At 70.2% G+C, this 57,068-nt stretch carries 44 protein-coding genes and 1 riboswitch (1 of these 45 running past the window's edge); of the genes, 17 read left to right on the top strand and 27 right to left on the bottom strand.

Features of this window, described 5'->3' with window-relative positions:
- The 6 genes from AB0K82_RS13805 to AB0K82_RS13780 form a co-directional block, all read right to left on the bottom strand.
- A partial coding sequence (locus AB0K82_RS13805) for a hydantoinase B/oxoprolinase family protein (protein ID WP_364396331.1) occupies positions 1–764 on the bottom strand: 764 nt, incomplete at its 3' end.
- 2 nt (positions 765–766) lie between these two features.
- Positions 767–2,827 carry a hydantoinase/oxoprolinase family protein gene (locus AB0K82_RS13800; RefSeq protein ID WP_364396328.1) on the bottom strand — a complete coding sequence of 687 codons (2,061 nt, stop codon included), beginning with the start codon at positions 2,825–2,827 and terminating at the stop codon, positions 767–769.
- Positions 2,824–3,648 carry an ABC transporter permease gene (locus AB0K82_RS13795; protein WP_364396325.1) on the bottom strand — a complete coding sequence of 275 codons (825 nt, stop codon included), beginning with the start codon at positions 3,646–3,648 and terminating at the stop codon, positions 2,824–2,826. The genes AB0K82_RS13800 and AB0K82_RS13795 overlap by 4 nt, the downstream gene beginning before the upstream one ends.
- Positions 3,641–4,546 (bottom strand): ABC transporter permease, encoded by a 906-nt coding sequence (locus AB0K82_RS13790; RefSeq protein WP_364396322.1) that lies wholly within the window; start codon positions 4,544–4,546, stop codon positions 3,641–3,643. The genes AB0K82_RS13795 and AB0K82_RS13790 overlap by 8 nt, the downstream gene beginning before the upstream one ends.
- Entirely contained in the window at positions 4,543–5,694 is a 1,152-nt protein-coding gene (locus tag AB0K82_RS13785) for an ABC transporter ATP-binding protein (protein ID WP_364396319.1), read from the bottom strand. Before AB0K82_RS13785 ends, AB0K82_RS13790 begins: the two co-directional genes overlap by 4 nt.
- Positions 5,661–6,749 carry an ABC transporter substrate-binding protein gene (locus AB0K82_RS13780; RefSeq protein WP_364396316.1) on the bottom strand — a complete coding sequence of 363 codons (1,089 nt, stop codon included), beginning with the start codon at positions 6,747–6,749 and terminating at the stop codon, positions 5,661–5,663. Before AB0K82_RS13780 ends, AB0K82_RS13785 begins: the two co-directional genes overlap by 34 nt.
- Positions 6,750–6,830: 81 nt before the next feature.
- A riboswitch (SAM riboswitch) is annotated at positions 6,831–6,945 on the bottom strand.
- A gap of 348 nt (positions 6,946–7,293) precedes the next feature.
- On the opposite strand from AB0K82_RS13780, the gene AB0K82_RS13775 reads away from it, so the two are divergent.
- From AB0K82_RS13775 to AB0K82_RS13765, 3 genes are all read left to right on the top strand, one after another.
- A complete protein-coding gene (locus AB0K82_RS13775; protein WP_364396313.1) occupies positions 7,294–7,599 on the top strand; it encodes a flavodoxin domain-containing protein in 306 nt (101 codons plus the stop codon).
- Positions 7,542–7,877, top strand: coding sequence for a hypothetical protein (locus AB0K82_RS13770; protein WP_364396310.1), 336 nt, complete (start codon positions 7,542–7,544; stop codon positions 7,875–7,877). The genes AB0K82_RS13775 and AB0K82_RS13770 overlap by 58 nt, the downstream gene beginning before the upstream one ends.
- Before the next feature lie 87 nt (positions 7,878–7,964).
- Positions 7,965–8,159: an aldo/keto reductase gene (locus tag AB0K82_RS13765; RefSeq protein WP_364396307.1), complete on the top strand. Its 195-nt coding sequence runs from the start codon at positions 7,965–7,967 to the stop codon at positions 8,157–8,159.
- A 56-nt stretch (positions 8,160–8,215) separates the two neighbouring features.
- Here AB0K82_RS13765 and AB0K82_RS13760 read toward each other — a convergent pair whose 3' ends face one another.
- From AB0K82_RS13760 to AB0K82_RS13745, 4 genes are all read right to left on the bottom strand, one after another.
- On the bottom strand, positions 8,216–9,505 hold the full coding sequence (locus tag AB0K82_RS13760; RefSeq protein WP_364396304.1) for an MFS transporter: 1,290 nt from the start codon (positions 9,503–9,505) through the stop codon (positions 8,216–8,218).
- 67 nt (positions 9,506–9,572) lie between these two features.
- The gene (locus AB0K82_RS13755) at positions 9,573–10,532 is read right to left on the bottom strand and encodes an amidohydrolase family protein (protein ID WP_364396301.1); all 960 of its coding nucleotides are present in this window, start codon (positions 10,530–10,532) and stop codon (positions 9,573–9,575) included.
- 223 nt (positions 10,533–10,755) lie between these two features.
- Positions 10,756–11,586, bottom strand: a complete 831-nt coding sequence (locus AB0K82_RS13750; protein WP_364396298.1) for a hypothetical protein — start codon at positions 11,584–11,586, stop codon at positions 10,756–10,758.
- Positions 11,583–12,332 (bottom strand): SDR family oxidoreductase, encoded by a 750-nt coding sequence (locus AB0K82_RS13745; RefSeq protein ID WP_364396295.1) that lies wholly within the window; start codon positions 12,330–12,332, stop codon positions 11,583–11,585. Before AB0K82_RS13745 ends, AB0K82_RS13750 begins: the two co-directional genes overlap by 4 nt.
- 172 nt (positions 12,333–12,504) lie before the next feature.
- Between AB0K82_RS13745 and AB0K82_RS13740 the strand changes: the two genes are divergently transcribed.
- The gene (locus tag AB0K82_RS13740) at positions 12,505–13,425 is read left to right on the top strand and encodes a LysR family transcriptional regulator (protein WP_364396292.1); all 921 of its coding nucleotides are present in this window, start codon (positions 12,505–12,507) and stop codon (positions 13,423–13,425) included.
- 53 nt (positions 13,426–13,478) lie between these two features.
- Here AB0K82_RS13740 and AB0K82_RS13735 read toward each other — a convergent pair whose 3' ends face one another.
- The 4 genes from AB0K82_RS13735 to AB0K82_RS13720 are packed head-to-tail and all read right to left on the bottom strand — an operon-like array spanning position 13,479 to position 17,649.
- Entirely contained in the window at positions 13,479–14,342 is an 864-nt protein-coding gene (locus AB0K82_RS13735; protein ID WP_364396289.1) for an SMP-30/gluconolactonase/LRE family protein, read from the bottom strand.
- Positions 14,339–15,844, bottom strand: coding sequence for a bifunctional 3-(3-hydroxy-phenyl)propionate/3-hydroxycinnamic acid hydroxylase (locus tag AB0K82_RS13730; RefSeq protein WP_364396287.1), 1,506 nt, complete (start codon positions 15,842–15,844; stop codon positions 14,339–14,341). The genes AB0K82_RS13735 and AB0K82_RS13730 overlap by 4 nt, the downstream gene beginning before the upstream one ends.
- Positions 15,845–15,870: 26 nt before the next feature.
- Entirely contained in the window at positions 15,871–16,794 is a 924-nt protein-coding gene (locus AB0K82_RS13725) for a VOC family protein (protein ID WP_364396284.1), read from the bottom strand.
- A 12-nt stretch (positions 16,795–16,806) separates the two neighbouring features.
- On the bottom strand, positions 16,807–17,649 hold the full coding sequence (locus AB0K82_RS13720) for a fumarylacetoacetate hydrolase family protein (RefSeq protein WP_364396281.1): 843 nt from the start codon (positions 17,647–17,649) through the stop codon (positions 16,807–16,809).
- Positions 17,650–17,778: 129 nt separating this feature from the next.
- Here AB0K82_RS13720 and AB0K82_RS13715 point away from each other — a divergent pair, with 129 nt between their 5' ends.
- Positions 17,779–18,492: an FCD domain-containing protein gene (locus AB0K82_RS13715; protein ID WP_364396278.1), complete on the top strand. Its 714-nt coding sequence runs from the start codon at positions 17,779–17,781 to the stop codon at positions 18,490–18,492.
- On the top strand, positions 18,489–20,480 hold the full coding sequence (locus AB0K82_RS13710) for an acetoacetate--CoA ligase (RefSeq protein ID WP_364396275.1): 1,992 nt from the start codon (positions 18,489–18,491) through the stop codon (positions 20,478–20,480). The genes AB0K82_RS13715 and AB0K82_RS13710 overlap by 4 nt, the downstream gene beginning before the upstream one ends.
- A gap of 24 nt (positions 20,481–20,504) precedes the next feature.
- Here the strand turns inward: AB0K82_RS13710 and AB0K82_RS13705 are convergent, their stop codons facing one another.
- From AB0K82_RS13705 to AB0K82_RS13695, 3 genes are all read right to left on the bottom strand, one after another.
- Positions 20,505–20,738 (bottom strand): tyrosine-type recombinase/integrase, encoded by a 234-nt coding sequence (locus tag AB0K82_RS13705; protein WP_364396272.1) that lies wholly within the window; start codon positions 20,736–20,738, stop codon positions 20,505–20,507.
- Positions 20,739–20,877: 139 nt separating this feature from the next.
- A complete protein-coding gene (locus AB0K82_RS13700) occupies positions 20,878–24,327 on the bottom strand; it encodes a hypothetical protein (RefSeq protein WP_364396270.1) in 3,450 nt (1,149 codons plus the stop codon).
- A gap of 79 nt (positions 24,328–24,406) precedes the next feature.
- The gene (locus AB0K82_RS13695; protein ID WP_364396268.1) at positions 24,407–25,432 is read right to left on the bottom strand and encodes a LacI family DNA-binding transcriptional regulator; all 1,026 of its coding nucleotides are present in this window, start codon (positions 25,430–25,432) and stop codon (positions 24,407–24,409) included.
- Between the two features lie 1,291 nt (positions 25,433–26,723).
- Between AB0K82_RS13695 and AB0K82_RS13690 the strand changes: the two genes are divergently transcribed.
- The 11 genes from AB0K82_RS13690 (at position 26,724) to AB0K82_RS13640 (ending at position 48,479) form a co-directional block, all read left to right on the top strand.
- A complete protein-coding gene (locus tag AB0K82_RS13690) occupies positions 26,724–26,888 on the top strand; it encodes a hypothetical protein (protein WP_364396265.1) in 165 nt (54 codons plus the stop codon).
- Between the two features lie 327 nt (positions 26,889–27,215).
- Positions 27,216–27,842: a hypothetical protein gene (locus AB0K82_RS13685; RefSeq protein WP_364396262.1), complete on the top strand. Its 627-nt coding sequence runs from the start codon at positions 27,216–27,218 to the stop codon at positions 27,840–27,842.
- Between the two features lie 164 nt (positions 27,843–28,006).
- On the top strand, positions 28,007–30,340 hold the full coding sequence (locus tag AB0K82_RS13680; RefSeq protein WP_364396259.1) for an efflux RND transporter permease subunit: 2,334 nt from the start codon (positions 28,007–28,009) through the stop codon (positions 30,338–30,340).
- Entirely contained in the window at positions 30,285–31,388 is a 1,104-nt protein-coding gene (locus tag AB0K82_RS13675) for an acyl-CoA dehydrogenase (protein ID WP_364396337.1), read from the top strand. The genes AB0K82_RS13680 and AB0K82_RS13675 overlap by 56 nt, the downstream gene beginning before the upstream one ends.
- Positions 31,385–32,371 (top strand): SDR family oxidoreductase, encoded by a 987-nt coding sequence (locus AB0K82_RS13670; protein WP_364396256.1) that lies wholly within the window; start codon positions 31,385–31,387, stop codon positions 32,369–32,371. Before AB0K82_RS13675 ends, AB0K82_RS13670 begins: the two co-directional genes overlap by 4 nt.
- On the top strand, positions 32,368–33,951 hold the full coding sequence (locus AB0K82_RS13665) for a PfaD family polyunsaturated fatty acid/polyketide biosynthesis protein (protein ID WP_364396254.1): 1,584 nt from the start codon (positions 32,368–32,370) through the stop codon (positions 33,949–33,951). The genes AB0K82_RS13670 and AB0K82_RS13665 overlap by 4 nt, the downstream gene beginning before the upstream one ends.
- A gap of 18 nt (positions 33,952–33,969) precedes the next feature.
- Positions 33,970–38,892 carry an SDR family oxidoreductase gene (locus tag AB0K82_RS13660; RefSeq protein ID WP_364396251.1) on the top strand — a complete coding sequence of 1,641 codons (4,923 nt, stop codon included), beginning with the start codon at positions 33,970–33,972 and terminating at the stop codon, positions 38,890–38,892.
- Positions 38,889–44,993: a beta-ketoacyl synthase N-terminal-like domain-containing protein gene (locus AB0K82_RS13655; protein WP_364396248.1), complete on the top strand. Its 6,105-nt coding sequence runs from the start codon at positions 38,889–38,891 to the stop codon at positions 44,991–44,993. Before AB0K82_RS13660 ends, AB0K82_RS13655 begins: the two co-directional genes overlap by 4 nt.
- Complete coding sequence (locus AB0K82_RS13650) at positions 44,983–46,203, top strand: wax ester/triacylglycerol synthase domain-containing protein (RefSeq protein WP_364396246.1); 1,221 nt, start codon at positions 44,983–44,985, stop codon at positions 46,201–46,203. The genes AB0K82_RS13655 and AB0K82_RS13650 overlap by 11 nt, the downstream gene beginning before the upstream one ends.
- Positions 46,196–46,462, top strand: coding sequence for an acyl carrier protein (locus AB0K82_RS13645; RefSeq protein WP_364396244.1), 267 nt, complete (start codon positions 46,196–46,198; stop codon positions 46,460–46,462). The genes AB0K82_RS13650 and AB0K82_RS13645 overlap by 8 nt, the downstream gene beginning before the upstream one ends.
- A 313-nt stretch (positions 46,463–46,775) precedes the next feature.
- Complete coding sequence (locus AB0K82_RS13640; protein ID WP_364396242.1) at positions 46,776–48,479, top strand: acyltransferase domain-containing protein; 1,704 nt, start codon at positions 46,776–46,778, stop codon at positions 48,477–48,479.
- Between the two features lie 457 nt (positions 48,480–48,936).
- On the opposite strand, the gene AB0K82_RS13635 is transcribed toward AB0K82_RS13640, so the two are convergent.
- The 10 genes from AB0K82_RS13635 to AB0K82_RS13590 form a co-directional block, all read right to left on the bottom strand.
- Positions 48,937–49,536, bottom strand: coding sequence for a GNAT family N-acetyltransferase (locus AB0K82_RS13635; RefSeq protein ID WP_364396240.1), 600 nt, complete (start codon positions 49,534–49,536; stop codon positions 48,937–48,939).
- A gap of 80 nt (positions 49,537–49,616) precedes the next feature.
- The gene (locus AB0K82_RS13630; RefSeq protein ID WP_364396238.1) at positions 49,617–50,219 is read right to left on the bottom strand and encodes a superoxide dismutase; all 603 of its coding nucleotides are present in this window, start codon (positions 50,217–50,219) and stop codon (positions 49,617–49,619) included.
- Between the two features lie 73 nt (positions 50,220–50,292).
- Complete coding sequence (locus AB0K82_RS13625) at positions 50,293–51,063, bottom strand: ABC transporter ATP-binding protein (RefSeq protein ID WP_364396236.1); 771 nt, start codon at positions 51,061–51,063, stop codon at positions 50,293–50,295.
- The gene (locus AB0K82_RS13620; RefSeq protein ID WP_364396234.1) at positions 51,063–52,115 is read right to left on the bottom strand and encodes an iron ABC transporter permease; all 1,053 of its coding nucleotides are present in this window, start codon (positions 52,113–52,115) and stop codon (positions 51,063–51,065) included. Before AB0K82_RS13620 ends, AB0K82_RS13625 begins: the two co-directional genes overlap by 1 nt.
- Complete coding sequence (locus AB0K82_RS13615; RefSeq protein ID WP_364396232.1) at positions 52,108–53,190, bottom strand: ABC transporter substrate-binding protein; 1,083 nt, start codon at positions 53,188–53,190, stop codon at positions 52,108–52,110. The genes AB0K82_RS13620 and AB0K82_RS13615 overlap by 8 nt, the downstream gene beginning before the upstream one ends.
- 41 nt (positions 53,191–53,231) lie before the next feature.
- A complete protein-coding gene (locus tag AB0K82_RS13610) occupies positions 53,232–53,696 on the bottom strand; it encodes a copper chaperone PCu(A)C (protein ID WP_364396230.1) in 465 nt (154 codons plus the stop codon).
- Positions 53,693–55,882, bottom strand: coding sequence for a cation-translocating P-type ATPase (locus AB0K82_RS13605; RefSeq protein WP_364396228.1), 2,190 nt, complete (start codon positions 55,880–55,882; stop codon positions 53,693–53,695). Before AB0K82_RS13605 ends, AB0K82_RS13610 begins: the two co-directional genes overlap by 4 nt.
- Entirely contained in the window at positions 55,879–56,094 is a 216-nt protein-coding gene (locus AB0K82_RS13600; protein ID WP_364396226.1) for a hypothetical protein, read from the bottom strand. The genes AB0K82_RS13605 and AB0K82_RS13600 overlap by 4 nt, the downstream gene beginning before the upstream one ends.
- 32 nt (positions 56,095–56,126) lie before the next feature.
- Entirely contained in the window at positions 56,127–56,606 is a 480-nt protein-coding gene (locus tag AB0K82_RS13595) for a DUF5134 domain-containing protein (RefSeq protein WP_364396224.1), read from the bottom strand.
- Positions 56,607–56,631: 25 nt separating this feature from the next.
- On the bottom strand, positions 56,632–57,068 hold the 3' portion of the coding sequence (locus tag AB0K82_RS13590; protein ID WP_364396222.1) for a cytochrome c oxidase assembly protein. The gene runs 562 nt beyond the window's last position; the window shows 437 of its 999 coding nt (coding positions 563–999); its start codon lies beyond the right edge, outside the window — the gene reads right to left on this strand; its stop codon occupies positions 56,632–56,634.

The following is a 57,068-nucleotide window of genomic DNA, read 5'->3' as shown; positions in this document are numbered from 1 at the left end:
GACAGACGCACCGGGATGTCGGAGACCGCGTCATCGTCGAGGTAGTCGACGAACCGGTAGGTGCCGTCGTCCAGCCGGGCCAGCGCCGCTCGCGCCTTCTCGGCCGTGTAGTCCACCAGGTCCTGGTACGCGTCCAGTACGGAGTCCACGCCGTGCTGGGCGATGACGCCGGCGAGCCGGTCGCGCCCGGTGCCCAGCGCGGCGCGCATGGCGCGGATGTCACCGAGGTTGGCCTCCGGGGTCCGGCTGTTGGCGGTCAGGAACGCCTCGACGTCGCGGTTCACCTCACCGGCCCGTACGAGCTTGACCGGCGGGATCTGCAGCCCCTCCTGGAAGATCTCGTCGTTGACCGGCGACAGGCTGCTGGGCACCCGGCCGCCGATGTCGGAGCAGTGGATGAACGCCCAGCCGTAACCGACGAGCCGCCCGTCGTGGAAGTACGGCTCGATGAGCTGGATGTCCGTCAGGTGCGTGGCCAGCCCGCCCGAGGTGTACGGGTCGTTCGTGATGATCACATCGCCCGGTTCCAGCGGGCCGGCGCGCTCGACGGCGGTCAGCACGTTGAGGCCGACGAACCCGGAGACGCCGATGCCCCGTGGGTAGGCGACGAACCCTCCGTCCAGTCCGGCGACCGCGCAGCAGAAGTCCGCGGTCTCCTTCACGTACAGGGACCTGCTGGTCCGCTGCAGGGTCAGGCACATCTCCTCGGTCACCGCGCCGAGCTTGTTGCCGACGATCTCCAGGGTGACGGGGTCGAGCCGCATGATCAGGTCCTCCGGCGCAGGTGCAGGTTGCCGGCCGAGTCGACGTCCGCCGACCAGCCGGGCGGAATGAGCACGGTGGTGTCGTCCTGCTCGACGATCGCGGGTCCGGACAGGCGGTCGGCGGCGCGCAGCCCGGCCCGGTCGAACACCCGGGCGGTGAAACGACCGCCGGTCAGCAGGACGGACCGGTGGCTCGCCGTGCTGGGCGTCCCTTCGCCCCGGGGCACGGCGGGCGGTGGGATCTCACCGGTCGGGGCCACGATCGCCAGCCGGGCCGTGCCCAGCTCGATCGATGCCTCCGGGTCGCGGAAGCCGTACAGCCGCTCGTGCCCGGCGTGCAGCGCCTCGGCCACGGACCCGGCCTCGAGCGCGGCGCCGTCGAGCGGCACCCGCAACTCGTACGCCTGGCCCTCGTACCGCAGATCCGCGGAGAACAGCAGCTCGGGCGGGCCGGTCGCGGCTCCCTGGGCGGCCAGCCAGCGGTGCGCCCGGTCGGCCAGCTCCGCGAGGATCTCACGGAGCCGCGCCGCGCTGTCCTCGTCGAGCCGGCGCCGGATGCTGCGCGCGAAGTCGCGCCGCAGATCCGCGCCTGCCGCTCCGAGCGCGCAGAAGGTCGCGGCGGTGGGCGGCACCACGATGTGCGCGATCCCGACCTCCTCGGCGAGCATCGCGGCGTGGGTCGGCCCGGCGCCGCCGTACGGGACGAGCGTGAACCGAGCGGGGTCCAGACCGCGCTGCGCGAGGGTCTTGCGCAACTCGGTGGCCATTCCCGCGGTCGCGACCCGCAGCGCCGCGAGCGCGGCCCGCGCCGCGGCCTCGCCGTCACCGGAGTCCCACCCGAGGCGGGCCGCGACGCCGGCCAGCGCCCCGGCGGAGGCGTCCGCGTCGAGGCTCATCCGGCCGCCCAGGAAGACGGTCGGGTCGATGATCCCGGTGAGGATGTAGCAGTCGGTGACGGTCGGGCGGGTGCCGCCGCGTCCGTACGCGACCGGGCCGGGGTCCGCCCCCGCGCTGTCCGGCCCGACCTTCAGCACGCCCTGATCGTCGACCCAGATCACGGAGCCGCCGCCCGCGCCGATGGCGGTGACGGCCACCACCGGCAGGATCAGCGGCAGCCCGCCGATGGTCGTGTGGGTCGTGAACTCGGGCCGGCCGGCGACCGCGACGGCGATGTCACTGCTGGTCCCGCCCATGTCGAAGGTGACGAGCCGGTCCAGGCCCGCTCCTCCCGCGCCGGCCAGCCGGGCCGCCGCCATCACGCCGGAGGCGGGCCCGGACAGCACCGTCTCCAGAGGTCTGGCGGCGGCCGCCGCCAGGCCCAGCGACCCGCCGTTGGAGGCGGCGATGTAGATCGGCGCGGTGACGCCGATGCCGGCGAGACGCTCGGCGAGCCGGTCGAAGTAGTCGCGCATCAGCGGCTGGATGTAGGCGTTCAGGCAGGCCACGAGGGTGCGTTCGTACTCACGGACCTCGGGCCAGACGCTCGCGGAGGACGCCAGCCGCATGCCGGGCAGCCGCTCCCGTAGCCGCGCGGTCACCTCCTCCTCGAACGCCGGATCGGTGTAGCTGTGCAGCACCACGACCGCCGCGGCCTCGGCCGAGGCCGCGGTCAGCGCGGCGGCCACCCGGTCCAGTTCGGCGTCGTCCGGCACCGCCACTCGCTCGCCGCCCGGCCCGAGCCGTGCCGCGACCTCCACGATCCGGTCGCGGGGAACGAGGGGCTCCTCCTTGCCGGCGTACAGGTCGAAGGAGGAGGGCATCCGGCTGCGCCCGATCTCCAGCACATCCCGGTATCCCTCGGTGACCACCAGCGCGATCTGGGCCCCGCGCCGCTGGATGACGGCGTTCAGGCCGATCGTCGTGCCGTGCGTGACGCTCGTCAGATCCCCGGGCGACAGACCCGCCGCCGCGACGACGGCGGCCAGGCCGTCGGCGACCGCCCGCGACGGGTCGCCGGGCGTGCTCGGCTCCTTGTGATGCAGCACCCGGCCGTCGCCGGGCACCGACAGGACCACGTCGGTGAACGTTCCGCCGACGTCGATTCCCACCCGTACCTCGGTCACAGCACCTCCGATATCCGGGCGAACCGATCGGCCGCGATCATCACGATCACGCTGGCCGCCATGAGCAGCGTGGACACCGCCGTCACCGACGGGTCGAGCTCGAACTGCACCGCGGAGAAGACGCGCAGCGGCACCGTGGTGGTGTGCGCTCCCGCCACCAGCGCGGTGACCGCCACCTCCCCCAGTGAGGTGACCGCGGCGAGCAGCGCGCCGGCCAGGATGCCGGGGCGCAGCAGCGGCAGCGTCACGGTGCGAAAGATTCGGGGGCCGCTCGCGCCAAGGCTCGCCGCCGCCCGTTCGAGAGTGGGGTCCAGCCCGGCGGCGCTGACCATCACGGAGCGGACCACGAACGGCAGCGCGACCAGCGAGTGGGCCAGCCACAGTCCCGGCACCGTGTCGATCAGCCCGAGCCCATGGAGGTAGTACAGCAGGCCGAGCGCGGTGATGACCTCCGGCACCATCAGCGGCGAAAGCGCCAGCCCGCGCAGCAGGCCACGACCGGGGAAGTCGCCGCGCACCAGCCCGTACGCCGCGAGCGTACCGAGCACGACCGTGGTGGGCACCACGAGCAGCACCAGCAACCCGCTGAGCCGGAACGAGACCAGCCAGTCCGGCGAACGCAGCACGGCCGCGTACCAGCGCGTGGAGAACCCCTGCGGCGGGAACGCCACCGAGGCGCGCGGGTTGAACGAGCTCGCGACCAGCACCACCAGCGGCGCGAGAAGGAACAGGAAGACCAGCGCCGCCAGCAGGCGGCCAGCCATGGAGGCGAGGCGGCCGGCGGACACTCCCGTCCGGCCGGTCCGCGGAAGGTCAGCCATAGAGACGGCGCTCCCAGAGTCGGAAGGCGGTGCCCAGCACCGACGTGGAGACCACGGTGATCGCCAGCAGCGCGAAGCTCAGCGCCGCCGCGACCGGGTAGTCGTAGACGGTGGACACCTGGTCATAGACGCGGATTCCGGCCAGTGGCTGGTTCACGCCGCCGACCAGCAGCGGAGTGATGTAGATCCCCATCGCCAGCGCGAAGACGACCAGCGCGCCGGTGACGACCCCGGGCAGGCTGAGCGGCACCGTGACGCGGGCGAACGTCCGTACCGGGCCGGCCCCGAGGCTCTGCGAGGCCCGGTGGACGTCGCGGTCCAGCCCACCCAGCGCGGTGGCCAGCGGAATGATCGCGAAGGGCAGCAGTACGTGGGTCACGGACACCACGACCGCGGTGTAGCTGGTCAGCAGGTGTGCGGGCTGCCGCAGCAGGCCCGTCGCGACCAGGGCCCGGTTCACCGGGCCCGCCCCGGACAGCAGCACGACCCAGCCGTAGCTGCGCACCACCACACTCGTCAGCAGCGGCGAGATCACGATGACGAACAGCACCGTCCGCAGCACCCCCGGACGCCGGCGCGCGAGCGCGTACGCGGCCGGGTAGGCCAGCACCACGCACAGCACGGTCACCAGCAGGGCGGTGATCACCGTACGGCCGAGAGAGGTGTAGAAGTACGACTCGGTGAACACGCGGCCGTACTGGTGGAACGTGAAGCCCGACAGCGCCGTGTTGTTCGCGTCCACCGGGCGAAGGCTGAGCCGCAGCAACTGCACGAGCGGCACGAGGAACAGCGCCGTCAGAAAGACGACGAGCGGCAGCGTGTACGCCGCACCGCGCCACCGTCTCGTCCGCCGGCCCGGCGCCTCCGGGGCCGCCTCGTCCCCCACCTGAGCCGTCACGGCCGATCGCCCCCGGAGTCGAGCACGACCAGGTCGGCCGGATCCCAGCTCAGGGTGACCGCGCTGCCGACACCCGGCGGGTCCACGCTGCCCGCCCCGGTGTCGGCGACCTGGACGGTCAGCGTCGGCCCGCCGGTCACGCGCACCTCCACCTGCCAGGCGTCGCCGGTGAACGCGCGGTACGCGACCGTCCCGGTCGCCCCGGCGCCCGCCTTCGCGGTGTCCCCGTGGACGAGCCGGATGCGTTCGGGCCGGATCGCGATGACGGCCTCGCGCCCGGGCACCAGGCCCGGCGCGTCGAACGTGACCCCGCCCGCGTCGAGGGCCGCGTCCTCGCGCACCGTGCCCTCCAGCACGTTGGCGGCGCCGATGAACTGGGCCACGAACCGGGTCGCGGGCCGCCGGTACACCTCGTCGGGCGTGCCGAGCTGTTCGAGCCGGCCACCGTTCAGCACCGCGATGCGGTCCGACAGCGACAGTGCCTCTTCCTGGTCATGGGTGACGAACACCATGGTGGTGCCGACGCGGCGCTGGATCGAGCGAAGCTCCACGCGCATCTCGCGGCGCAGTTTGGCGTCGAGGTTGGACAGCGGCTCGTCCAGCAGCAGCACCGCCGGGCGGGTGGCCAGCGCGCGGGCCATCGCCACCCGCTGCTGCTGCCCGCCGGACAGTTGCCGGGGACGCCGCCCGGCGTACTCCTCCAGCCCGACCAGGCGCAGCGCCTCATCGACCCGTTCCGCCCGCTCGGTCCTGCCGAGCCTGCGGACCCGCAGCCCGTAGGCGACGTTGTCGGCGACGGTCAGGTGCGGGAACAGCGCGTAGTTCTGGAACACCATGCCCAGCTCACGCCGGTACGGAGGCAGCCGGGTGATGTCGGTGCCATCGACCAGGATCCGGCCGCCGGCCGGCGTCACGAACCCGGCGACGCAGTTGAGCAGAGTCGTCTTGCCGCAGCCGCTCGGGCCGAGGATCGACAGGAACTCGCCCCGGCGGATGGACAGTCGTTCCAGGTCGAGCACCCGGACGCCGTCGTAGCCGGCGGTCAGGTGCTCGATCTCGACGTGACCGGCGCCGTCCGGTTCGCCGCTCTCCCCGGAACCGTACGGCGCGCCGGTCAGCTGAAGATCTGGTTCCACCGCTGCTGCCATTCGTTGAGCTTCGGGGTGGCGATCGTGTAGTCGACCCAGTTGAACGACTTGTAGACGTCCGGGCCGTGCTTGATCTTCTCGTCGAACGCCTTGCTGTAGTCGATCTTGTTGTTCGAGCCGGCGTACCAGTTGCCCTCGGCGAACGGCTTCTGGTGCACCGGATCGCTCAGGTAGTTCAGGAACTTGTAGGCCAGGTCGCTCTTCTTGGTTCCGGTCGTCAGGAAGTAACTGCTGAGCGCGCCGACCGCACCGGACTTGGGGTAGGTGAACCCGACCTTGGAACCGGCCTGGGCCATGGCGAAGGCCCGCCCGTCCCAGTACGGCACCACCCACGCGTCGCCGTTCTGGACGGCGGTCTGAACCGCGGTCGCGTTCGCCGGGTAGGAGGACACGCACCCCTTCAACTTCTTCAGCTGCGTGAACGCCCGGTCGACGGCGGCGGGATCGGACAGCTTTCCGCCCTCGCTGCGGACCAGCGCGCTGAAGAACTCCAGCCCGGGGTTGTACGTGAGGGGCGGCAGTGCGACGTGACCGCAGTACTGCTTGTCGAAGATGTCCTGCCAGTCGACCGGCGGCTGCTTGATCTTGTCGGTGCGGTACAGCAGCCCGGTCGAGCCGATGGTGAGCGGTACGCCGTACTGCGCGCCGGAGAGGTTGTCCACCTGCACCTGCACCGGGTCGAGCTCGCTCCAGTGGGGAAGCTTGCCGGTCTGCAGCGGCTGGATGAGCTTGGCGGCGGCGGCCGGCCGGGCCGCGTCGGGGGTGAACACGACGAGGTCGAACGGCGGGTTCTCACCGCCCGAGGCCCGCAGCTTGGTGAGCCATTCGGCATTGGCGCCCGGAACGAGGTTCACCTTGGCCCCGGTGTCGTGCTCGAACGGCTCGACGAACGACTTCTTGAACAGGTCCTCCCACGGCCCGGCGTACACGGTGACGGTGAGCTGATCACCGTTCTTGGCCGAACCTCCGGTGTCAGCGGTGTCCACCCCGCAGGCCGCGGCCGCCAGCAGCGCCAGCGCGCCGAACGAGGCGGCCAGCACCGATCGCCTTCTCACGTCTGTTCCTCCTTGCACGACCGGCCGTCGACCACGCGCGACGTGACTGGTCTCACCGACCCCGCGGGGGCTCGGCCGCACAAACCGCGCTTGCCGTCGTATCCGGTTCGACGACCATGTCCTCACCCGGAGCACCCCACCGCGGTCGGAGGGTTGCCGTCCAGCAAGCCGGGGCTTGACGCTGGAGCTCGTGACGGGAAGGACAATACCAGACAAAACAGGTCTTATTTCCTGGCAATGGCCGCGCGTGCCGGCCACGATGTCGGCACGGCTGCGGCGCACGCACACCGGCGCCTCTCCACCTGCTCGGAGATCCAGGCGGCAGCGTTCAGCAACGCGAAGAGCTCCATGCCCGTCGCATCCTGGCGGAGAGCACTGGCCTCGCAAGCCCTTGGCGGTCGGCCGGTCGCCGAGGCCTCTCCGCGGGCGCACAACTGAGTTGGCGCCGATGCCTACGGCACGAACCCGTCCGGGAGACCTGCGTCACTGGCCGCGGTGACGGCGTCTGACGAACACGCCGCCATGCGGCAGGAGAGGAACACCCGTGTCCGATATCTCGATCGTCATCGCGTCGCATTCCGGCTACGGCCACACCGCGCAGATCGCCACGGCCGTGGCCGACGGCGCGCGCTCCATCGCCGGGACGCACGTCCACCGCGTGGACGTCGCCTCCCTCAGCGACGCCGACTGGGAACTGATGGACGCTGCGGACGCCATCACTTTCGGCACCCCCACCTACATGGGCACCGCGTCGGGGGCGTTCCACGCCTTCGCCGAGGCCAGCAGCAAGCGGTGGATGACCCGCGCCTGGAGCAGCTCGCGGCGGGATTCACCAACTCCGGCTCCATGAGCGGCGACAAGCTGCACACCCTGCAGTACCTCTTACTCCTGGCGGCCCAGCACGGAATGCTCTGGGTGAGCCTGAACCTCCTGCCGGGCTGGAACACCACCACATCCAGCCCCCAGGACGACAACCGCCTCGGCTTCTACCTCGGCGCCGGCGCACAAAGCTGCAACGACACCGCCGCGGTCCACGACGCAGACACCAACACCGCTCGCCACCTCGGCCGACGCGTCGCCGAGCACACCCGCGTCCACCGCGCCGGACTGACCGCCGCAACGCACTGACACAACGATCCGTGAACCGCCCCGGCCGCCCCACCTCCGGGCCAGGAGGTCGCGGGCACCGTCAAGGAGCTGATCGACGCGGGCAAGGTGAAGTACTTCGGCCTCAGCGAGGCCGGACCCGAGACGATCCGCAAGGCGCACACCGTGCAGCCGGTCTCCGTCCTGCAGACCGAGTACTCCCTGTTCGAACGGGACGTCGAGCAGCTCTTCCCCACCCTGGACGAGCTCGGCATCGGCTTCGTCGCCCGCTGCACCGAGGGGCACGTGCCCACCTGGATCTGATGATCCACCCCGGATGGGATCTGACAAGCAATCACTGATCGACGTGCGGTTCCATCTCACAGTGCCGGTTCGGCCGGCTCTTCGAGCGGCCGCATCACAGCGGCCTTCCCCGTGAATCGCCGGGGAGTTCCTGATCCGATGGCGAGAGCGAGAATTGCGCCGAGAATCGCCGGTATCGCGAAGAGAACGAAGTTCCACTGCGGCGCGAAACCGGCGGCGAGTACCCAGCCTCCCAGAGTCGGGCCGGCGATGGCGCCGATCCGGCCTATTCCCAGCGTGACACCCACCGCGCTGCCCCGGGCGTCCACCGGGTAAGTGCGTGAGATGTACACGTTGATAAGCCCTTGAACGCCGAGCGCGCCTGCGCCGCCGATCATCACTACCGCATAGAGGATCGCCGGCGGCGACTTGACGCTCAAGCCGGTGATGGCGCCTGCGGCCACGACGAAACACGCGATGATGGGTCCTTTCGACCCAGCACGGTCGGCGAGTATCGCTATCGCGAGTCCTCCGACCGTCGCACCGAGATTGAGGAGCGTGAGGAGCGTCAATGAGGAGCCCAGGGGGTACCGCGCCGCCTGCATCAACTGCGGCAACCATGTGTTGATCCCGAAGATGAGCAGGAAAGAACAGATCACCACGCCGCAGAACAGCGTTGTCGTTCCCACGTACGGTGGCCGCAGCACAAGGCGGAATCCGCCGTCTCCAGGCGTCCTCTGCGCCTCAGCGGATGTCCGCCGATACGCCGGTGATTCGGGCAGCCATCTGTGGCTCATCACCAACAGCAGCAGTCCGACGCCACCGCCGACAAGGTACTCCAGCCGGAAATCAGATTTGTGCAGGAGGACGTTGGCCACCATGGCAGCCAACGATCCTCCTATCGTGACGCCGCATTGAACGATCGCTGAGTACAGGTTCTTTCGCGTCACCGGTGTGATCTCGAAGATCAGCGGTGTTATGGCGGGGTAGATCGCACCGACCCCCAGCCCGACCATGAATCGGCCGGCGCCGAACACCTGTGGATCGAGGGCGAACGCACACGTGAACATTCCCAATGAGACGGCCACGAGGCTGACCAACGCCGTTCGTCGTCGCCCGTATCGATCGGTGAGCTGCCCGACCAGCAGTGCCCCGAACAGCATTCCCACGGGTGTGAGACTGCCCAGCACGCCCAGCGCTGGTAGAGAAAGGCCCCATGGCCGATATCGGTGCAACAGCGGCGCCGTCGCGCCGAAGGCGACGAGGTCATACCCTTCCAGGGTCATGACGGCCAGCCCGATTCCCACAGCCTTCCGCAGCAGAGAAGACGGCGGCGCCGGTGATACGCCGGGTCGTGTTGTGCTCACGTACGGATTCCTCATCCTCTCAGGTCACGGCTTCGTCGTGACGTGCCTACAGTCGGGACGAACCCGTTCATGTGTGCAGGTGAAGGACCCGTACGGCGTTGCCGTGACCGATCTTCGCGCGGTCGGTATCGCTGAGCGGCGCCTGGTCGAGGAAGCGAACGGCCTCAGCGGTGTCTTCGAACGGGTAGTCGATGGCGAACATGATGGCGTCGGCGCCGATCGCCAGGACCGCACCGGCGAGAGCGGCCGGTGAACAGACGCCGCTGGTGGTGATCAGGATGTTGCTGCCGAAGTACTCCGACGGCTTCCGGGTGAGTGTCCGCTGTGCCTGGCGGGAATAGCGCGAGTCGAGCCGCGCGAGCTGGAAGGGCAGGAATTCGCCCATGTGACCGAGGATCATCCTGGCACGTGGGTGCCGGTCGAAGACCCCTCCGAAGATGATCCGGAGGGCATGTCCCCCCGTCTCGGCCGCCCAGCTCCACAGCGGGCCCTGCAACTCGGGACGGCCCGCGAGCACTCGCCAGGGCTCAGTCGGCGGGGCACCCGGGTGGAGGTACAGCGGAACGTCCAGGTCCTCTAGGGCGGCCCACACCGGTTCGTACCGCGGATCATCGAGATAGCCGCCTCCGGTGTGGTCGTTGACGAGCGCCCCGCTGAGTCCGAGTGAGCCGACGGCGCGGTGGAGTTCGGCCACGGCGGCCTCGGGATCCTGGAGTGGCAATGCGGCCAAGCCGCGGAACCGGGTCGGATGAGCGGCGATCACGCCGGCCAGGTGGTCGTTGGCCACGCGGGCATCCGTGACCGCCTGCCGGGCGTCGGTCACGCACTGGACACCCGGGGCGGTCAGCGAGAGCACTTGGATGTCGACGCCGTGCTCGTCCATGTCGTGCAGTCGGTAGGTCGTGTAGTCGCACAGCCGTTTCGCCCAGTCCTCGGCCCAGTGGCCGGCGGTGACCGTCCTGGGCACGGGGTATTTGGCCTGTAGTTCGGGAACGGCGAAGGCTTCTTCCATTGCGATGAGACCCAAGGCACATGCCTTTCTGCTGGCGCCGCACATTCGGCGGCTCTCAAATGCCTTCCGCCACACGTCTGTCGTGTACGCGGTCAGGGCATCAGGGTTGATGAACGACGGACGGCGGGGGCGGTCGCCGCCATTCGTAGAGCGCCTGGACGCCCTCGAACGACCGCGGGATTCAGAGCCGGTCGTCGACTGTGGCGTCCATATCGGAGCGGCACTCGGAGAAGGCTCCTTAGCCGTCCGTCTTCTCGGTGGGGCGGACGGCGTCAGAGCGAAGGTCGGCGGTCGGGTCGGCTCCGCGCATCCCGAGCAGTCCGAGCAGCGCGACGATGGCGATCGTCGCGCCGAGGCTGATCCATCCGGTGCCCAGGCCGAGGCCGTCCTGGCGAGACGAGGACAGCCAGTCGGTGATCGACGCGCCGAGCGGACGGGTGATGATGTAGGCGGACCAGAACGCGGTCACGGTGCCCAGGCCCGCCCAGCGGTACGCGGCGGCCGGGACGGCAATGGCGATGGCGAACAGGACGATCGAACCCAGGTACCCGAGGTGCAGCCAGTTGGCTGTCAGATCGCCGGCGACGGTGCCGAGCGCGAAGGTGGTCATCACCATCGTCCAGTAGAAGCGTTCCCGGCGTGGGGTCGTGATGCTGTGCACCGACAGGGTTCTCTCCCGGGCATACCACCAGACGAGAATCACGGCCAGCACGATCGAGAGCCCCACCGTCGTGACTAGGTACGGGAGGCCGACCACGAAGTCGAGAACGTCGGCGATCATGGTGCCGAAGATGGCCACCATGACCACGGCTGACCAGTAGATCCAGAGGCGGTAGCGATCGCTGCGGAATTGGGCGATCAGCGCGACCGCCAACGCGATTGCGGCGCCGCCCAAGGCGAGTCCCGGATTGAAGTGGCTGACGAGAAAATCCGAGAAGGTCTCGCCCATTCCAGTAGTGAGGATCTTGATGATCCAGAACAGCGCGGTGATTTCGGGGACCTTGGCGACGAGCCGCCGTGCGCCTGTGGCGCCAGGTGTCTGATCGTCGATTCCCGCGATGACGCTCATGCCCGCCGCCCGCCGTCGACCGACAACGCGATCCCGGTCACGAAGGACGCGGCGTCCGAGCAGAGCCACACCGCCGCCGCCGCGGCCTCCTCCGGCGTGGCCAGCCGGCCCAGCGGCGTGATCGCCGCCTGCCGCGCGATCATGTCGGTACCGGCCGCGACCTCCTCGAACCCGGGAGTGAGGGTCGGACCGGGACACACGGCGTTGACCCGGACGCCATCCGGCGCGTAGTCGACCGCGGCGACCTTGGTAAGCCCCACGACGCCGTGCTTGGCCGCCACGTAAGCAGGAGCGGTCGGGATCGCGTACAGACCCCCGTTCGAGGCGACATTGACGATCGCACCACCACCACGCCGCCGCAGAAGAGGCAACTCGTACCTCATGCACAAGAACGTCCCGGCCAGGTTCACGCGGACGACCCGCTCGAACTCCTCCAGCGTCATCTGATCCAGCCGACGGTGGTGCGAGGCCAGACCGGCGTTGTTCACGGCGAAATCGAGGCCGCCGTACGCCGCGACCGTCCGCTCGACGGCCGCCCGCACGGAACACTCGTCGGCGATGTCGACCGTCACGGCCAGCGCCTCCCCACCGCCCCTCCCGATCAGCTCAGCGGTCTCGGCCGCCGCGCCCTCATCGATGTCGAGCACCGCGACCGCGGCACCGCTCCTGGCGAACTCCAGCGCCGCCGCACGGCCGATCCCACTGCCGGCGCCGGTGACCAGTCCCGCCCTTCCGGGAACGTTCATTCGGGCTCAGACCTCCATCCGTTCGATATCCGTGAGGAACTGCTCTGACTGGGTGACAGACAGGGGACGGTCGAAGGAAACGACCATCAGATGGTTGATCACCCTTCAATTCTTGAGGGTGCACGCCGCCGGTGTCCAAGACCCGTTCGATCTTCGGTGATAACCTGGAGGCATGGTTGAACTGGAGACCCGCGAGCTCGAGTACTTCCTCGCCGTCGCCGACGAACTGCACTTCGGCCGGGCCGCCATCCGGCTCTCGATCGCCCAGCCGGCGCTGTCCAAGGCGATCCGGCGGATCGAGACCCGGCTCGGCGTCCAACTGTTCGTCCGCTCCAGCCGGCACGTCGGGCTCACCCCCGCCGGACAGGCGCTGCAGGAACACGGGCGGCACGCGCTCAACGCGGTCAACGCCGCCGTCCGCAACGCCCGGCGTGCCGGCGACCCCCACGCCCACCTGCGCCTCGTGCTCAAACCCGGCGGCGACGCCGGCCTGCTGTCGGGGATTCTCGCCGAGTACGCCCACCAGCCCGACGCCCGCCGGGTGGACATCCTGTTCAGCGGCCCCGCAGACCGCACCGACATCCTGCACGACGGCCGGGCCGACGTCGGCCTGCTCTACGTCCCATTCGATGACCTCGACGGCCTGGCCCACGAGACACTGCACACCGAGGACCGCGTGGTCATCCTCCCGGCCGGGCACCGGCTCGCCGGACGCGCCTCGGTACGGCTCTCCGATCTGGAGGGTGAGACGCTGCCGCGCTGGAAAGGCGTCCCCGGAGGCGACGGCACCGGCCCCGAGGTCGCCGACGTCACCCAACTGCTCCACATGATCACGGTGAGCCGGATGATCGGAGTACTGCCCCGCTCCCTGGTCGAACCACTCCCGGCCGGCCTGGTCGGCGTCCCGGTGACCGACACCCCGCCCAACCGCCTCGTCCTCGCCTGGAACGAACACGACCACCGGCCACTGGTCGCCTCGTTCGTCGCCGCCGCACTCCGGCTACGCCGGCACCGGACCCGATCGGCCATCGACACGCCTGAAGCACCGCCCGGATCGGACGACGAGCGGCTCGTATTGGAGGAGCTGCGGTGAGCGAGGCGGGCGTCCGCCACACCACCGCGAACGCCCGCCGACACCACTGTCCGTCACGGAGTGTGTCGTAGGGGCGTGGCGTCAAGGGTGGCGGTGGCGACCGCGGTCTCCACGGTCTTGGCCGCGAGCGCCCGCATGAGGTCCTGGCCGTGCGCGTCCGCGACGGTGACGTACAGCAGCCGCCCGTCCGCGCAGCAGGCGATGGGATAGCCGTCGCCGGTGTCGATGGAGTCGAGCAGCTCACCGTCGCGTACCTTGACGACGGCGTGGCCGGAGGTGGTGGCCACCCAGATGCCGCCGTCGTGGACAGGCCAGATGCCGTCCGGCCGGGCGGCCGGCCCGACCAGGGCGGCGAGGTCGGCGTAGGTACGGCGGCCGGACAAAGCACCGGTGGGGCCGACGTCGAACGCGGTGAGGCGTTGGGCGGCGGTCTCGGCCACGACAAGGGTCGTTTCGTCGTCGATGAGCGCGAGGCCGTTCGGGAACCGCACGCCCTCTGCGGCGACCCTGACGGTGCGATCTGTTCCGACCCGCAGCACACGCCCCGGCCGCGGTGCCTCGCCCTTGTGCGGGGCGTAGCCGACGTCGTCGACGTAGAGGTTGCCTGCGCGGTCGCCGACCAGGTCCCCCAGCGCTCCGGAGGCGAGCGCGGTGAGGTCGGCGTAGGTATCGAAGCCGGCGCCGTTCCAGACGCCGAGCCGCGGTTCGGTCATCATCGCGGCGACGAGCGTGCCGTCGGGGAGGAACCACAGGCCGTTGGCGGGTGAGTCCAGCTCGGTCGCCCTCCAGGTCCCGCCGGCGTCGGTCCACAGCCGGGAGGCCTGTGTGTCGGACACCCACAGCGCCCCGGCATGCCGCCGTGGGCCTTCGCCCCAGGTCAGTCCCGTCGCGTAGATCTGAAGGTCGCGGGTGTTCACGCCGAGACCTCCGCAACGGCCAGCCGCTGACGCAAAGCCAGGGTGGCGGCGTCGAGCGCCGCGCCGCCGCGGGTGAGTGCGTAGGTGTAGCGGTCGGGACGGATGATCGCGGCGTCGGCCTCATGGTCCCGCAGCCAGGCGGCCAGGTGTGGGCTGCGCAGCGTGATGACCGCCACGTCAAGGTCCGCCCAGGCGCCGCGGGTCCGATCGGTGACATCGGCGGCGACGTCCGGGGTGGTCAGGACGGCGAAGTCGTACCCGACCAGGTCATCGAAGCGGGTTCCGTCCGCAGTACGGGGCTGGGGGGCGAGGCGGTTGATCGCCTCCCCGGCGGTGTCGGCGAGACCCCGGCCCAGTGGCGGCCGGAGCCGGTCGAGGGTCTGGGGTTCGGTCACGTGGGGACGGTGCTCGGCGTAGCCGAACGCTTCGATCATGTTGGCTTGGCGCGCGGACTCCTCGATGAAGGGGCGCACATGGGCGGCGCGTTCCGCCTCGTAGGTGTCGAGCAGATCCGGCCTGCTCCGTCCGGTCACCACCCGCGCCAGCTTCCATGCGAGGTTGGCGGCGTCACGCAGGCCCGAGCACATGCCCTGGCCGAGCATGGGCGGCATCTCGTGGGCGGCGTCGCCGGCGATGAAGAGCCTGCCGTTGCGCCAGCGACCGGCCAGGCATGCGTGCCATTCGTAGACGTCGGTGCGTTGGATCCGGTAATCGCCCGGCGCCAGCCAGCGGGCCAGCAGCCGGTAGACGGTCGTGGGACGCTCGTACTCCTCGGCGTCGTCCCCGTCGCCGAGCATGAATTCGAACCGCAGCTTGGGCGGGAAGATGGGGCAGTACGTGACCGGCTTGTCGGCCTCGCAGACAATGAAGCCGTTGGTGGCCGGCAGCTCGGCCGGGTGCGCGAACGGATGAATGTCGACGATCAGCGAGCGCTGGGTGCCGTGCAGGTCCTCCACGTCGTGCGTGACGTACGGGCGCAGGAACGATCCTGCGCCGTCGGCCCCGACGATGTAGGCGGCCTGGAGGGTACGGGTGCCGCCGGTGGCGCGGTCGCTGATCTGGGCGATGGCGTGGTCCGCGGTCTGGCCCACCGCGGTGACCTGCCACCCCAGCCACAGTTCGGCGTGCTCGCTGGAGGCGAGCAGGCCCCGCAGGCGTGATTCGTAGTCGGGCTGGTGGAACTGGTAGTCGGCGTACCACGCCTGGTCCGTCTCGGCGTTCGGCGATCGCAGGGACAGGAACGGGTCGCCGCCGGGGTCGCGCAGTATCCAGCCGTCCATGCGCAGGAAGCCCGGTTCGAGGTCGGCCGCGCCGACGGTCTGCAGAGTGCGCATGATCTCATCGTCGATGTGGGTGGCGCGGGGATGGGGGCACGCGATGCGGTTCGGATCGACGACGGCGACGCGAACGCTCTTCATCGCGAGCAGGCGGGCCAGCGTCAACCCGGTGGGGCCGGCGCCGACGACGATCACGTCGTACTGGTCAGAGGTCGTGGCGGTCATGACGACTCTTTCCCGGAGGCTGCGGTTCAGGCGGGGTGGTGGGCGCCGGTCATCAGCGCGGCGAGATCCTCGGGCTCGATGAACGACGGTGGCGGCGGCGGCCCCCAGCTGTAGAGGCTCTTGGCGGCGTCCCACACCTCCGGGGTCCACAGCGCGTCGTCGACGACGCAGTCCAGGTCGGAGTAGTACTCGGAGAAGTTCCCGGCCGGGTCCTTGAGGTACCAGAAGAAGTTCGAGCCGATGTGGTGGCGTCCCAGTCCCCAGACGTGCCGTTCCGGGTGCCCGTCGAGCATCCGCGCGGCTCCCCTGCCGATCTCGTCGACGTCGTCCACCTGCCACGACGTGTGGTGCAGGAAGTTCACCGGCGCCTGCGTGACCAGCACGTTGTGGTGGTCGGTCGAACAACGCAGGAACGCCGCCATGCCGGGGACGACGTCACTGATCTTCAGACCGATCCCGTCGGTGAAGAACCGCTGAGTGGCCTCCTGGTCGAGCGAGCCGATCACGACGTGCCCGAGCTTGCGAGGTGTCACGGGGTGTTCGCGCAGGATGCCGGGGGCGCGGCCGGTGCCGCGGGCGGCCACGCCAGGGGCGTTGTACGGGGGTGCCGGCAGTGCCGGCTGGTGCAGCGGCCCGGTGACCTCGACGACGACGCGGACATCGGAGATCGGCTCGACCGCGGCCAGCCGATCCCCGTCGACCTCCGCCGTTACGCCGAGGCTCGCCAGTCGGCGGTCGATCCGGGCGATGTCGTCACGGTCGCCCGCGCCGATATTGATCTCGACCAGCCGCCGCGCCGGGGACGGCACGACGCGCAGCTGGCGCCCGCCGTCGACGGTGGTGAACCAGCCGTCGGAGTCCGGGGCGAGACCGAAGTCGGTGTAGTAGCGGGCGGTCTCGGCCACCTGCGGAACGCCGATCGTGACCGAGTTGAGCCTGTGCAGCGCCACTGTCATGTCCTTTCAGGCGACCGCGACGAACGTCTGCCGGATCTCGCCGACGCCGTCGATGGAGGAGACCAGCTCGTCACCGGGTGCGAGGAACCGTTGTGGGGTACGACCCGCGCCGACGCCGGAGGGCGTACCGGTGAAGATCACATCACCGGGCCACAGCTCGGTCACCGCCGAGAGCCTCGCGATCAGCTCGGGTACCGGGAAGATCATGTGCGAGGTTCGGGACTTCTGGACCTGCTCTCCGTTGAGGCTGCAACCGAGCACCAGGTCGTCCGGGTCCGGCAATTCGTCGGTCGTGACCAGGAAGGGGCCGATCGGACCGAAACCGTGGTGGGATTTGGCCAGGCTGAACTGCGGCACCGGTCCGATGGCCTGCAGTCGCCGCTCGGACAGGTCCTGGCCCACCGCCACTCCGGCGACGTGCCGCCAGGCATCCGTGGCCGGGATGTGCCTGCCACCGCGGCCGATCACGACCACCAGCTCCACCTCCCAGTCGACGTGGCCGACCGGCAGGGCGACCTGGGTGAACGGCCCGGCCAGGGAGCTGGCGAACTTGGTGAACACCGCCGGCTCCGCGGGAACGGCCATGTCCGACTCGGCGGCGTGGTCGCGGTAGTTCAGACCGATCGCGAAGATCTGCCGCGGCGCCGGTGCCGGGTTGCCGATGTCGCCGCCGGTGAATCTCTCGACCGGGGCGTCCGCCGGTGGCGTCCAGCCGCGGAACTGCTCCCACCGGTCGTACAGCTCGCCCGGATCAGAGCCGAACCGGCCGCCGCTGGCGGTCTCGATGTCCACGGCGTGAGCCTCGTCGACGATCACCTTCGCCCGGCCCGCGATGTTCCCGATCCTCATACGTCACCTTTCGCCCTCCAGGTGGCACGACTCCATGTCCGTGTCGCACAGCCTGCGCCCAAACATGCGCATCTGTCAATCAGATGCGCATCTAGATCTGAGATGCGCTTGCCAGCTAGGGTCTTGGACATGGCAGACCGAGCGAGTGGCGAAGGCGGTAGCAAGCAGCGGCGGGCCGAGCAGGTGTACCAGCGGCTGCGCGCGGACATCTTCAATGCGACGCTGGCACCGGGCCAGCGCTTGAAATTCCCGGACCTGTGCGCGACCTACGACATCAGCGTCGGCGTCGCGCGCGAGGTGCTGACCCGGCTGGCCGCCGAACGGCTGGTCGTGTCGAAGGCCCACCAGGGCTACACGGTCGTCGAACTCTCCGGCGACGAGCTGGCCGACCTCACCACCGCCCGCGTCCACATCGAGTCGTTGGTGTTCCGCGAATCGGTGCTGCACGGCGACGCGTCCTGGGAGGCGCAAGTGCTGGCCGCCCACCACCTGCTCTCCCGCACACCGCTGCCGACCGACGTGGGCAGCGACGCGATGCAGGAGTGGAGCCGGGCGCACGAGGCCTTCCACCAGTCCCTGCTGGGCGGCTGTCCCAGCCGACGGCTACGAGAGACCGCTCAGACACTGCGCGATGAGGCGGAGCTCTACCGCCGATGGGCCGGCCCATTGGGGACCGAGCCGGACCGTGACCTCGCCGGCGAGCACAAGGCGCTGGCCGACGCCGCACTGGCCCGTGACGCCGACCGTGCCGCCACGCTGCTCCGCGACCACATCGCCCACACGACGGAGATCCTGATCAGCGGTGTCACCGCCGCGTCCCCCGGCAACGGTGATGGGCAATGACCGAATTCTCGATCAACGAGCGCGCGACACCCGACTGGACGCCCTCTCCCGAGCGGATCGCGGCCGCCCGCATCAGTGACTTCGCCCGCGCTGCCGCCGACCGCACCGGCCTTCACCTCACGGGGGACTACCCGCGGTTGTGGGAGTGGTCGGTCAGCGAGCCGGGCGAATTCTGGGCCCTGGTCTGGGACTACTTCGACCTCCCGGCACGTCCCCCCGGCGCGGTGCCGCTGGCCGACCCGAGCATGCCGGGGACGACCTGGTTCCCCGGCAGCCGCCTGAACTACGCCCAAGAGGTCTTCCGCGGTCGCAGCGACACCGAGACCGCCCTGACCGTCGTCGACGAGCGATTCGTTCCTCGTGAGATCTCCTGGGCCGCCCTGCGCAGCCAGACCGCCTCGGTGGCGGCCACCCTGCGCGAACTCGGAGTCCGGCCAGGAGACCGGGTCGTGGGCTACCTGCCCAACGGCGCCGAGGCCGCCGTCGCGTTCCTGGCCACCGCCGCCATCGGCGCCGTGTGGGCGATCTGCGGCCTGGACTACGCCGCCACCGCGGCCGAAGCCCGGTTCGGTCAGCTGGAGCCGACCGTGCTCATCGCCGCCGACGAGTACACCAACGCCGGTCGGCGCATCGACCGCCGGGCGGAGGTCGCGGCGCTGCGGACGGCGCTGCCCTCCCTGAAAGCGACCATCCTGGTCGGAGGCGAAACCTCCGACACCCTTTCCTGGGCGGCCGTCTCCGACCGGGAGGGGACGCCACCGCTGCAGCCCCTCGACGTACCCTTCGACCACCCGCTGTGGGTACTGTTCTCCTCCGGCACCACCGGCCTGCCCAAAGGCATCGTCCACGGCCACGGCGGCATCGTCCTCGAGCAGCTCAAGACCTCCGCGCTGCACCTGGACCTGCACGCCGGCGACCGGGTCCTCTGGCACACCACCCCCAGTTGGATGATGTGGAACTCCATGGTCGGCACGCTGCTGCTCGGGACGAGCATCGTCTGCTACGAAGGCAGCCCCACCCATCCCAGCACCGACACCCTGTGGCGGCTGGCATCGCTTACCGGAGCGACCCTGCTGGGCACCAGTCCCGGCTACCTCGCCGCCTGCCGCAAGCACCACACCGATCCCGCCGCGCACGACCTGAGCGCGCTCACCCGGCTCGCCGTAACCGGCTCCGCCTTCCCCGCCGCACTCCACCGCTGGGTCGCCGCCCGACTGGACCCCGCAGTGCAGATCGGCTCGATCAGCGGCGGCACCGACGCGTGCACCGCCTTCGCCGGCCCCGTCCCCACCCACCCGGTATGGGCAGGGGAACTGTCGGCACCGTGCCTGGGGGTGGCACTCGACTGCTACGACGACCGCGGCCGACCGATCCGCGGCCAGGTCGGCGAACTCGTCCTGCGGGGGCCCCTCCCCTCGATGCCCCTCCGGTTCTGGAACGACCCAGAAAGCAGCCGATACCGCGCCGCCTACTTCGACCGCTTCCCCGGAGTGTGGCGCCATGGCGACTGGATCACCACAACCGACCACGGCTCGGTCATCATCCACGGCCGTTCCGACGCCACCCTCAACCGGCACGGCATCCGCATGGGCAGCGCCGACATCACAGCCCCGGTCGAACGCCTTCCCCACGTCGGCGAAGCACTCGTCATCGGCCTTGAAGAACCCGACGGGGGCTACTGGATGCCCCTGTTCGTCACGCTCACCGACGGCCGACGACTCGACCAGCATTTGCGCGAGCAGATCCGCGACACCATCCGGCGACACGCTTCACCGCGCCACGTGCCCGACGACATCATCGTCGCTCCCGCCATCCCCCACACCCGGACCGGCAAGAAGCTCGAAGTCCCCATCAAACGCATTCTGCGCGGCGAACGACTCGAAACACTCATCGATCCCACCAGCGTCGACAACGCCGACGTCCTCGCCTGGTACGCCATGATCGGAGCCCAGCGCCACGTCTCGGCCAACGACCGGCACATCCGCTAGCGGTCAGGGGTCAGCACGGGTCGGTCATCGGCCCGTTTGACCATCACGGTAGGCGGCGTCGAGGACATCTCGCGCGCGTTCCCACGAGCCAGGTACCAGGTGCCCGTAGATCCGGTAGGTGACCTCGATGCTCTTGTGCCCCAGCCAGCGGGAGACATCGGTGATGGGAATCCCTCGGGACAGGGCGAGCGAGGCGTAGTAATGACGTAGCGAGTGCGGCACGAACCCATCCGGAAGATTCGCGTCCTTGGGGTCCATACCGCTCACCTCGTTATCAACGCGAACTTCAACGAAGCGGTCCGTACACCACCGAGTTCGCCAAGGCCGCCCAGTAACGGCAGACGGCCCCGGACCGTCGGGTCCGGGGCCGTCGGGTCCGGGGCCGTCGTCGGCTCTGCTAGACGGTGTGCCGCAGGACGATCGTCAGGTTCTTGGTGCCGGCCGGAACCCGGACCGTACCGGCCTTCTGGTCGACGACCGCACCGTTGACCGACACGTTCACGATGTTGTCCCGCAACGCCGGCAGCTCGACGCTGTACGCCGCGACGTCCGACGCGTCACCGCTGAACTGGATCAGCACCGCCTTGCCGGCCGTCTTCAGCTGGTAGCCGACCCGGCCGCCGCTCTGCACCGGGTACCGGTCGAGCCCGATCTTCTGGCCGGTCCGGAGCCACTCGTTCGGTACTCCGCGGCCGATGATCAGCGACCCGTCCGACTTCTCGGCGATCAGCGAGTCGAACAGCACCTTGGTGGCGGTCGACTGACCCCACATGTGCTGGTTCGAACCGCCGCCGCCCCGGGCGTGGTCGATGTCCCACGGCGAGCTCGCGCTCGGGTAGTCGACGCCCTCCCACCAGCCGAACGGACCGCTCATCGCCTTGTCGATCATGTACTGGTAGGCCTTGATCCCCAGGTCCCGGTACTGCTCACCGCGCAGCGCGGAACTGCCGTACCCGGCGTTGTACGCGCTGGAGAAGTACCCGTGCGGGTAGCCGCCGAAGTTGTAGATCGAGTCCGAGATGCCTTTACGCCGGTCGAAACCGTGCGTGTAGGTGGCGTCGATCTTGTCGATCATCGTGCCGGTCTGCTCGGCGCCGAACAGGTAGCCGTCCCAGGCCCACCGGCCGAACAGGAACATCGAAACCCAGTTCGCGTCCCGCGGGTCCTTGCGCGGACCGGTCTCGTTCGGCTCGACCATCGAGATCGGGATGTAGTCCAGCCCGTACTGCTGCATGGTCTGGTCGATCCGGTTGGTCGCGACCTTCAGCAGGTCCTCGTACTCCGCCTTCGCCCACGCCGCCTCGTCGGTCTCGCCGAGCGCCGTGGCCAGGTACCGGTAGGTGGTCAGACCGGTGAGCGCCGACCAGTTGTCGATCGTCCAGTACCCGTGCGAGTCGATCGCGTTGGTCTGCTTGATGATCCCCTTGCCGCCGTCGATCCGGTCGGTCTCGATCGTGTGCGTGTTCTTCTTGATCGTCTCGAACCGGTTGCGGACGAAGTCCTTGTCACCGGTGCGCTGCAGGTACAGGGCGTACGGCCAGCTGTACTTCCACTTCGCGTCGTCGTACTGCAGCTGTGCCGGCAGCGTGGACAGGTAGTCCTTCGCGTACGTGAAGTCGCCGATCGTCAGGAGCGTCGACACGATGCCGATCGTGTCGTGGTCGTACATCTCGTCGTACCCGTTCTCGCCGACGTGCAACTGCTTCTCACCGTTGACGTCGTCGCGGATGATCAGCGTGTAGATGTAGCCGGCCTTGTACGCGTTGATCAGCCGCTTGTCGGGCAGATCGGTGATGTCCGCGATCGCCGACAGCCGGGTGTTCCAGTACTGGCGCATGTGGGCGTAGTGCTGGTCGAGGCCACCGAGCCGCTGCAGCTGTGTCGCGGTCGGCCAGTCGTACGTGCCGTCGAACCGGTCGGCGGCGACCGCGTAGTCGCGAACCACGGTCCGGCCGGCGTCGATCGTCGTCACGGCCGGGTCGGCCGCCGCGGTCAGCGGGGTCAGCTGGTTCGAGACCCGGGGCAGCCGTGCCTGCTTCGCGGTCGTGTTGGTGACCGTCATCCGCGAGTACGCGACCTCGAAGCGGTTGCCACCGACAACGACCAGGTCGGCGAAGTTCTGCACCTTCAGGTCGAGGCCGTCCTTGGCGTACTCACTGACGAACGCCGGCAGGTAGCCCTCACTGTTGTACCACTTGATCTTGCCCGGGATGTTCGGGACCCCGAAGGTGATCATCGCGTTGCCCCGGCTGCGCAGCCGGTAGCTGCCGTCGATGAACGCGATCGGCGCGTTCAGGTCGCCCTCCCAGCCGAACGACGAGGTGAGCCCCGGGTTCGTCACGCTGGTGTACTCGGCGTTGGCCGCCGACGACATGGCCTCGTCGAAGGCTGCCTTGAGCAACAGGTACGACAGCCGCAGCTCGTCGCGCTGGGCCGAGTTGTTCGCGAGGGTCGACTTGGCCGAGGTGATCTCGTTGTCCAGCTGCTTCTGCGCGGACGCGGTCGCGGCGTACACGTCGGCGGCACCGGCCTGGGTGAGCAGGTCCTGGGTTAGGCGGCGGTAGCCGTCGGCCGACGTACTCGCCTGGGCCACGCCCGCGAGGGTGACGTTGCCGGAGCCGTTCGTCTTGCGGAGCAGCTGCGCACTGATCTTGGCGGAGTCGCCGGCGCCGAGGGTGAGGTCGAACATCCTGGTGACCGAGGCGTCGGTGCTGACCAGATCCGTACTCACGAACGTCGGCGTGGTCGCACCGTTGAGGTAGACCGAGATCTTCCCCGTGGCGCGCCAGGCGCCGGAGACGAAGCGCACCGTACGGCCTTCGGCCGCGGCCGGGACGGTGAGGTCGTAGCCGTACGGCACGGTCAGGTCGACGTTCTGGCTCGCGTCGTCGGCGAAGAAGATGCCGCCGTGACGTGTGCCCGGCTCGGCCGCGGTCGGCGTACCGTTCGTCCACGAGTAGCTGACCGGGTTGTCGTTCTGGGCGCCGATCGCGCCGCCGGCCTGCCGGTTCGTGACTGCCAGCCGGGGCGTCGAGTCCGGGACGCCCGTACGGCGGTTGACCGTCGAGCCGTCGAGGTGCAGCCAGTCGTCCGGGCCGTCGGCGGTCAGGTTCATCGAGACCGGTGCGGCGGTCGCGGTCAGGCTCGGGTCGGCCGCGGATTTGACCTGCGAGAGTGCGGCGGCGGACAGCGACAGGTTCCCGGCCGCCTGGAGTTTGGAGGCGAACTTGGCCGTGACCACGACGCCTTCACCCGGGCGGATGGTCACGCTGTAGCGCTTCACGGCCGCTGTCCCGCCGGCGGTGATCGGCGTGGTGTACGCCGTACCGCTGCCGTCGGCCGCTGCGACGGTGACGGCGCCGGTGGCCTGCCAGATCCCACCCACGAATACCAGGCGCCGTGGCGAGTCCGCGGCGGGCACCTTGATCCGGTAGCCGGCGTCGTGGGCGGTCGTGTCACCGACGGTCGTGGTGTCGTAGTTGAAGACACCGCCGGTGGTGACGTCCGATGCCGAGGTCGGTGCGGCACCGTCGGACCAGCCGAACGCGACCGGGCTGTCGCCCAGCTGGGTCCGGCCGCCGGCGGGGTTCAGGTCGTCGACGGTGATCGACGGTGTCCCGGCCTTGCGGTCGACGCCGGACCCGGTGACATGCACCCAGTCCAGGTCGCCGTACGTGGTCAGGTCCATGGCGCCGGCGACAGCGCGGCCGCTCGGGAGGTTCTCGACGTTCACCACGAACGGGTCGGCCGGCGGCGCTGCCGCCCGAGCTGTGGAGGTGGAGACCACTGCGGTCACCACGAGTGCCCCGGCGGCGACGGCCGCGAGCAGTCTCGGTCCGGCTCTCATCTTGTGTCCCTTCAGGTGGTTGGCACAGTGACGCGCGCCGGAGCAGCGACTTGGGCGCGTGCCGGAAGTTCGGTCGGTACTACGGCTCGCGGGTGCGCGGTCCGGGAAGGCTGGAGCCGCGGACGATCAGCTCCGGTTCCAGCAGTACGTGCTGTGGGTCGCGAGGATCGCCGGCCATCAAGCGGTCGACGGCCTGGATCAGGTGCCGGCCGACCTCGTCGATCGGCTGGCGGAGCGTGGTCAGGCCCGGACTCACCAGGGCGGCGGTCGGCGAGTCGTCGTACCCGGTGATCGCGACGTCGACCCCGGGCCGCAGGCCGCGCTCGTGCAGGGCGCGCATCACGCCGAGCGCGAGCGTGTCGGACGCGCAGACCAGTGCGGTGGCGGGGCGGGACGAATCGAGCATGCGGTGCGCGGCCTGGCGGCCGGCCCCCAGCGAGTCCACCACCGCGGCCTGCAGGTCGGTCTCGAGCTCGCGCTGCCGGCACGCTTCGAGCCAGCCCTCGCGACGGTCCTGGCCGAGCTCGGACTCGGTCAGCCAGCCGATGTGGCCGATCCGCCGATGGCCCTGCGCGGCCACGTGTTCGGTGGCGGCACGGGTACCGGCACGGCCGTCGACATCGACCCACGCCAGGCTGTCGTCGCCGTCCCAGGACCGGCCGAACGACGCGAACGGCACACCCCAGGACCGCAGCGCGGCGACCCGGTCGTCGTTGTGGTGCGTCTCGGCCAGGATGAACGCGTCGATGGACGTCTTCTTCAACAGGTCCCGGTACGCCTTGATCTCGCCGGCCGGACCGTCCTCGGCGTGACACAGGATCAGGTGGTACCCGGCCTCGACCGCGGCGGCGTTCAGTACGTAGAGGAAGTCGTCCATCAGCAACGACGCCTTGTCCGGCCGCGACGGGCGCATCTTGAACGCGATCAGCGACGAGCTCCGGTTCCGCAACGCCCGCGCCGACAGGTTGGGCTCGTACCCCAGCTCCGCCACCGCCGCCAAGATCCGCTTCCGCGTCTCCGGCGCCACCCGGTCCGGGTTGTTCAACGCATTCGATACCGACTGCGCCGACACCCCCGCCCGCCGCGCCACCTGCGCCAACGTCACATGCCCATGCGGCGCGGGCCCCCGAGACGTGTGCTGCGGAACCATCGCCATCCCCTGGGCAGATATTAACGTTAAAAAGATTGGCAGCAAGCTACTGAGTCCTCCCTGCTCCGTCAAGGGGTCGACCCAGAGCCTGAGGTTTTAACGCTAGACAGACAGCGCAGTCAGCTTCACTCACACCCGCAACCGCCGGACCCCCAACTGCTCGACCGCGATCGTCATTCCGCGCCCCGGCTCGCTCCCCTTCTCCCCCACCGCTTGGGCTGAAGCGGCGGAGGGCCCGAGACACATGACCTTCTGGCGGCCGGGTGGCAGGGCGGCGCCCTCACGCTCGAGCCGGTTCGGGCGCCCGGGGCCGGCGCCTGGCCGGGTCAGGGCCTTGACCATTCGCCGTAGTGCATTGCTACGTTCGCCGCCGCAGCGGCCTGAAGGCACTTCATAGGCATGCGGTCGACACCCCACGCCGATCAGATGCCTACGTCCTCGCCGCCAAGCCTCGGCGCGCGTTCTGAAAGCCGTCGGCTCCCCCGACGCCCGAGCATGACCTGACAGTGCTCCTGGAGTGCTCCCGATCCGTGCTCCCGATCCGTGCTCCCTCCGGGAGCGAGGAGCACCGGGAGCACACATGGTCGCTGAACCGTCCCGAACAGACGCCAAATAATCTCATTGGTACCCGCCGACCGACATCCGGGCCGCGGTCACCGCCCAGGGCACCGATTTCTTCTTCCCTTTCTCCGAGGCCGCTCGAACGCCGGTGGCGGGTTGTCTCCGGCCTGTGGTGACCGGATCCCGGCGCGCTTCGGAGCCGACGCGCCGACCTGCCCACCGCCGACCGGGGCGGGACCTGATCGGCGTGGGGGCGCAGACCTGCGGATGCGCCTTGACCGTCTCCATGAAGGCGAGTGTCGATGGGGGTCGCCGTGGGCGGGTGCCCGGCGATCGGCGGCCATCAGTTGACCGCTGCGGGCCGCCGTAGGTCCCGGGTGCCCGTTCGCGGCATCGCCCAATCGCCGACGTCGGCCTGGGCATCGCCGTCCTGTTCCGCTGCGGGGACGCGTCACCGGCCCTCCGGTGCCGCAGCGCCAGTTCCGTGGAAGGGGGCGGCGGTGAAGCCGGGGTTGTCGCTGGCGGGCATCGACACGCTGCCGGTCGTGATGGACCTGGTCAGTGCGGGCAAGGCCCTCGGACTGGGACGCACCAAAAGCTACGAACTGGCCAAGAACGGAGCCGCCAGAGTCGTTCCTGCGGGTCGGCCGCTCTCCTGTACTTGTGGACCGGCCCGAATGGGGCGGTGTACCGCCTGCGCGGCGTCGCCACCATCAGCGCAGATGGAGACGCGCTCACCATCGTGGCACTGCGCACCTACACCGCCACGATGGTCACCTACAACCTCACCATCGACCTTGAAACCCTTCAGGGGCGGGTGTCCATGCTCCCGGCGGCCAGCGCGGACTGACTTTATGGTGCGGCATCTCCATCCCCGTAACTAGGGGTAGCGCAGGTGGCACGGTTTCTTTGGGACTGGTGACCTCGCAGGTGAAAGGGCTGATCGGCCGGAGCGATCTGTGTGCCGTCCGTATCAGTGACAGTTTTGCTTCTTTCGCTGCGTCTGGGTCGCATGGTCCCGTCAAGTTGCGCTTAGTTCCCGTGCGATCACCTGGCGTGAGGGGGTGGTCGTTCTTCCGGTCGCGATCGGTGGGAGAGGTGGTATCGGCTCGTCAACGCTGCTTGAGGGAAACCCCGCGCCGTTGGGGTGCGGATGTTCGCGGAGGAGGGGTCTGTGATGGGCACTTCAGGACGGGGAGTCGGGCAGGGCGGCGGCCGGTGGGCGCAGCGGCCGGTGTGGAAGGGCGTGCTGGTGCTGGGGGTGGTGGCGCCGGCCGTCGCGGTGGCGACGGGAGGTGCGGTGGCGGCGGGTGGTGGGTCACGGGTGCGGGCGGCCGGCACTCAGATCGCATGCACGAGCATGGCCGGTTCCACCACCTTCAGCCCCGGGATCACGCGCACCTCGCAGTCGATCGAGGCGACTTCCGCCACGGGGCCGCAGAAGCCGACGCTGACCGGTTGTTCCGCTGCCAGCCAGCCCGCCATCGTCAGCGGGACAGTGGCGTGGTCGAAGGTGACGGGGACCGCCGACTGCACGACCGGCAACGGGAGCGGCACGTTCACCGTCACCTGGAAGGACGCCTCCGGCGGGATCGTCGGCACGAGCACGGTCACCGGTTCGGCCGGTTTCACCATCGACCCCAGAGGCGCCATCACCGTCTCCGGCTCTGGGACCGTCACCGCGGGACTGTTCAGTGGCGGGACGGTCCTGCCGGTGTTCCTCGGGGTGGCGGCCGACCTGACCAAGTGCGTGACCACCGGGGTGACCAGCGTCTCCAGTGGCGGGAGCTTCGCGATCGCCTGATCAGCACCGTCCTGGCCTGGGACGACCGTCCTGTCCCTGGCCAGGGATGGGCTGGCCCCCGCAAGGCCCCGGGCGGGTCGGCTGGAGGCCACCCATGCCGGGGGCATCTTTCATGCATTTCCTTCCGTTCGGGCACAAACCTGTAGGGATCGGAGGCTGGACGGGTGAGGCTGAGCACGCTTGCCGGTTCCCGGCCGGTCCCGCACGGTCCCGGGTTGTTCTACCGCTGGGCGGTGGTGGCGGCGCGTAACCCTCGGAGGGTCCTTGCGTGCTGGCTGGTCGCCGTGGCCTTCGCGCTGGCGCTGTCGCCGGTTCTGCTGGGTTCGCTGGGAACGCCGCCGCTCACGGTGGAGGGTTCCGCCTCCGCACGCGCCGAGGCGGCTCTGGCTCGGGGTGTGCCCCTGTTGGGGCGGGAGCAGATGATCGGGGTGTTCCACTCCGCCGGCTTGACCGCGGCCGATCCGCTGTACCAGCACGCGGTGGAGGGCGGCTACCGGGCGCTACAACGCCAGCCCGGGATCACCTCGATCATCCCGCTTCCGCGGCCGGGGGGCGCCCCCGCCGGGGCGGTTCCGGCCGGCCCGTACCGGCCTGGCGCGCTGCCCTACCGGTCGCCGGACAACCTCTACGCCTTCATCGGTGTCACCGGATCCGAGCGGGATCGGCTGCGTCGTTTCCCCGCGCAGCGCGCGGCGCTGGAACAGGCCACGCAGCGGCTCTCCCGCGGGCGGGTCAGCGCCTATCTGGTCGGCACGACGGCTTTGGGATACGACGTCAGAAACATCGAGGTCGCCGACGTGCGGCAGATCGAGGGCGTCGCGGTGCCCCTGGCCCTGATCGTGCTGGTCGTGGGGCTGGGTGGGCTCGGCGCCGCCGTCGTGCCGCTGATCATGGCCGCGGTGGCGATCGTCGTCACGCTCGGGGTGTTCGCGGTCGTCGGCAGGGTGGCCGGTTTCGACGCGTTTTTACTGACGGTCGTCGGCGTGGTCGGGCTCGGTGTCGGCGTCGACTACTCGCTGCTGGTGGTCAGCCGCTACCGGGAGGAGCTGGACCGCGGCCTCGCGCGTGAGCACGCGGCCGGGGTGGCGGTGGCCACCGCCGGCCGAACCGTGTTCTACAGCGCGGCGGTGGCGGCGGTGGCGGCGCTCAGCCTGCTGCTGGTACGGGTCGCGATCTTCCGTGAGTTCGCCTTCGGCGCGTTCGTGGTGATCGTGGTGGCGATGGGCGCGGCGCTCAGCCTGCTGCCCGCCTTCCTGGTGTGGTGGACGCCGTGGCTGGATCGGGGAATGGTGCCGTGGCGGCGCAGGTCCTATGAGGTGGTGTTGTCCGATGAGGGGGTCTGGGCACGCTGGGCCCGGCATCTGATGCGCCACCCGTGGCCCTACCTGATCGGTGCCGGCGTCCTGCTGGTCGGCTGCGCGGCGCCCGCTTCGGCGTTGCGGCCCTACCCCGACATCCAGCGGCAGACCCTGGCCCGCACCTCCAGCGGCCGCGGGCTGGCGGTGCTGGAAGGCGACTTTTTCGGCGGCGCCCCTGGCACGATCACTGTGCTGGTCGCGCGGCGGCCCCGCACCCTGCCGCCGAAGGTCACCGCGCTCACCGGCGCCCTGTCCGCCGACCCGCAGGTGGCCGCGGTCATCTCCATCACCGGCCGCGACGTCACCGTGCTGGGCGCGGTACCGCGGGAGGCCCCGGACTCACCGCGCACCGCCGACCTGGTCCGCCGGATCCGCGCCCAGATCGTGCCCGCCGCCGCGCCCGCCGGCCACCAGGTCCTCGTCGGAGGCCCCAGCGCTCTGCTGGTCGACGCCCACCACGAATTCACCACCAGGCTGTGGTGGCTGATCGGCCTGATCCTGACGGCGTCCCTGGTGTTGCTGACCCTCATGCTGGGCAGCCTGCTGCTGCCGCTCAAGGCGGTCGCGATGAACCTGGTCGCCGTAGGCGCCGGCTACGGGCTGCTCGCCGTCTGCCAGCACATTCTGCCAGGAGGGGTCCTCGGCTCCGCCGGTGCCGTGCAGTTCTATTTGCCGTTGCTGGTGTTCGCGTTCTTGTTCGGGCTGTCCATGGATTATGAAATCTTCCTGGTCCGCCGCATCCAGGAGATCTACCGCGCCACCGGCGACAACACTTATGCGGTGGCCGCGGGGCTACAGCGCACCGCACGGCCGATTTTCCTGGCCGCCGCCATCATGGTCGCCGTCTTCGCCGCACTGTTCACCTCCCGAATCCTGGAGATCCGGCAGTTCGGCTTCGTGCTGATGGTCGCCTTCGCCGTGGAGGCCACCCTGATCCGGCTCCTGCTGGTCCCTGCGGCGATGCGGATCCTCGGCCGCTGGAACTGGTGGCTGCCCAGCCTTAGGAGGAAGCATGTCCACAGATCTCGGCCTGGCGCTGCCCCTGGGGCAGGCGAGCCTAGAGGTCACCCAGTTCCGGACCCGGGTGCGGGCTCTGGTGACCGACCGGGTGGTGCCGCTGGTGCCCGGGGCCGAAAGTGAGCGGAAGTTCCCGGCGGAGGCGGTGGGAGTGCTCGGGCTGGCCGGGTTGTTCCGTGAGCGGTGGTCGGGCGGACCGCACGGGGATCTGGGCAAAAGCGTGCTGCTCGCCGAGGAGTTCGGCCGGGCCGGGCTGGGCGGAGTCGGGGTGGGGGTGGGTCTGCATCTCGAGGCGGCGGTGCCGCTGTTGCGGGGCTTCGCGCGCACCGAGTACGCCAGGAAGGTCCTCGACCACGCTTTGGATGGCCGGTTCGTGTGCTGTGTGGCCACCTCTGAGCAGGAGGTCGGCTCCAATCTGGCCGAGGTCGGCACCGAGCTGAGCCGTGAAGGCGGCCGATGGCGGCTGCGCGGAACGAAATGGTTCGTCTCACCGGGAGCAGCCGCGGACGTCGTGCTGGTGCTGTGCCGCGCGAGTGAGGGCCTTGCGCTGGCGCTCGTGCCCCGAGAGGGGGTGCGGGTGGTCAAGAAGGTGGACACGATGGGCATGCGGGGGCTGGAGACCTGCCGGCTGGCTTTCGACACCGAGATCCCCGACGAGGCGATCCTGGTCCGCCCGGGGACGGCGCTGCCCGCGATAGGTTCCGCGCTGGTCTATGAGCGGCTCTCGACCGCGGCGATGATGCTCGGCGTGCTCAACCTGGCCTTACTGGTCACCGCGACCCATTTGCGGCGCAGAAAACAGTTCGGCGTACCGCTGTATGAGCATCAGGTGCTCCGGCTGCGGTTGGCCGACCTCATCGCCCAGACCACGCTCGCCCAGCGAGGGCTGTACGCCACCGTCGCGGAGTTCACCGCGGCGGGCGTGGCGAACATGTGCGAGGTCGCTGGAATCAAGGCGACCGTGGCGCGCATGGCCGAGCGCGTCGCCAGCGAATGCGCGCACGTGTTCGGCGGCCACGGCTACGTCGAGGACGAAACGTGCTTCCCCCAGCTCCTGCGCGACATCCGGATCGGCCGGGTAGGTGCCGGGACCGACGAGATGATGTGGGAACTCGCGGCCAAGGGCATGCGCACCGACGACGCCCTGTACGACCGGTGGGTGTGGTCGTGACCGGCACGATGCTGGTCACCGGCGCCACCGGTGTGATCGGACATGAGCTGGTCCAGCAGGCGGCCGAGCGGGGCTGGGAGGTAGTGGGCTGCGCGACCACTGCCGCCGGTGGCGCCATCCCGTGGGTCATGGGAGTGCAGCCGGTGCCCCGGGAGCTGCGGCGCGGCTGGGATGTGATCGTGCATCTGGCCGGCAGGCCCCGGGTCGACATGTCCCCGGAGCAGGCCCAGGCCGCGAACGTGGCGCCCGTCCTGGCTCTGGCCGGGGTCATCACCCCGCAGACCCATCTGATCCATGTGTCCACCGCCTTCGCGACGGGCCTGCGCGGAACGGTGGACTCGGCTGATCTGCGGGACTACCGCAACAGCTATGAGTGGTCCAAGGCCTGGTGTGAACGGGTGGCGACCGAACGGTACGCGCCGCTGAGCATTGTCCGGCCGTGCCTGGTCATCGGGCGCCGGAGCGATGGCGCCGTCGCCCGATTCTGCGGCCTGTACGAGTTCGTCTACGGCCTGGGCATGGGAATGGTCCCGGCGATCGCGGGCCTTCCCGAGGGACTGGTCGACCTTGTATCGGTCTGCGACGTCGCCGACTGCATCCTGCGGCTGGCCGCCCAGGCGCCGGCACGCAGCACCCGGGTGGAGTCTCTGGGCCGGGGAGCAGGTGCGCTGACCGTCCAGATGGTCACCGAACAGACCTTCGCCGCCATCAACCAGTTCCGGGTCGGCAAGGGGCTTCCCGCCATGGAGCTCCCGCCCTTCGCCGGGCCCCTCGTCCGCCCCGGCGGCCGGGCGGCGGCTTCTGTGGCGCCAGCCCGCAGGGTGATGGAGGCGATGATGGAGTACCTGTGGATGCGCGACCCCCTCCCGGTCACCTGGCGCGTCGACCCCATGGAGGAATGCCTCGCCCAGGCAGTGCGCTGGTGGGCGGTGCGCCGCCCCGAGATGACGCTGCAGATCACGGCCCCCTGGGAGCGCAGATGAGCGCTCTGGCCCGCCCGGGGCAGGCTCCCGTCTTCGGTGAGCGGGAACTCCTCGCCCACATCCAGCAGATACGGCAGCCGGTACATCTTGTGTCACGGATCCGCGACGGGGCCATCGGCGTGGCGTCCAGCACCGAAGATCTGCTCAGCGCCGGTTGCCGGCCGCTCGGCACGCTTCCAGCGCTGTACCCGGAGTGGCTGGGCGATCGCTCGTTCGGCACGGCGCACAACGTGCGGTTCCCGTATGTGGCGGGTGAGATGGCCAACGGCATCGCCACCACCCGGCTGGTGATCGAGATGGCTCGGGCCCAGATGCTCGGCTTCTTCGGCGCCGCCGGACTCGAGCCCGGACAGGTCGAGCGGGCGGTCGATGAGCTGTCCGCCGGGCTGCGGGGAACCCCCAGCTGGGGGGTCAATCTGATCCACTCACCGGCCGAGCCCGAACTGGAGGAACGGGTCGCCGAACTGCTCGTCCGGCGGGGGGTGCCCCGGATCTCGGCTTCGGCGTACATGACGCTGACCCCGGCGGTCGTCCGGTGTTCCGCGACCGGGCTGCGCGAGGACGGGCAGGGCGGTGTCACCCGGCGCACCCATCTGTTCGCCAAGGTCTCCCATCCCGACGTCGCCGCGCGGTTCATGTCGCCGGCTCCGGCAGAGCTGCTGAGCGTGCTGGTGGGCCGGGGACAGCTCACCGAGGCCGAGGCACGGCTGGCCGCCCGGGTGCCGGTGGCGGCCGACGTCACGGTCGAGGCCGACAGCGGCGGCCACACCGACAACCGGCCGTTGGTCGTGATCCTCCCGGTGATGCTCGCGTTGCGCGACCAACTGTGCCGCCGGTTCGGCTATGCCGCTCCGATCCGGGTCGGCGCGGCCGGTGGCCTCGGCACTCCCGGCGGCGTGGCCGCGGCGTTCGCGCTGGGCGCCGCCTACGTCATGACCGGTTCGGTGAACCAGATGGCGGTCGAGGCGGGTGTGTCAGAGCAGGCCAAGGCCATGCTGGCGGAGGCCGGGCCCGCCGACGTCATGATGGCGCCGTCGGCGGACATGTTCGAACTCGGTGTCAGGCTGCAGGTGCTGCGCCGGGGCACGATGTTCGGCCCCCGCGCCGCCCGGCTGTACCAGATCTACCGCGAGCACCCCTCGCTGGAATCGATCCCCGAGCCGGTGCGGGAAAAGCTCGAGCGGACGGTGCTGCACGCCTCACTCGAAGAGGTCTGGCAGGAGACCCGCCGGTTCTGGGAGCAGCGCGATCCGGCCGAGCTCGACCGGGCAGAGCGTGATGCCAAACATCGGATGGCCTTGGCCTTCCGGTGGTACCTGGGGCGTTCAAGCCGCTGGGCGATCGACGGCGACACCGGCCGCCGTACCGACTACCAGCTCTGGTGCGGTCCGGCGGCCGGTGCGTTCAACCAGTGGGCCGCCGGGACCTTCCTCGCCGAGCCGGCCGGCCGGACCGTCGTCCAGATCGCGCGCAACCTGATGGAGGGCGCGGCCGTACTCACCCGCGCCCACCAGCTCCGCACCTATGGCCTGACGGTGCCACAGGCCGGATTCGCCTACCAGCCTCGCCGATTGACCTGAACCTTTGAGGAGAAGTCCATGCCCGAGCGTCAGGTTCCGATAGCGATCGTGGGGATGGGTGCACTCATGCCCGGCACGACCGACGTCGACGGTTTCTGGCACACCATCATCGCGGGCCGCGACCTGATCACCGACGTCCCCGAGACTCATTGGCTGGTGGAGGACTACTACGACCCCGACCCCGCAGCCGAGGACAAGACCTACTGCAAACGCGGCGCGTTCCTGCCGCAGGTGGATTTCGACCCCATGGCCTTCGCGATTCCGCCCACCACCCTGGAGGCGACCGACAACGCTCAGCTACTGGCCATGGTCGTCGCCGAGCAGGTCCTCAACGACGTGGCCGAGGGACGAGGTGAGCGGCCACTCGACCGGGAAAGCGTCAGCGTCATCCTCGGCACCGGGCAGACCGAGCTGTTCGGGGAGATGGAGAGCCGCAACCGGCGACCACTCTGGATGAAGGCACTGCGCGAGCACGGGATCGCCGAGCCTGAGGCCAAGGCGATCTGCGATCGCATCGCCGCCCACCACCTGCCCTGGCGGGAGGCCTCCTTCCCCGGCCTGCTGGGCAATGTGGTGGCGGGCCGGGTGGCCAACAGGTTCGATCTGCACGGTACCAACTGCACGACGGACGCGGCCTGCGCCGCTTCCCTCGCTGCCGTCTCGATGGCCGTGGACGAGCTGAGCCTGTGCCGCGCGGACATGGTCGTCACCGGCGGCGTGGACACCCTCAACCACATCGGTTCCTTCCTGTCGTTCAGCAAGTCCCTCGCGCTGTCTCGCACCGGAGACTGCCGTCCGTTCTCCGACGCCGCAGACGGGACGATCCTTGGCGAGGGCATCATCATGTTCGCGCTCCGGCGGCTGGAGGACGCCGAAGGCGACGGCGACCGGATCTACGCCGTCATCCGCGGCGTCGGCTCCTCCTCAGACGGCCGGGGCGCGGCCATCTTCGCTCCCGTTCCGGCGGGGCAGGCCCGGGCGCTGCGCCGCGCATACGGTGCGGCGGGTTATGACCTCGGTACGGTCGGGTTGGTCGAGGCGCACGGGACAGGGACGACGGCCGGCGACGCCGCCGAGGTGGCGGCGCTGCGGGAGGTGGCGGCCGATTCCGGGCGCACCGATCGGCAGTGGTGCGCCCTGGGCTCGGTCAAGTCTCAGGTCGGCCACACCAAGTGGACGGCCGGCGCGGCCGGGCTCTTCAAGGCCGCGATGGCGCTGCACCATCAGGTCCTGCCTCCGACGATCAAAGTGGACCGTCCCGATCCCGGGCTCGGGCTGGAGACCGGCCCCTTCTATCTGAACACGACGGCACGGCCCTGGGTGCACAGCGCCTCCCACCCACGTCGTGCTTCGGTGTCGAGTTTCGGATTCGGTGGTACCAACTTCCATGTAACGCTCGAGGAGTACACCCCTGGCGGCGGCCGGGCGGCCCGGCGGTCGCGTACGGCTCCGACGGAACTGGTGCTGGTGTCCGGACCGACGCCGCGACACCTGGTGGAGCGGATCCGGGGACTGAACGCAGGCCGGGCACTGGCCGACCTCGCACAGCATTCCCAGCAGCGGTTCCGGCCCACCGACCAAGCGCGGCTCGCGGTGGTCGCCGCGGACACCGCGGACCTGGCGGCCCGGCTCCAAGAGGCAGCCGCGGCGATCGAACGGCGGCCTGGGGAGGCCTTCTCCACGCCGGAGGGCGTCCACTACGTCGCCGGGCGACCCGGCGGCGGACGCCTGGCCTACCTGTTTCCCGGCCAGGGTTCCCAGTACGTCGGCATGAGCGGTGAGGTGACCATGCACTTCCCTCGAGCGCAGGCCGTCTGGGACCGGGTCGACCGGCTCAGTCCCGCTGACGATCTGCTTTCCCGGGTGGTGTTCCCGATCTCCGCGTTCGACGAGGCCGGGCGTGAGGATCAACGGCTCCGGCTGCAGGCCACCCACCAGGCTCAACCCGCGCTGGCGGCGCACAGCCTCGTACTCCTGGACCTGCTGCACGCGCTGAACCTGCGCCCTGACTGCGTGGCCGGGCACAGCCTCGGTGAGCTCGTCGCGCTGCACCAGGCCGGAGTCTTCGACGCCGACACCCTGATCGGGCTGGCGCGGCGGCGCGGTGAGCTGATGCGGGACGCGGCCGCTGCCCCGGGGGCGATGCTGGCCGTGGCCACCGGGGCAGCGGAGGTCCAAGCCGTTCTGGAGGCCTGCGACACCGACCAGGTGTGGATCGCCAACCACAACGCGCCGAAACAGCTCGTACTGTCCGGCGCGGTACAGGCCCTTGAGACCGTGCGACAGAAACTCCTCGCGGGCGGGATCATCAGCACCTACCTGGACACCGCCGCCGCGTTCCACAGCCCGCTGGTCGCAGCCGCCGCCGAGCCGTTCTCGGCCGCGCTGGCCGACGCGCAGATCCTGCCCCCGCAGATCGATGTGTACGGGAACGCCGACGCCGCGCCCTATCCCGCCGAAGCGGCACAGATCCGCCGCAGGCTCGGCAGCCAGCTGCTCACCCCGGTCAGGTTCGCCGACCAGATCGAGGCGATGTACGAGGCCGGCGTCAGGACGTTCATCGAGGTAGGCGCCGGCTCCGTGCTCACCGGGCTGATCGGCGCGATCCTCGCCGGGCGCCCGCACTGGGCGGTCGCCCTCGACCGGCGCGGCGGCCACGGCGTGACCTGCCTGCACGAAGCGCTCGCCGGCCTCGCCGTACGCGGTGTCCCACTCGATTTCGCGGCGCTCTGGGAGTCCTACCGGCCCCCCCGGCGGAGCACGGTCCCCGAACCTGCCAGGACAAGTGTCAAGCTCGTTGGCGCCAACCGCCGCGAGCCCCCGGCCACCCACCCGCAGGAGCGGCCGCCGTCCGCGGCCGGTCCGGCTGCTGTTCACCGGCAGGCGCCGGAGCCTCCCCGATCCCCGGCCGAACCTGCCTGGTTGCAGATCGTGCAGGAGTCCCAGCGGCAGACCGCTGACACCTACGCCGCCTTTCAGCGGGTGATGGCCGACTTCCAGCAGTCGATGGCCGACAGCCATCAGGCTTTCATGAAGACCGCGGAAGCCTCGTTCACCATGATGAGCACCTACCTGGGTGGTGGCGGCGCCCCGCCGAGCCTGCCTTCGCCGAGCCTGCCTTCGCCCAGCCTGCCTTCGCCCAGCCTGCCTTCGCCCAGCGTGCCGGCGCCCAGCGTGCCGGCGCCGGCACAACCGCCCCCCGAGATCCCCCCTGCTCCGGCGGCGCCGGTGCAGGAGACGGCCGCGGACCTGGACATCGAGTCGCTGCTGCTGAGCGTGGTGGCAGACAAGACCGGCTACCCGGTGGACATGCTGGAGCCGAGTATGGACCTCGAATCTGATCTGGGCATCGACTCGATCAAGCGAGTGGAGATCCTCTCAGCGATGCGGGCGGCGGCCCCTCACCTGGCCGGCGCGGACATCTCCCAGCAGGCCGGTCTCGGCAAGCTCCGGACCATCGGTGCGATCGTGGAACGGCTCGGCGCCCCGCTCTCTGGTCAGACCGCGGTGACCACGCGACTGGTGGTCAAGGCAGTGCCCGAACCGGCGCCCGGAATCGCGATGGCCGGGCTCGGCGACACCCCGCTGATGATCACAGATGATCTGGGCGGGGTCGCCCCGCTGGTCGCGGACCTGCTGGCCGCGCAGGGCATCGCCGCAGAAATCGTTGCGGAGGTGCCCAAGGGCTCCCGCGGCGTCCTCTACCTCGGCGGGCTGCGCGAGGTCACCTCGGTGGAGGAGGCGATGAGCATCCAGCGGGCGGCGTTTCAGGCCGCCCGGGCGGTGGCGCCGGCGATGACGGCCACCGGCGGGATCTTCGTGACGGTCCAGTGCACCGGTGGCGACTTCGGTCTCACCGGCACAGACGCGGCCGGTGCCTGGCTGGGCGGGCTGGCGGCCCTCGCCAGAACCGCTGCCCGGGAATGGCCCAAAGCCTCGGTCAAGGCCATCGACATCGCCCACCGGGACCCGGACGCCGCCGCCACCGCGATCGTCCAGGAGCTGACCACCGGTGGATCGACCCTGAACGTGGGGCTGGGCGCGACCCGGGTGACCCTGCGGGAGCAGGAGATTCCGGCCGTGTCCGGGCCCGGCCCGGCCCTGGGTGAGCTGGTCATCGTGGCGACCGGTGGTGCGCGGGGAGTGACGGCCGCGGCGTTGCTCGAACTCGCCGGGAAGTACCGGCCCAGGCTCGTGCTGCTGGGGCGCACCGCCCTGGAGGAGGAGCCGGAAGGGCTGTCAGGCGCGCATTCCGAGGAGGCCCTGGTCGGCATCCTGGCCGAACAGGGCCGGCGGAACGGATCGGTGCCCGACCTTCTCGACCTGGGGAGGCGGGCCCGGCGGGTGCTGGCGGCCCGTGAGGTCCGCGCGACCCTGGAGGCGCTGAGCCAGGCCGGCGCGACCGTACGCTACGTCGCGCTCGACGTACGGGACGGCCCGGCGGTCACCCGCGCCCTGGCCGAGGTCCGCAGCACATGGGGACCGATCACCGGGCTCGTGCACGGCGCCGGGGTGCTCGCCGACCGGCAGATCGCCGACAAGACCGATGAGCAGTTCGACCAGGTCTTCGGTACCAAGGTGCAAGGGTTGCGCCACCTGCTCGCGGCCACGGCCGACGATCCGCTCCGGCTGCTGTGCGTCTTCTCCTCCGTGGCCGCCTGCCACGGCAACCCCGGCCAGTGCGACTACGCCATGGCCAACGAGGTCCTCGCACACGTGGCGGCCCTCGAACGGGCCAAGCGCCCGGACTGCCTGGTGCGGGCCATCGCTTGGGGGCCGTGGAACGGCGGCATGGTCACCCCGGCTCTCGCGGCCCAACTCCAGGCTCGGGAGGTGCCGTTGATCCCGCTGAGGGACGGTACGCGGGCCTTCCTGCGAGAACTCCAGGACACCTCGGGCAGCACGTCGGTCATCATCGTGGCCGGGCGGGGGCGGCCATGAGTTTCGAGCCGATCGCCGTTGTCGGGCGGGGCTGCGTCCTGCCCGGCGCGCTCGACCCCGATTCCTTCTGGGAGAACGTCCTGGCCGGGCGGACCAGCCTCACCCATGTTCCCGAGGGCCGGTGGGGGGTGGCGCACGGGCGCGTCATGGGAGACTGCGCCGACCGGACCTGGACCGACGTGGGCGGCTACGTCCACGGCTTCGAGTCGGTGTTCGACCCCACAGGCTTCCGGCTCGACCCCGGCTCGATCGGTGAGCTGGACCGGGTGTTCCAGTGGACGCTGTACGGCGTTCGTGAGGCCCTGCGCGAATCGGGCCAGCAGGAACGCTCGGCCCGAACGGGCCTGGTGCTCGGCAACCTGTCCTACCCGTCGGCCGCGGCGGCGCGCTACGCCGAGGACGTGTGGCTCGACGGCCGGCACGCGGCCCCTCGTCCCGATGCCCGCAACCGCTTCTGCTCGGGCCTCCCGGCGCAGCTGGCCGCCCGCGCACTCGGCTTCGGCGCCGGCGGGTTCGCGCTCGACGCGGCCTGTGCCTCGTCACTGTACGCGATCAAGATCGCGTGTGACCGGCTGCAGGACGCCCGAGCCGAACTCATGATCGCCGGAGGGGTCAACGCCTCCGACAACCTCAACATTCATCTGGGTTTCTGCGCATTGGGGGCGATGAGCCGCACCGGCCGGAGCCGGCCTTTCCACCGTGACGCCGATGGCCTGGTACCAGCCGAGGGCGCGGCGTTCGTCGCGTTGATGAGGCTGCGCGACGCGCTGGCGGCGGGCGCCCCGATCCACGGCGTGATCCGCGGAGCCGGTCTCACCAACGACGGCGGGGCCGCCAGCCTGCTCTCGCCGGCCGAGCAGGGGCAGATCCGGGCGATGCGGCTCGCCTTCCAGGCCGCAGGGCTCCCGCCGCAGAGCGTCTCCCTTGCCGAATGCCACGCCACCGGGACGGCGGCCGGCGACGCCGTGGAGGTCCGGAGCATGGCAGAGGTGTTCGGTGGTTGCGCGGACCTGCCCATCGGCTCGGTCAAGTCGAATGTCGGTCATCTCATCACCGCGGCCGGCGGGACCTCGCTGCTGAAGGTGCTCGGCGCGATGCGGGCGGGGGTGCTCCCGCCGACCCTGAACGCGCAGCAACCCCTTGAAGGTCTGGCAGGGACACCGTTGCGGCTGCTGCATGAGGCCGAGGAATGGCGGGGACCCAGGCGGGCCGCGATCAACGCCTTCGGATTCGGCGGCACCAACGCCCACCTCATCGTGGACGCTTGGGATCCGGACGCCACCCGGACTTCGATCCCGATCCGCCCCACGCTGCCGGAGCCCTCGCAGATCGCGGTCGTCGCGGTGGGGGTACGGGCGGGGCAGGCCGACTTCCCGTCGGCGCTCTTCCAAGGCGGACCGCTCCGCGAGCCGATGGAAGCGGTCGAGGTATCCCTGGAGGGCCTGCGGGTCCCGCCGAGTGATCTTCAGGAGGCGCTCGCGCAGCAGGTGCTGATGCTCGAAACGGTCCGTGACGCCGTCCGCGGTGTCAGTCTGCCGGCTCAGCGGACGATGGTCGTGGTCGGGGCGGGCTGTGATCTCGAAGGGGCACGGTACCTGGCCCGGTGGCGGGCGCCCGATCCGGCTTCCCAGTCGGCCTTCGCGCCGCCGCTGAACGCGGCGGCGGTCCTGGGGATGATGCTGAACATCGTCGCGAACCGGATCAACGCCCAGCTCGACCTCGGCGGCCCTGGCTACACCGTCTGCGCCGAAGAGGCGTCCGGGCTGGTCGCCGTCGAACTCGCGGCCCGGGCGATCAGGGCCGGCGAGGCGGACGCGGCGGTGGTGGGCGCGGTCGACCTTTCCGCCGAACCCGTGCACCGGGCGGCGCTGCGCGAACTCGGCCTCGACCGGGTCGCCTCGGACGCCGCGGTGGTCCTGGTGCTCAAACGCCGCGGCGACGCCCGCCGTGACGGCGACCCGGTGATCGCCCTGCTCGAGGACCGGCCGAGGGCCGTGCCCGACCTGGTCGTCGGTGATCGTCACCTTGGCGCCCACTACGACCCCGCGGAACAGTTCGGCAGCGCGCATGCCGTACAAGGGTTGCTGTCCCTCGCCGTCGCGGCGCTCGCGCTGCACCACCGTGCCCTACCCGGTCAGGGCCCCACCCCAGACCTGCGCACTGCGCAAGCGGTCACCGCCCCGCTGCAAGCCGATCCCGTGCGGGTGTGCTTGCGGGCGGCGGACGTGGCGGCGGGAGTACCGGCCGACACCGCCGCGCTGGTCGGCGAGCGACCCGCCGATCGTGGCGCCGTGCTGCGGTGGGCGGCGCACCGGCCGCCGGTGGTGCTCCCGCAGCCGCAACCGGCCCGCCTCGATCCGGTTCTGGTGGCCGCAGTCCGGCACCAGGGCCGCATCCACGAGCTCCACCAGGAATTCCTCACCAAACAGGCCGATTTCCAGGCCCTTCAGGCCGAGGTGCACACACGGTTTCTCCAGTCACGGCTGCGTGCCGAGGCAGCGTTCCTGCGGGTTCCCGCACGGGCGGCCACGACCTTCGACCGCAGCCAGCTGGAGAGGCTCGCCACCGGCCGGATCTCGGCGGTGTTCGGCGAGCGGTTCGCGCCACAGGACGGCCACCTCCACCAGACCCGGCTTCCGGCGCCTCCCTTGCTGCTGGTGGACCGGGTGACCGGCCTCGACGCGGTGCCCGCCTCGATGGGCACCGGGACGATCTGGACGGAGACCGACGTACGTCTGGACAGCTGGTACCTCGACAGCACCGGGCTGATGCCGCCTGGTCTTCTGGTGGAGAGCGGGCAGGCCGACCTGCTGCTCATCAGCTGGCTCGGCGTCGACCTGCTGAACCGGGGCGAACGCCGCTACCGGCTCCTCGGTTGTGACCTGCGGTTCCACGGCAGTCCGCCGGGGCCGGGCGAGACCGTCCGCCATCAGATCGGAGTGGACCGGCACGCCGAACACGACGGTGTCCGGATCTTCTTCTTCCACAGCGAATGCCGGGTCGGTGGCTCGCCGCGGCTGACGGTCGAGCACGGACAGGCAGGCTTCTTCACCGATCAGGAACTCGCCGAGTCGACGGGCGTCCTGTGGGATCCCGCCGCATCCGCGCCCCCCGCAGGTCTCCAGCTCGATCCGCCGGCGATCGACGGCGTGGGTCGCAGCTTCGATCACCAAGCGGTACGAGCGTTCGCGTCGGGGCATCCCGCCGACTGCTTCGGTCCCGGATGGGCGGCCACCCGCGCCCACGTACGCAGCCCGCGGATCGACCAAGGGCGCATGCTGCTCCTCGGCGAGGTGACCGAGCTCGATCCGCGGGGCGGTCCGTGGGGCCGTGGGTATCTGCGGGCGGAACTGCCGATCACCCCCCACGACTGGTTCTTCGACGGGCATTTCCTGAACGACCCGTGTATGCCGGGGACCCTGATGATGCAGGGGGGCCTGCAGGCCATGGCGTTCTATCTCACCGCGATGGGATTCACCATCGAACGCGACGGCTGGCGGTTTGAACCCGTCCCCGACGAGACCTTCCGGATGCGGTGCCGAAGCCAGGTCACCCCGGCGAGCCGGCTGCTGGTCTATGAGGTCTTCGTCTCGCAAATGTCGGCTGGACCATGTCCGACGCTGTTCGCCGACGTACTGTGCAGCGCGGACGGGATCGCAGCCCTGCACGGCGAGCGGCTGGGACTGCGTCTGGTACCGGACTGGCCGCTGAGTCACTGGCGCGAGCTGTCGGCCCCCGCCGTACAGAAGACCGGTGACCCGGTGCCCCCGGCCACGCTGGGTGGCCTCCGGGGCCACCGGGAGTCCAAGCCGGTGGCCGAAGCCGGGGGAATACCCTACGACTACGCGGCGATTCTCGCCTCCGCGTGGGGCCGGCCGACTGAGGCCTACGGGCCACGGTTCGCCGCCTTCGACGGTGCCCGCCGGGTGGCGCGGCTGCCCGGCCCGCCGTACCAGTTCATGACCCGGGTGACCGGCCTGGAAACGCCGCCGGCCGGCGGGGAGGTCGGCAGCCGTATCGACGTCGACTACGACGTGCCCGACGAGGTCTGGTACTTCGAGCAGAACGGTCACCAGGTGATGCCGTTGTGCGTGCTCAGCGAGGTGGTGCTCCAGCCCTGCGGGGCGCTCGCCGTGGCCATCGGCACCACACTGGGCTCGCAGACCGATGTGTTCTTCCGCAATCTCGGCGGCGACATCACCGTCGAGGCGGAAGTGGGGCCGCAGACGCAAACTCTCCGTACCCGGGTAGAGCTGCGCAGCCACGCACAGCACGACGGCATGATCATCCAGGGGTTCGATCTGGAGTGCCTCGCGGACGGACAACCCGTCCTGAGCGGTTCGGCGACGTTCGGCTTCTTCCCCTCGGAGTCCTTCGACAACCAGGGCGGCCTGCCTCCGGCACCTGCCGAACAGGCGGCGTTCGCCCAACCCTGCGACTACCTGGTGGATCTGACCCAACGGCCCGCCAGATACTGCGGCGGGCGGTTGCGGCTGGCCGGCCCGATGCTGCTCATGCTCGACCGCGTCACCGGCTACTGGCCACAGGGCGGTGCGGCGAGGCTGGGCCGGTTGCGGGCGGAGAAGGACGTCGACGCCGGTGAATGGTTCTTCAAGGCCCACTTCTTCCAGGACCCGGTCCAACCCGGCTCCCTGGGCCTTGAGTCCGTGTGCCAGCTTCTGCAGTTCTACATGATCGAACGAAACCTGGGCGCGGGCATCGCCAACCCGCGGTTCGAACCGGTTATGACCGGGCTTGCACTGTCCTGGAAGTACCGGGGGCAGATCACGCCGACCGACGGGCGGGTGACCACCGAGGTCGAGATCACGCGGGTCAGCCAAGACGATCACGGTTGCCTGGTTACCGCCCAGGCGTGGCTGTGGGTGGACGGCCGCCGTATCTACCAAGTCCAGCGGATCGGAATGCGCATCGTTTCCGGCTCGAAGGACGACACCTCACCGGCCGTGGCAGAGCAGGTCCTCGATCCACGGCACGACCCGTGGCTGTCCGATCACCGGCCGACCTGGACCGTCCCCGCGCTGCCCATGGCCTCGGTGGCGGACCTACTGGCCAGGGCCGCCACGGACTACGCGGGAACCGAGGTGCGCGTACTCGAGGATCTGCAGATCTCCGGCTGGCTGCTGGTACCCGGCACGGTCCGGATACGCACGAAAGCCCAGCACACCAGGAGCGGAATCCAGCTCACCCTCCTGGCGTGGAGAAAGACGCAGGCGCGGTGGGAACCCATGGCCACCGCCGTCGTCCCCAGCGGCGAGCAGGCACCTTCGTCACCCGTTGCGTTCGCGCCCCTGGCTGACGCGCTGCCGCAACCCGACCCCTATCAGACCGGGACGCTGTTTCACGGGCCGAGCTTCCAGTACCTGCTTTCCCTGCGGACGGGACCGGCGGGAGCCTCCGCCGTCCTTGACGCCGGGCGAGGCCGGGTGCCAAGAGGCCTGCTGGCTCCCGGGCTGCTCGACGCCGCCCTCCACGCCATCCCGCATGACAGATTGTGGCTTTGGGCACCCGAGATCGGCCACGACCAGGTCGGTTTCCCGCATCGACTCCTCCGCCTTGAGATCTTCGAACGGTTGCCCGATGAGGGTCTTGTGGAGGTGGAGGCACGGTTCGCGGGCCTGTCGGGCACCGGACCGAGACTCCCGCGCATAGACCTCCAGCTCCAGTCTCAGGGCAGGGTGCTGGCGGCGGTCAGCCTGGTCGAGGCGCTGCTGCCGTTGGGGGCTTTCGGCGATGTCACCGGTACGGAAAGACGCGCGTTCCTGCGCGATCTGACCTACGTGAACGGACTGGGGATCTCGACCGCCGAGGGCGACGAAACGGTCCTGTCGGTTGCGGGGCTGGAGAAGCACGACTGGCTGCAGGGCACCGTGGCCCACGCATACGGGCTTTCGCCGCAGGCGCTCGCCCGGGACCATCTCGCGGACATCGCGATCAAAGACCATGTCGGCCGGCTGAGGCGAGTGCATCCGTCCCGGGTACAGGCGCAGGCCGAACGGCACCGCCTCCAGGTGATCGAGCAGGACGGCACGGTCCGCGTGCGCAACGTTTCGGCGAGCACAGGAGACTCAGATGGCAGCTGATCATCCGCTCCGAGCCTTCGATCGCGGCTTCCTCGCCTACCAGGCACGCAACCCGCAGGTCTCGCTCGGCACCGGAGCGGTGCTGGTGTTCCCCGGGCGGCCGCCCTCTCTCCAAGACGTGCGGGAACAGCTGTGGGGCAGGCTCTGTGAGCTGCCCCCGATGAACTGCCGCCTCGACGGCGGCTCCTGGCGGCAGGCCCGCTGGACACCGGCCGGCTCCGCCGACCCCACCCGGCTGATCCGCGAGCACCTCACACCCGAACTCGGCAGTGCGATCAACGAGCTGCTGAAGGAACGATTCGAGGGCCCCCTGCCGCTGTGGCGCTGCTGGCTCGTCCACGGATACTCCGATCAGGAATTCGCCCTGCTCTACCTCGGGCACCATGCGCTGCATGACGCGCCGGCGATACGGCGGATGGCCGACGCGGCGCTGGGCCCAGCTCCCAAAACCGATCCGCTGCTCGTTCCCACACCCCAGAGGCCGAGCCTGTGGGCGACCGCCCGCGGCCTGGCCAACAACGTGCGGTCGCTGGTGCCCGTGGCCGCCCCGACCGCCCGCGATGATTTCCTGCACGAACGCCGCCTGTCCTGGGGATTCATCTCAGGCCGGGAACTCAACGCCATCGCCCGTAAACATGATGTGACCATCAACGACGTCTTTCTCGCGGGGCTCACCGGAGTACTGCGTGCCTGGCCGGACTCTCCCTGGCACGCCGGCCGTACCCTGTGGGCGCTCGTGCCCGTGAACACCAGAAACACCGGGGAGGGCAGCCACAGCGGCAACCGCCTGTCGGCTTTCCGGGTTCGGCTGCCGTGCGATGAGGAAAGGCCACTCAGGAGGCTGGAGATCATCGCGGACCGGACCGCGCATGGGCTGCGGCGCGGGCACCAGGACGCTGAGCGCGGGCTCCCCTCGATGACCCCGAAATGGTTCGGCCAGTTCGCTGTCGGCCGTGCCATGAGCTCCCGGTACGCACAGCTGCTCACAAGTTGCTTCCCGGTCGTGGGAGGGGCGCTCAGCCTGGCGGGAAGACCGGCGACGAAGGTCATCCCGGCGCTCATCCTGCCCCGCGGACATCACTTCTCGGCGGGAATGGCCATCTCCCCAGACCACACCTGCGTGGCCTTCTGCGCCGACTCGAGTCTTGCCACGGCCGACGAACTGCCGGCCAGGTGGCTCCGATCCATCCAGGAGCTGAAGAATGAATGACCTCACCACCGGCCGGGCCGTCCTGCTCAAGGAAATCCAGGAGCTGTTCGGCGCGACGCTCGGATATCCCGCCCAGAGCATCAGCGAGGAGCACGACCTGGCAGTCGACCTCGGAATGGACTCACTGAGAAAAGCGGAGCTGGTGACCCTGCTGGCGCGACGGTACGGATTCCCGGAACCGCAGGAGATGCTCGATCTCAACGCCTACACCACGGTGAGCTCGGTCATCGACGCGGTCCTGGCCGCCAGGGACCTGTGAGATGGTCACCGTGCCGCCGAAACTCGGCATAGCGGGCATGGGCTGCCGGACCGGCCCGTACCAAAACGTGGCCCACCTCGAGCGGGCGGTCTACGCAGGATGGGCGGTCGGGGGCCGTCCGACCGGCCCGTCGCTACTCGTCGCGGTCGATGAGGCCATGCGCGACGCGGGATGTGAGCCCGGGCAGCGCATCGCCGTCATCCTCGCCCCCGGCCGGGAAGACGCCGCCGAGCAGGTCGTGGAACGGTGGCAGCTCACCGGCCCCTGCTCGGTGACCGCGTGGGAAAGCGCGATCGACTCCGCACGACGGCTGATGCTCCAGCCCGGCCTGGAGGCGGTATTGATCGCCGCGGCTTCCCCAGAGGGAGCGGGAGCTTTGATAATCACCCGGTCACCGGTCTACGCTCGCATCGATGCACTGATCACCGAGTCCGGCGGACCGGCGTCTGCCGAGGTCGAGTACCTCGAACCCTTCACCGACAATCCGGTCATCGCTGTCATCAAGGCGGCTCTGTGCCTGCACCACGCCTACCTTCCCGATGGGAGCGGCCCCTGGCCCCGGCCGTCCCGGCACACCCCACGCCGTGCGGCCGTGCGCCTCGGGCCCTCACGTCACCTCCTACTGGCCGGCGCCACCTCCCGAGGCGACCTTCAGGTCGTTGACTGGGCACGCGCGGAAGGCTGTCTGGTGCTGCCGGTCACCGGCACCGACCTTCGCGACCTGGTCGACCAGGTCGGCACGACGAGTGAAGCGCTCCGGGCCGGGGCCAGCGTCGCCGGCCTCACGCACGCCAGCCTGGCCCGGTCACCCGGCTCCGCTCTCCGCGCGGTGTTCTGTGCGCCGGACGTCGCGGGACTGGAGCGGGAACTGGCCTTCGCAAGCAAGACCCTGGGCGCGGCCAAGAATGAATGGAAAACCCCCAAAGGCAGCTATTTCACACCCGCACCGATGGGTCCCGCGGGCAAGGTCGCCCTGGTCTATCCCGGGGCCTTCAACGCCTATCCGGGTCTGGGCATCGACATGTTCCGCTACTTCCCGGGCCTGCTGCCTCGATTGGAAGAGCAAACAGACCGCCTGGCCGACCTGATGCGCCACCGCCTGATCTACCCCCGAGCCGCACGGCCGGCGACCGATACCGGGTCCGCGTTGCTGAGCGACCCGGCCAAGGCCTTCGCCGCGGTGTCCTACTTCGGATATGCGCAGAGTCAGATCGTCGGACTGCTCGGCGTGCCGGTGCACGGAGCGTTCGGATACAGCCTGGGCGAGGTCAGCATGATGTACGCCTCGGGCTGCTGGGCGCCGACCGAAGCCCATCTCCAGGACCGGGCGGTCCGCGCCGAATCGCTCTTCGAGGACCAGCTTTCCGGCGCGAAGCTAGCGGTGCGCACCGCCTGGCGCATCCCGCAAAGCGTCCCTTCCGCCGAGATCTGGGCCACCCACCTGATCTTCGCCGCTGCCACGGACCTGCCGCTGGGGCGATTCGACCGCGTTTATCTCACCCAGGTGAACGCCCCGAATGAGGTCGTCATCGCAGGCGACCCGAAACAGTGCCGGGCACTGATCGAAACCAGCGGCTGCGACGCCCTCCGACTGCCCACGGACCTGGTCATGCATTGCCCCCTGGTCGACGAGACCAAAATGGCCGCCAGCCTGCGGCGAGCCACGATCGCGCCGCCCTTCGGCACAGAGTTGTTCATCTCCGCGTCCTACCGCCGGATCGAGGAGTTCACCGACGACCAGGTCGCAGACGCCCTCGGCAGAAGCGCGGCACGGACCGTGGACTTCCCGCGCCTGGTCCGCACCGTTTACGACCACGGCTACCGCTTCTTCATCGAGGTCGGCCCCGCCTCCTCCTGCACCCGCTGGATCCACGAGACCCTGCACGACACCCCCCACGTCGCTGAATCGATGGACCACCGGGGTTCCCGCACCGACACCGACGTCGCTCGCGTCGCCGCCCGGCTGTTCTCCCACGGCGTCCCCGTCGACATGACCGCTCTCAGCCCCGGCCGGTGATCGCTGTCGCGTCTCGATGAGCCCGCGCTCGGGGCGTCTTCCCGACCTGGACACTTACGAGAGGGTGGAGTTCAGGCGGCACACGGTGGTGATCTGCGGCATGAACTCCGAGAAGGGCAATTGGTGTGAAGGTGTACAGCCCCCACCCGGTAACCGGGGCCGAAAACCGCTCGCGTTGTAGAGTTCGCCCGGAAGCCACGGACCGCGTTGCCTTATACAGAAAGCCACCGGAAACGCCTATGCGCATAGCCATTTCGGGTCATCGTGACCTAACGCTGAGACGGCGAATAAAACCGCGCGGGTGGCGGCGGCAGCAACCGGCGCAGCGCCCCGGCCCACGCGGCGTTGACCGCTGCCGAGCGCGGGCGATGCGAGGCGGCATCGTCATAGGTCGCTGAATCCCGGTCTAGTAGTCGCGGAGCCGATCGGCTTCGACCATGGTCGCGTTCTCCCCTCGTCAGCCGTTCCGGGCCTCGGCGGCGACCCCGTGGGACGGCGCTTGTGGATGATGCGGCGACAGGAACACCACGATCGCCTCCTCGCCCTCGCGCGGGTGGGTGATCTGGTGCCAGCCGCACTTGCGGTAGAACGGCACCGTCACCGGGGATCTGGTCGAGGTCAGCAGCCAGGTGCCCCGGCCCTCGTCCAACCCGGTGAGCCTGTCCAGCAGGCGCCGTCCGATGCCCTGGCCCTGAGCGTGCGGCGACACCGCGAGCTCGTCGATCTTCCGCGCGCCGATCAGCCAGCCGGTGACCCGCTGGGACCCGAGCGCGGCGGCCACCTCGCCGTAGCGCCGATCGGTGGGAAACGGCGCCCGGGTCCACCAGGCGGTTCCGAAACCGACCGGCCGCCCGGCGCTCTCGGCGATCACGGCGACGAAGCCAGGCCGGTGGACGTCGGCGCGCAGCCGCCCAGTGAAGCTCACGGCATTGGACTCCTCCTCGTTCCACGGCGGAGCGCAGAAGGCGTCCCGGTACAGGCCGGCGAGGACGTCGGTGACCTTGAGCGCTGACACGCCCTGGTGGAGGGTGAGGTCGATGCGCACACGAGGCTCCACTGAAAGACGGTGAGGCGACGCCTCCCGAACCGGCTGGGACATGTTTCGGAGCATGAAGCCGATTCGGGAGGCGTCGCGGCCTATTTCGCCCGGGCGGCGTCGAAGCGCGCGGTGACGTCCGTCCAATTCACCAACGACCACAGCTTCTGCACGTAGTCGGGCCGGACGTTGCGGTACTGCAGGTAGTAGGCGTGCTCCCAGGCGTCGAACACCAGCAGCGGCGTGGTGTTCATCCCCACGTTGCCATGGTGGTCATAGACCTGCTCCACCACCAGACGGCCGCTCAGCGGCTCCCACGCCAGCACGCCCCACCCCGACCCCTGCACCGTGGACGTCGCGGTCGACAACTGCCTGGCGAACGCGTCGAAGGACCCGAAGTGCTCATCGATCGCCGCGGCCAGCTCCCCGTCGGGACGGTCCCCGCCGTCCGGGGACAGGTTCTGCCAGAAGATCGAGTGCAGGACATGCCCGGACAGGTTGAACGCGAAGGTCTTCTCCAGCCCGACCAGACCGCCGAACCGCTCCTTCTCCCGCGCCTCGGCCAGCCGATCGAGAGTGTCGTTGGCGCCCTTGACGTACGCGGCGTGGTGCTTGGCGTGGTGCAACTCCAGGATCTCCCCGGTGATCGCGGGCTCCAGCGCCGCGTAGTCATAGGGCAGGTCCGGCAGCGTGTACGTCGACATGCGACCACTATTGCAAAGAAGTCGCAGTTACATCAAGCATGCGATTAGGTCGATCTCGAGTCGTGTCGAACGCTCACTCCGGTCGCGAGGCCACGGCGACGTGCGGCCGGCCGGTGATGGGGTGCGGGCCGATGTGCGCGCGGACCCCGAAGACCTGTGCGATCAGGTCGGGGGTGAGGACCTCCGATGGCGGGCCGCTGGCTGCGATCCGGCCTCCCTGAAGGACGACGACGCGGTCGCTGTAAGCGGCGGCGTGGTCGAGGTCGTGCAGCGCCGTGAGTACGGTGAGGCCGAGGTCGCGGACGAGGTCCAGAAGGTCCAGCCGGGCGCGGATGTCCAGGTGGTTGGTGGGCTCGTCAAGTACGAGGAGTGGCGCCTGCTGGGCGAGCGCCCGCGCCAGCAGGACGCGCTGTCGTTCGCCGCCGGACAGGGTCGAGAAGAGCCGCGCGGCCTGCGCCTCCATCCCGACCCGTTCGAGCGAGGACCGGACGATGGCGCGGTCGGTGCCGTCTTCGCGTTCGAGGAGTCCTTTGTGCGGGGTCCGGCCCATGGTGACGACCTCGGCGACGGAAAGTTCGGCGTCGACGTCGCCATGCTGGGTGAGGACCGCGCGGCGGCGTGCGGCCTCGCGGGGCCGCATCGCCCACAGGTCCTCGCCGTCCAGGCGCACGACCCCGCCGGTGGGACGAAGCGCCCGGTAGACGGTGCGCAGCAGGGTCGACTTGCCGCTGCCGTTGGGACCGATGAGGGCGACGAACTCTCCGGGTTCGGCGGTCAGCTCGACGTCGGACAGAATGGGGTGGTCGTCGATATGGGCGGACAGACCCGCGATGGTGAGTCGCATCAGCTACTCCCCCCGGCTCGGCGCCGCAGCAGCCACAGGAAGAAGGGCACGCCCAGCGCGGTGGTGAAGATCCCGAGTGGGAGCTCATCCGGGCGGTCGACCGTACGGGAGGCCAGGTCGACCAGAACGAGGAAGACCGCGCCGAGGAGCAGCGCGACGGGCAGGACACGCCGATGGTCGCCGCCGACGATGAACCGGGCCATGTGGGGCACCATCAGCCCGATGAAGGCGATCCCCCCGGCGACGCTCACCACCGTGGCGGTCAGCAGCGACGCGACGACGAGCAGGGTGACGCGCAGCCCCTGGACCGGTACGCCCAATCCGGCGGCGGCGTCGTCGCCTCCGGCTAGCGCGTTCAGGTTCCGGGCTTGCGACAACAGGTAGATCAGGCAGGCCCCGATCACGGCCGCGGGCACGCCGAGGCTGTGCCAGGTACCGCCGGCGACGCTGCCCATGAGCCAGAACATCAGGCCCTGCAATTGCGCGGGGTCGAGCCGAAGCTGCACATAGCTGGTCGCGGCCGAGCACAGGTAGCCGACGGCGACACCGGCCAGCACCAGCCGGGAGTCCAGCAGGCGACCCGCGCGCTGGGCCAGCAGGTAGACGACCAGCACGCTCAGCAGGGCCGTGCCGAACGCGGCGCCGGTCACCCCGATCCCGCCGAGCGCCGTCGCCCCGATGGCGGCGACCAGCACCGCGCCCAGCGAGGCGCCCGAGGACACGCCGAGGACGTACGGGTCGGCGAGCGGGTTGCGGACCAGAGCCTGCAGGGCGACGCCCGCGACGCTCAAGCCCGCGCCGGCGACCGCCGCGAGGAGCACCCGTGGGGTGCGGATCTGCCAGACGACCTGGTCGCGGAGCGGATCGATCCCGTGGGTCCGGCCGGTCAGGTGCGCGCCGACCACCCGCCACACCGCGCCGAGCGGCAGCGTCACCGAGCCGATCGAGATCGCCACCAGGGACGCCACGAGCAGTGCCGCCGCCAGCCCGGCGATCAGTACGCCGGTCGCGCGGCCGGAGACCAGGTGCGGCCGGTGGAGTCGCTCAGCCATTGGAGTGGATCACCTTGGCCAGCTTCTCGACGGCCCAGGCGTTCATCGGTCCGAGGTACGCGCCGTCGGAGACGACGGCGTAGGTGCCGGTCTTCGACGCCTGCCACTGCGGATAGGCCGCGAACAGGCGCCGGGCCTCGTCGGCCGGCTTCTCATCGGGGGTGAAGACGCCGACGACCAGGACGTCGACCTGCGCGGCGGCCAGCTGTTCGGCGTTGAGGGTCCGTGTGGTGTCCTCTCCTCGCCCTGCGAAGGAGTTCTGCCCGCCGGCGGCCTTGATGACGTCGTCGTAAATGCCGCCCGTCATGACCGCGGGCAGGCCGTTGGCGTTCATCATCGACATCCCCGGGTACGCGATGAGCACCTTGCGCGGCGGTGCCGCCGCGGTCTTCTCCTGGACGGCTCGGATGCGGGCGCGGAGCCCGGCCACGATCTGCGCGGCCTTGGCCTGCACGTCGAAGATCCGTCCGAGCAGGGTCATGAACTGGAACGACGACTCGATCGACGCGTGCCGCAGCGCTTCCTTCTCGGCCGGAGACGCGTTCGGTTTCCCGTTCGCGCAGTTGACCGGGTTGACGAGCGAGTTGATGCCCGCGGCGGCGAGTTGCTCGCGCGTGGCGAAGCCGCTCCTGGCGTCGAAACCGCCGGACCAGGTGGAGACCACCAGATCGGGTTTCGCCGCCAGGACCTGCTCGGCGGGAACGTCGAAGTTCTTGTTCATCGTCAGGCCACGCGTGGGCAGGGCCTTGATCGCGGCGACCATCGACGGGTCGTCCGACACGCCATAGTGCTGGGCGTTCGCCAGGATGTGCCCGGTCAGCCCGAGCATGATGAAGCTCTCCACCTCCCCCACCGACGTCCCGTTGAGGATCAGCACCCGGCTCGGTGGCCGGGTGAAGGTGACCTTCTGGCCGCAGTTGTCGAAGGTCAACGGGTAGGCGGTCCTTCCGGGCGCCGCCTCTTGTGTCACTGACGTACCGCTCTGGGAGGAAGGCTTCCCGCATCCGGTGGCGGTCAGGGCCAGCGCGGTGGTGAAGGCGCACAAGGCCGTCAGGTTCGGTCTGTGTACGAGCATGGTGAGGAATTCCTTCGCGAGGTGATGGGAGATCTCGGGCATCAGGGTGCGGCGGGTCCACCGCCGGGAGGGACGACGACGGCGGTGACGCGCACCGCGCCGCCGTACCGGAAGACCAACGTGAACCGCACTCTGCGGCCGACGGGCAGGAGTCCACTCGGCTGGATCATGACGTTGGTGGTGTAGGGCGTCATGCGCACATCCGTATGGGCGGGGAGGACCAGGCCGTCGAGCATGGTCATCCGCCCGACCCCTGCCGCGTACGAGTGACGGGCGAGCATCGCCGATGAGGCGTCCGGCGTGCTGACGCCCAGCAGTTCGTCGGCCTGGTCGCCGGTGTTGGTGATGGTGAAGTAGGCCCCGGTTCGTGCGGCGGTGGGCGCCATCACCCATGCTCCGGAGACTCGTACCCGCGCGGGGCGCCCGGCCAGGCCGGTCAGGGTCCAGGCCGCCAGCAGCGCCAGCGTCGCCGCGCTCGCCAGGACTGTCGCCCGTACGGTGCTCATGTCCTCCTCCCGCGCAGCAGACGCAGGCTGTTGCCGGCGACCAGCAGGGAGCTGAGCGACATGGCGGCCGCGGCGAGCATCGGGTTCAGCCGCCCGAGTGCCGCCGGGGGGATGGTGATGAGGTTGTAGGCGAACGCCCACGCCAGGTTGACCTTGATCGTCATGCTCGCGCGGCGGGCGATGGCGATGGCGTCGGCGATCGCACTGACGTCGGAGCGCATGAGCGTCACGTCGGCGGCGCCGATGGCGGCGTCGGTGCCGTCGGCGACCGCGATGCCGAGATCCGCGCCGGCGAGCGCGACGGTGTCGTTGACGCCGTCGCCGACCGCGGCGACGGCACAGCCTTGCGCGCGCAGGTCGGTGACGAGGTCGGCCTTGCCGGCCGGGTCGAGTTCGGCGTGCCGGTCGTCGATGCCCAGCCGGTCGGCGACGGCGCGCGCGGGGGCGGGGCGGTCCCCGGTGGCCAGCACCGTACGCAGTCCCATCCGATGCAGCCGGGCGATGGCCTCCCGAGCGCCGTCGCGCAGGCCGTCCCCGACCGTGAACACGGCGACCGGCCGGTCCCCGGCCCGGAGGAGGACGCTGGTGTGGCCGTCGTGATCGGCGCGGTCGATCGCGGCTCGCAGGGGCGCGGGCAGCGGCTCGCCGTCCCAGCGGGCGACGCTGATCGACCGGCCATCGACCACTCCGCGTACTCCATGGCCTGCGGTGGCGCTGAAACCGTCCGCCGCGGGCAGTGGTCCGCTTGAGCGTGCCGCCTGTGCGATGGCGCGGCCGATCGGATGCTCGGACAGATCCTCCAGAGCGCCCGCGAGGCGCAGCGCTTCGTCGGCGTCCATGCCGCGCGCGGTGGTGGTCGCCAGCAGCGTCATGCGGCCGGTCGTGAGCGTGCCGGTCTTGTCGAGCACGACCGTGTCGATCCGGCCGAGTCGTTCCAGGGCGTCCGGTCCGCTGATCAAAACGCCGTGGCGGGCGCCCGCTCCGGTGGCGGCCAGCAGCGCCAGCGGGGTGGCGAGCCCCAGGGCGCAGGGGCAGGCGACCACGAGCACGGCGATGCTCGTACTGATCGCCGCGCCGGGGTCGGCACCGGCCCCCAGCCAGAACCCGAGTGTGGTGACCGCGACCGCCAGCACCATCGGTACGAAGACGCCGGCGATCTGGTCGGCGCGGCGCTGTGCCCGTGCCTTGCCGAGCTGCGCGTCCCCGACCAGTGCGGTGATCTTCGCGAGCCGGGTGTCGGCGCCGACGGCGGTGGCACGGACCACGAGCGCGCCGCCGACGTTGACGGTCCCGCCGGTCACCGGGTCTCCGGGACCGCACTCGGCCGGGACCGCCTCGCCGGTCAACAGGCGGGTGTCCAGGGCCGAGGCCCCCTCGACGATGACGCCGTCCGTGGCGACGGTGTCTCCGGGCCGGACGAGGAACCGCTGACCGGGCCGCAGTTCCCCGACCGGGACGCGGCTGCCGTCCGGCAGGTACGCCTCCGTGGGGACGAGCGCGTCGAGCGCCGCCAGCGCGGAACCGGTACGCCGCCGGGCGCGGGCTTCGAGGTACCGGCCGATCGAAACGAACAGCGTGACGCCGGTGGCGGCTTCGAAGTACAGGTGTGAGCTCGCGCCTTCCGGGGTGGCGGTCCAGGCGAAGGGCATCCGCATCTCCGGCGTGCCCGCGCCGCCGAGGAACAGCGCGTACACCGACCAGGCGAACGAGGCGAGCACGCCGATGCTGACCAAAGTGTCCATCGTCGCCGTGGCGTGCCGCAGACCGGCCACCGCGCGCCGGTGGAACGGCCAGGCTCCCCAGGCGGCCGTGGGGGCGGCCAGTGCCAGGCACAGCCACTGCCAGTCGCGGAACTGCAGCGCCGGGATCATCGACAGGACGAGGACGGGGACCGTGAGGACGGTCAGCACGATGACGCGGTCGCGGGCGCGCCGACCGGCCCGATCCTCCTCAGGAGCCTGTTCCGGGGCTCGGCGTACCAGGCGTCCGCGGTACCCGGCCCGCTCCACCGCACCGATCAGGTCCTCGGCGCCGACCGAGGCCGGGTGGGTGACGCGGGCCTGGCCGGTCGCCAGGTTCACCGCCGCGCTCACCCCGTCGATCCGGCCCAGCCGCTTCTCCACGCGGGACACGCACGCACCGCAGGTCATCCCCTCGATGACCAGGTCGGTGGTCTGGGCGCTCACCGGTGTTCTCCTGGCATGGTCATGCCGCCCATGTCGCGTTCGTCGGCCGGTGCGGTGCCGGGCGCGGTGCGGTGGATGCCGGGTGCGACCGGCCCGGCCAGCCGTCCGACGGCGAACGAGACCGCGAACAGCGCGGCCAGGAACGCGGCGAAGCACAGGACCAGCGGAGACGGCAGCGCCGTCACCGGCGGCTTCGGCGAGGAAGGGGACATCAGTTCACGTCCTTGCATGTCTGTTTCAGGTTTCACGAGTTCATGGCGAGGAGCATGTAGGCCATGGCGACGCCGGCGGCCACGTGGCAGGCGGTGTCCGTCCGGTCATCGCGCTCGGCCGGCAGCGACCGGATGGTCCAGGCCGCCTCGCCGATGAAGTAGACGGCGAGCCCCAGGTCGAGCCAGGCACGCGTGCCGCCAGGACTCATCGCCATGCCGGCCATGTGCGGCATGGCGGAGAAGGTGACCATGAAGGCCATCGCCAGGCAGCCCGTCACCGCGTGCGGGTCGCGCCGCCCGCCGCGTGCCAGGCAGGCGATCGCGGCGGCGAGATAGATCCCGGCGACGGGCCGGGGAATGGCGGGAGCCGACGGGGCGAGCATCGCCGCCATGCCGAGACCCATCACCACGTGCGCGACGCGCTCGCGCGGATCGCGCCGGGTGACCGCCAGCCGGTGGGCATGGTGACCGGCGATGCCGAAGGCCAGTACGGCGAACGCCCACCCGATCAAGAGCTTCTCCCTTGTCCGGCCACGGTCAGCGTTCCTCGCGCTGGTTCATCCGGGCGAGCAGCGCGTTGTAGGCGTCCAGCGCGGCCTCGTCGGCGTCGACGTCGGCGCTGGCCCGCAGGTGCTCGCGCGCGGCCCGGTCGCCGGCCGACGCGTGCCCGGTCCCCGCCAGCGCGGCCTGGCGGGCCGCTTCGAGGAACCCACCGGCGCGGGCGGCCTGCGGCGAGCGGTCCAGCACCCAGGCCGCGGCGACGAGGAGCATCATCAGGAACATCAGGCCGTCGCCGCCGATCCACATCACCGCGCCGCCGTCGTGGATGTCGGCGAGCGGGCCGGGCCCCCACGGGGGATGCATCCTGGCGTAGGTGGGGAACGGCGGCCGGGTCGCCTGCAGCAGCACGATCCCCACGATGGTGTCGGCCGACATCCCCATGAACAGGCCGAACAGCCGGATCGGGTAGCCCG

The organism is Actinoallomurus sp. NPDC052274, from assembly GCF_040679475.1.
GTDB classification, from domain to species: domain Bacteria; phylum Actinomycetota; class Actinomycetes; order Streptosporangiales; family Streptosporangiaceae; genus Actinoallomurus; species Actinoallomurus liliacearum.
Note: the sequence above shows the minus strand (reverse complement) of the source record. Positions and strands in the feature narration are given on the sequence as shown.

What these genes read in the sequence shown, in the direction of transcription:
- AB0K82_RS13665 (WP_364396254.1), top strand. Translation starts at nt 32,368, where the DNA reads ATGAGCGCTCTGGCCCGCCCGGGGCAGGCTCCCGTCTTCGGTGAGCGG.
- AB0K82_RS13745 (WP_364396295.1), bottom strand. Translation starts at nt 12,332, where the DNA reads ATGAACGTTCCCGGAAGGGCGGGACTGGTCACCGGCGCCGGCAGTGGG.
- AB0K82_RS13620 (WP_364396234.1), bottom strand. Translation starts at nt 52,115, where the DNA reads ATGGCTGAGCGACTCCACCGGCCGCACCTGGTCTCCGGCCGCGCGACC.
- AB0K82_RS13640 (WP_364396242.1), top strand. Translation starts at nt 46,776, where the DNA reads ATGCTCCAGCCCGGCCTGGAGGCGGTATTGATCGCCGCGGCTTCCCCA.
- AB0K82_RS13625 (WP_364396236.1), bottom strand. Translation starts at nt 51,063, where the DNA reads ATGCGACTCACCATCGCGGGTCTGTCCGCCCATATCGACGACCACCCC.
- AB0K82_RS13630 (WP_364396238.1), bottom strand. Translation starts at nt 50,219, where the DNA reads ATGTCGACGTACACGCTGCCGGACCTGCCCTATGACTACGCGGCGCTG.
- AB0K82_RS13715 (WP_364396278.1), top strand. Translation starts at nt 17,779, where the DNA reads ATGGCAGACCGAGCGAGTGGCGAAGGCGGTAGCAAGCAGCGGCGGGCC.
- AB0K82_RS13705 (WP_364396272.1), bottom strand. Translation starts at nt 20,738, where the DNA reads ATGGACCCCAAGGACGCGAATCTTCCGGATGGGTTCGTGCCGCACTCG.
- AB0K82_RS13700 (WP_364396270.1), bottom strand. Translation starts at nt 24,327, where the DNA reads ATGAGAGCCGGACCGAGACTGCTCGCGGCCGTCGCCGCCGGGGCACTC.
- AB0K82_RS13785 (WP_364396319.1), bottom strand. Translation starts at nt 5,694, where the DNA reads ATGGCAGCAGCGGTGGAACCAGATCTTCAGCTGACCGGCGCGCCGTAC.
- AB0K82_RS13685 (WP_364396262.1), top strand. Translation starts at nt 27,216, where the DNA reads ATGGGCACTTCAGGACGGGGAGTCGGGCAGGGCGGCGGCCGGTGGGCG.
- AB0K82_RS13710 (WP_364396275.1), top strand. Translation starts at nt 18,489, where the DNA reads ATGACCGAATTCTCGATCAACGAGCGCGCGACACCCGACTGGACGCCC.
- AB0K82_RS13740 (WP_364396292.1), top strand. Translation starts at nt 12,505, where the DNA reads ATGGTTGAACTGGAGACCCGCGAGCTCGAGTACTTCCTCGCCGTCGCC.
- AB0K82_RS13650 (WP_364396246.1), top strand. Translation starts at nt 44,983, where the DNA reads ATGGCAGCTGATCATCCGCTCCGAGCCTTCGATCGCGGCTTCCTCGCC.
- AB0K82_RS13730 (WP_364396287.1), bottom strand. Translation starts at nt 15,844, where the DNA reads ATGACCGCCACGACCTCTGACCAGTACGACGTGATCGTCGTCGGCGCC.
- AB0K82_RS13610 (WP_364396230.1), bottom strand. Translation starts at nt 53,696, where the DNA reads ATGAGCACCGTACGGGCGACAGTCCTGGCGAGCGCGGCGACGCTGGCG.
- AB0K82_RS13645 (WP_364396244.1), top strand. Translation starts at nt 46,196, where the DNA reads ATGAATGACCTCACCACCGGCCGGGCCGTCCTGCTCAAGGAAATCCAG.
- AB0K82_RS13655 (WP_364396248.1), top strand. Translation starts at nt 38,889, where the DNA reads ATGAGTTTCGAGCCGATCGCCGTTGTCGGGCGGGGCTGCGTCCTGCCC.
- AB0K82_RS13615 (WP_364396232.1), bottom strand. Translation starts at nt 53,190, where the DNA reads ATGCTCGTACACAGACCGAACCTGACGGCCTTGTGCGCCTTCACCACC.
- AB0K82_RS13600 (WP_364396226.1), bottom strand. Translation starts at nt 56,094, where the DNA reads ATGTCCCCTTCCTCGCCGAAGCCGCCGGTGACGGCGCTGCCGTCTCCG.
- AB0K82_RS13795 (WP_364396325.1), bottom strand. Translation starts at nt 3,648, where the DNA reads ATGGCTGACCTTCCGCGGACCGGCCGGACGGGAGTGTCCGCCGGCCGC.
- AB0K82_RS13750 (WP_364396298.1), bottom strand. Translation starts at nt 11,586, where the DNA reads ATGAGCGTCATCGCGGGAATCGACGATCAGACACCTGGCGCCACAGGC.
- AB0K82_RS13720 (WP_364396281.1), bottom strand. Translation starts at nt 17,649, where the DNA reads ATGAGGATCGGGAACATCGCGGGCCGGGCGAAGGTGATCGTCGACGAG.
- AB0K82_RS13660 (WP_364396251.1), top strand. Translation starts at nt 33,970, where the DNA reads ATGCCCGAGCGTCAGGTTCCGATAGCGATCGTGGGGATGGGTGCACTC.